Annotated in this window: 47 protein-coding genes and 1 pseudogene (2 of these 48 running past the window's edge); 26 read left to right on the top strand and 22 right to left on the bottom strand. The window is 66.4% G+C overall.

Annotated features, from left to right (window positions below):
* The 3 genes from sbcB to BMY53_RS20570 all read left to right on the top strand — a co-directional run.
* On the top strand, positions 1–452 hold the final stretch of the coding sequence (gene sbcB / locus BMY53_RS20580) for an exodeoxyribonuclease I (RefSeq protein WP_092948368.1). It extends 1,006 nt beyond the left edge of the window; only the last 452 of its 1,458 coding nucleotides appear in the window; the start codon falls outside the window, past its left edge; the stop codon is at positions 450–452.
* 236 nt (positions 453–688) lie between these two features.
* Positions 689–1,633, top strand: coding sequence for a GGDEF domain-containing protein (locus BMY53_RS20575; protein WP_092948367.1), 945 nt, complete (start codon positions 689–691; stop codon positions 1,631–1,633).
* A gap of 224 nt (positions 1,634–1,857) precedes the next feature.
* Entirely contained in the window at positions 1,858–2,190 is a 333-nt protein-coding gene (locus BMY53_RS20570) for a flagellar basal body rod protein (RefSeq protein WP_255370304.1), read from the top strand.
* Positions 2,191–2,342: 152 nt separating this feature from the next.
* Here the strand turns inward: BMY53_RS20570 and BMY53_RS20565 are convergent, their stop codons facing one another.
* The 11 genes from BMY53_RS20565 to BMY53_RS20515 form a co-directional block, all read right to left on the bottom strand.
* Complete coding sequence (locus BMY53_RS20565; RefSeq protein ID WP_092948365.1) at positions 2,343–4,280, bottom strand: bifunctional 2',3'-cyclic-nucleotide 2'-phosphodiesterase/3'-nucleotidase; 1,938 nt, start codon at positions 4,278–4,280, stop codon at positions 2,343–2,345.
* Positions 4,277–4,792 (bottom strand): GAF domain-containing protein, encoded by a 516-nt coding sequence (locus BMY53_RS20560; protein ID WP_404947895.1) that lies wholly within the window; start codon positions 4,790–4,792, stop codon positions 4,277–4,279. The genes BMY53_RS20565 and BMY53_RS20560 overlap by 4 nt, the downstream gene beginning before the upstream one ends.
* A gap of 163 nt (positions 4,793–4,955) precedes the next feature.
* Entirely contained in the window at positions 4,956–5,831 is an 876-nt protein-coding gene (locus BMY53_RS20555) for an NAD-dependent epimerase/dehydratase family protein (protein WP_092948364.1), read from the bottom strand.
* A complete protein-coding gene (locus BMY53_RS20550; RefSeq protein WP_092948363.1) occupies positions 5,828–6,355 on the bottom strand; it encodes a hypothetical protein in 528 nt (175 codons plus the stop codon). Before BMY53_RS20550 ends, BMY53_RS20555 begins: the two co-directional genes overlap by 4 nt.
* 87 nt (positions 6,356–6,442) lie before the next feature.
* Complete coding sequence (locus BMY53_RS20545; protein WP_092948362.1) at positions 6,443–6,973, bottom strand: GbsR/MarR family transcriptional regulator; 531 nt, start codon at positions 6,971–6,973, stop codon at positions 6,443–6,445.
* 153 nt (positions 6,974–7,126) lie between these two features.
* Positions 7,127–9,718 carry a bifunctional aconitate hydratase 2/2-methylisocitrate dehydratase gene (gene acnB / locus BMY53_RS20540; protein ID WP_092948361.1) on the bottom strand — a complete coding sequence of 864 codons (2,592 nt, stop codon included), beginning with the start codon at positions 9,716–9,718 and terminating at the stop codon, positions 7,127–7,129.
* Positions 9,719–9,775: 57 nt separating this feature from the next.
* Positions 9,776–10,261 carry a type II toxin-antitoxin system VapC family toxin gene (locus BMY53_RS20535; RefSeq protein ID WP_092948360.1) on the bottom strand — a complete coding sequence of 162 codons (486 nt, stop codon included), beginning with the start codon at positions 10,259–10,261 and terminating at the stop codon, positions 9,776–9,778.
* A gap of 6 nt (positions 10,262–10,267) precedes the next feature.
* The gene (locus tag BMY53_RS20530; protein WP_092948359.1) at positions 10,268–10,513 is read right to left on the bottom strand and encodes an AbrB/MazE/SpoVT family DNA-binding domain-containing protein; all 246 of its coding nucleotides are present in this window, start codon (positions 10,511–10,513) and stop codon (positions 10,268–10,270) included.
* A 158-nt stretch (positions 10,514–10,671) separates the two neighbouring features.
* Positions 10,672–11,214: a hypothetical protein gene (locus BMY53_RS20525; RefSeq protein ID WP_092948358.1), complete on the bottom strand. Its 543-nt coding sequence runs from the start codon at positions 11,212–11,214 to the stop codon at positions 10,672–10,674.
* A gap of 177 nt (positions 11,215–11,391) precedes the next feature.
* Complete coding sequence (locus BMY53_RS20520) at positions 11,392–12,396, bottom strand: HpcH/HpaI aldolase/citrate lyase family protein (protein ID WP_092948357.1); 1,005 nt, start codon at positions 12,394–12,396, stop codon at positions 11,392–11,394.
* 122 nt (positions 12,397–12,518) lie between these two features.
* Positions 12,519–13,505 (bottom strand): malate dehydrogenase, encoded by a 987-nt coding sequence (locus BMY53_RS20515; RefSeq protein WP_092948356.1) that lies wholly within the window; start codon positions 13,503–13,505, stop codon positions 12,519–12,521.
* A 262-nt stretch (positions 13,506–13,767) separates the two neighbouring features.
* Here BMY53_RS20515 and BMY53_RS20510 point away from each other — a divergent pair, with 262 nt between their 5' ends.
* The 13 genes from BMY53_RS20510 to purL all read left to right on the top strand — a co-directional run bounded on the left by BMY53_RS20510 (position 13,768) and on the right by purL (position 29,877).
* Positions 13,768–14,550 carry a GntR family transcriptional regulator gene (locus BMY53_RS20510; protein ID WP_092948407.1) on the top strand — a complete coding sequence of 261 codons (783 nt, stop codon included), beginning with the start codon at positions 13,768–13,770 and terminating at the stop codon, positions 14,548–14,550.
* Between the two features lie 105 nt (positions 14,551–14,655).
* Positions 14,656–15,096 carry a succinate dehydrogenase, cytochrome b556 subunit gene (sdhC, locus tag BMY53_RS20505; RefSeq protein ID WP_092948355.1) on the top strand — a complete coding sequence of 147 codons (441 nt, stop codon included), beginning with the start codon at positions 14,656–14,658 and terminating at the stop codon, positions 15,094–15,096.
* Between the two features lie 98 nt (positions 15,097–15,194).
* Entirely contained in the window at positions 15,195–15,557 is a 363-nt protein-coding gene (gene sdhD / locus BMY53_RS20500) for a succinate dehydrogenase, hydrophobic membrane anchor protein (RefSeq protein WP_092948354.1), read from the top strand.
* A 3-nt stretch (positions 15,558–15,560) separates the two neighbouring features.
* Entirely contained in the window at positions 15,561–17,378 is a 1,818-nt protein-coding gene (sdhA, locus tag BMY53_RS20495; protein ID WP_092948353.1) for a succinate dehydrogenase flavoprotein subunit, read from the top strand.
* A gap of 17 nt (positions 17,379–17,395) precedes the next feature.
* Positions 17,396–18,100 carry a succinate dehydrogenase iron-sulfur subunit gene (locus tag BMY53_RS20490; RefSeq protein WP_092948352.1) on the top strand — a complete coding sequence of 235 codons (705 nt, stop codon included), beginning with the start codon at positions 17,396–17,398 and terminating at the stop codon, positions 18,098–18,100.
* Between the two features lie 19 nt (positions 18,101–18,119).
* Complete coding sequence (locus tag BMY53_RS20485; RefSeq protein WP_092948351.1) at positions 18,120–18,398, top strand: FAD assembly factor SdhE; 279 nt, start codon at positions 18,120–18,122, stop codon at positions 18,396–18,398.
* 36 nt (positions 18,399–18,434) lie between these two features.
* Positions 18,435–19,745 (top strand): citrate synthase, encoded by a 1,311-nt coding sequence (gene gltA, locus BMY53_RS20480; RefSeq protein WP_092948350.1) that lies wholly within the window; start codon positions 18,435–18,437, stop codon positions 19,743–19,745.
* A 302-nt stretch (positions 19,746–20,047) separates the two neighbouring features.
* On the top strand, positions 20,048–21,064 hold the full coding sequence (locus tag BMY53_RS20475) for a LacI family DNA-binding transcriptional regulator (RefSeq protein WP_092948349.1): 1,017 nt from the start codon (positions 20,048–20,050) through the stop codon (positions 21,062–21,064).
* Positions 21,061–22,032 (top strand): ribokinase, encoded by a 972-nt coding sequence (locus tag BMY53_RS20470; RefSeq protein ID WP_177200983.1) that lies wholly within the window; start codon positions 21,061–21,063, stop codon positions 22,030–22,032. Before BMY53_RS20475 ends, BMY53_RS20470 begins: the two co-directional genes overlap by 4 nt.
* A gap of 18 nt (positions 22,033–22,050) precedes the next feature.
* The gene (locus BMY53_RS20465) at positions 22,051–23,016 is read left to right on the top strand and encodes a nucleoside hydrolase (RefSeq protein WP_092948348.1); all 966 of its coding nucleotides are present in this window, start codon (positions 22,051–22,053) and stop codon (positions 23,014–23,016) included.
* 10 nt (positions 23,017–23,026) lie between these two features.
* On the top strand, positions 23,027–24,349 hold the full coding sequence (locus BMY53_RS20460; RefSeq protein WP_092948347.1) for a TRZ/ATZ family hydrolase: 1,323 nt from the start codon (positions 23,027–23,029) through the stop codon (positions 24,347–24,349).
* A gap of 135 nt (positions 24,350–24,484) precedes the next feature.
* Positions 24,485–25,636 (top strand): ABC transporter substrate-binding protein, encoded by a 1,152-nt coding sequence (locus BMY53_RS20455; protein WP_092948346.1) that lies wholly within the window; start codon positions 24,485–24,487, stop codon positions 25,634–25,636.
* A 194-nt stretch (positions 25,637–25,830) separates the two neighbouring features.
* Positions 25,831–29,877: a phosphoribosylformylglycinamidine synthase gene (gene purL, locus BMY53_RS20450; RefSeq protein WP_092948345.1), complete on the top strand. Its 4,047-nt coding sequence runs from the start codon at positions 25,831–25,833 to the stop codon at positions 29,875–29,877.
* A 39-nt stretch (positions 29,878–29,916) separates the two neighbouring features.
* Here the strand turns inward: purL and BMY53_RS20445 are convergent, their stop codons facing one another.
* From BMY53_RS20445 to BMY53_RS20435, 3 genes are all read right to left on the bottom strand, one after another.
* On the bottom strand, positions 29,917–30,909 hold the full coding sequence (locus BMY53_RS20445; RefSeq protein ID WP_092948344.1) for an LLM class flavin-dependent oxidoreductase: 993 nt from the start codon (positions 30,907–30,909) through the stop codon (positions 29,917–29,919).
* An 87-nt stretch (positions 30,910–30,996) separates the two neighbouring features.
* Positions 30,997–32,937 (bottom strand): type II secretion system protein, encoded by a 1,941-nt coding sequence (locus tag BMY53_RS20440; protein WP_143074169.1) that lies wholly within the window; start codon positions 32,935–32,937, stop codon positions 30,997–30,999.
* Between the two features lie 159 nt (positions 32,938–33,096).
* Complete coding sequence (locus BMY53_RS20435; protein WP_092948342.1) at positions 33,097–34,233, bottom strand: response regulator; 1,137 nt, start codon at positions 34,231–34,233, stop codon at positions 33,097–33,099.
* 135 nt (positions 34,234–34,368) lie between these two features.
* On the opposite strand from BMY53_RS20435, the gene BMY53_RS20430 reads away from it, so the two are divergent.
* From BMY53_RS20430 to pdeM, 4 genes are read left to right on the top strand one after another with little or no spacing between them, the layout of a single operon-like run.
* Positions 34,369–35,412: a ligase-associated DNA damage response exonuclease gene (locus tag BMY53_RS20430; protein ID WP_092948341.1), complete on the top strand. Its 1,044-nt coding sequence runs from the start codon at positions 34,369–34,371 to the stop codon at positions 35,410–35,412.
* Positions 35,409–37,070: an ATP-dependent DNA ligase gene (locus BMY53_RS20425; protein ID WP_092948340.1), complete on the top strand. Its 1,662-nt coding sequence runs from the start codon at positions 35,409–35,411 to the stop codon at positions 37,068–37,070. The genes BMY53_RS20430 and BMY53_RS20425 overlap by 4 nt, the downstream gene beginning before the upstream one ends.
* On the top strand, positions 37,060–39,855 hold the full coding sequence (locus BMY53_RS20420) for a ligase-associated DNA damage response DEXH box helicase (protein ID WP_092948339.1): 2,796 nt from the start codon (positions 37,060–37,062) through the stop codon (positions 39,853–39,855). Before BMY53_RS20425 ends, BMY53_RS20420 begins: the two co-directional genes overlap by 11 nt.
* Before the next feature lie 22 nt (positions 39,856–39,877).
* On the top strand, positions 39,878–40,585 hold the full coding sequence (gene pdeM / locus BMY53_RS20415; RefSeq protein WP_092948405.1) for a ligase-associated DNA damage response endonuclease PdeM: 708 nt from the start codon (positions 39,878–39,880) through the stop codon (positions 40,583–40,585).
* A gap of 49 nt (positions 40,586–40,634) precedes the next feature.
* Here the strand turns inward: pdeM and BMY53_RS25565 are convergent, their stop codons facing one another.
* The 8 genes from BMY53_RS25565 to BMY53_RS20375 all read right to left on the bottom strand — a co-directional run bounded on the left by BMY53_RS25565 (position 40,635) and on the right by BMY53_RS20375 (position 49,597).
* On the bottom strand, positions 40,635–40,871 hold the full coding sequence (locus BMY53_RS25565; protein ID WP_143074168.1) for a hypothetical protein: 237 nt from the start codon (positions 40,869–40,871) through the stop codon (positions 40,635–40,637).
* A gap of 137 nt (positions 40,872–41,008) precedes the next feature.
* Positions 41,009–41,539: an MgtC/SapB family protein gene (locus tag BMY53_RS20405; RefSeq protein ID WP_092948337.1), complete on the bottom strand. Its 531-nt coding sequence runs from the start codon at positions 41,537–41,539 to the stop codon at positions 41,009–41,011.
* The gene (locus BMY53_RS20400) at positions 41,536–43,449 is read right to left on the bottom strand and encodes an ABC transporter ATP-binding protein/permease (protein WP_218151275.1); all 1,914 of its coding nucleotides are present in this window, start codon (positions 43,447–43,449) and stop codon (positions 41,536–41,538) included. The genes BMY53_RS20405 and BMY53_RS20400 overlap by 4 nt, the downstream gene beginning before the upstream one ends.
* A gap of 617 nt (positions 43,450–44,066) precedes the next feature.
* On the bottom strand, positions 44,067–44,978 hold the full coding sequence (locus tag BMY53_RS20395; RefSeq protein ID WP_092948336.1) for a hypothetical protein: 912 nt from the start codon (positions 44,976–44,978) through the stop codon (positions 44,067–44,069).
* A gap of 371 nt (positions 44,979–45,349) precedes the next feature.
* Positions 45,350–45,574, bottom strand: coding sequence for a DUF350 domain-containing protein (locus BMY53_RS20390; RefSeq protein ID WP_092948335.1), 225 nt, complete (start codon positions 45,572–45,574; stop codon positions 45,350–45,352).
* Positions 45,575–45,773: 199 nt separating this feature from the next.
* Positions 45,774–47,375 carry a DUF4178 domain-containing protein gene (locus BMY53_RS20385; protein WP_092948334.1) on the bottom strand — a complete coding sequence of 534 codons (1,602 nt, stop codon included), beginning with the start codon at positions 47,373–47,375 and terminating at the stop codon, positions 45,774–45,776.
* 52 nt (positions 47,376–47,427) lie between these two features.
* Positions 47,428–48,528, bottom strand: coding sequence for an SPFH domain-containing protein (locus BMY53_RS20380; protein WP_092948333.1), 1,101 nt, complete (start codon positions 48,526–48,528; stop codon positions 47,428–47,430).
* A 91-nt stretch (positions 48,529–48,619) separates the two neighbouring features.
* Complete coding sequence (locus BMY53_RS20375) at positions 48,620–49,597, bottom strand: Insecticial toxin (protein ID WP_143074167.1); 978 nt, start codon at positions 49,595–49,597, stop codon at positions 48,620–48,622.
* 584 nt (positions 49,598–50,181) lie between these two features.
* On the opposite strand from BMY53_RS20375, the gene kdpF reads away from it, so the two are divergent.
* The 6 genes and pseudogenes from kdpF to BMY53_RS20340 all read left to right on the top strand — a co-directional run.
* Entirely contained in the window at positions 50,182–50,271 is a 90-nt protein-coding gene (gene kdpF, locus BMY53_RS20365; RefSeq protein WP_092948330.1) for a K(+)-transporting ATPase subunit F, read from the top strand.
* Positions 50,272–50,280: 9 nt separating this feature from the next.
* Positions 50,281–52,077: a potassium-transporting ATPase subunit KdpA gene (gene kdpA, locus BMY53_RS20360; RefSeq protein ID WP_092948329.1), complete on the top strand. Its 1,797-nt coding sequence runs from the start codon at positions 50,281–50,283 to the stop codon at positions 52,075–52,077.
* Positions 52,078–52,093: 16 nt separating this feature from the next.
* Positions 52,094–54,331: a potassium-transporting ATPase subunit KdpB gene (gene kdpB, locus BMY53_RS20355; protein ID WP_092948328.1), complete on the top strand. Its 2,238-nt coding sequence runs from the start codon at positions 52,094–52,096 to the stop codon at positions 54,329–54,331.
* Positions 54,332–54,504: 173 nt separating this feature from the next.
* Positions 54,505–55,059: pseudogene (gene kdpC, locus BMY53_RS20350) on the top strand (potassium-transporting ATPase subunit KdpC); the annotation flags it as partial.
* 211 nt (positions 55,060–55,270) lie between these two features.
* On the top strand, positions 55,271–56,146 hold the full coding sequence (locus BMY53_RS20345; RefSeq protein ID WP_092948326.1) for a TorF family putative porin: 876 nt from the start codon (positions 55,271–55,273) through the stop codon (positions 56,144–56,146).
* A gap of 224 nt (positions 56,147–56,370) precedes the next feature.
* Positions 56,371–57,671: the 5' end (the start) of a DUF4118 domain-containing protein gene (locus BMY53_RS20340; RefSeq protein ID WP_092948325.1), read on the top strand. The gene runs 1,624 nt beyond the window's last position; the window shows 1,301 of its 2,925 coding nt (coding positions 1–1,301); the start codon lies at positions 56,371–56,373; the stop codon falls past the right edge of the window.

Here is a 57,671-nt window from a genome sequence, read left to right as displayed (position 1 = left end):
GCGCCGAGCTGGTGGGCCGCTGGGCGGAAGTATTCAAGCGCCCCGCGCCGGCTGACGACGTGGATGTGGACGAAGACCTGTACGGCGGCTTCCTGGGCAACGAGGACCGCCGCGCCATGGAGCGCCTGCGCGGCCTGTCGCCGCAGGCGCTGGCCGAGCGCGTGGCCAGCGGCAAGGTGGCCTTTGAGGATGCTCGGCTGGAGGAACTGCTGTTCCGCTACCGTGCCCGCAACTGGCCGGAGACCCTGAGCGCGGACGAACAAACCCGTTGGGAGCGGCACTGCGCCACACGCCTGCACCTGGGCGCGGGCGGCAGCCAGACCCTGGCGGAATTCTTCGACCGCATCGATGCCCTGGCGGAAGTGGCCGAAACCAGCGAGGACGAGCGCGCGCAGGAGATCCTGGCCGCCTTGTACGACTGGGCTGAACAGATCGCCCCGCCGGCGCCCTGATTCGGATCCGGCTGGGAGGCCGCCTGCCAGCGCCCCTATCGCCGGTCCGGCTACCGCCAACCCGCCAACCCGCCAGTCCGGCAGCCCGCCCATCGCCGGGCTTCCCTCAGCCGGGCAAAACGGGTACACCTTCACCAGGGAACCACTGCAGGGCAGAGCCCGAGCCGCGCCAGCGGCCCGCCCGCAGTGGACGCCAACAACGATTGGGCGCCTTCCGGCGCAGAGACGGAGACCACATGCAAACCCCCGACGCCACCGGTACGCCGGATGACCACGAGCGTGTTGCTGCCCGCATGCGGGCCCTGATGGTGCGTGCCCCGCTGGCGGTGGCCTTCACCTCGGCCGGCCGGTTCGAGGTGGCCAGCGAACAGTTCAACCACCTGTTCGGGCACGGGGACGACACCGACCTCTCCGGCACCGAGGTGAGTGCCGTGGGGGTGTCGGAAGCGGCCCACCAGGCCTTGCAGGCCCGGCTGGGGGCGGCGTTTGGCGGCGGCCGGCCCATCGACGACGAGGTGGAGTTCGTACGGCGCGACGGTTCCCGGTTCTGGGGCCGCCTGCAAGCCTCACCGGTCCACTGGGAGCAGCCGGCCGGGGAGGCCATGTGGGTGGTGGAAGACATCACCGCTGCGCGGGCCCAGCGTCTGCAGCCCACTTGGTCGGCCAAGCATGACGTGGTGACCGAGCTGGCCAACCGCCGTGAAATCGAGCGCCGGCTGGCCGACCACGTGGGCAGCCGCCGTCACGAGCCGGTGTCAGTCCTGTTCATCGACATCGACAAGTTTGGCGCGGTCATCCAGGGCATGGGCATCGAGGTGGCCGACCATTTCCTCTATGGCCTCGGCCAGATGCTGGTGACCAAGGTGCGCGCCTCCGACATCGTGGCGCGCCTGGACAACGACCACTTCGCCGTGCTGCTGCCGGATTGCGACCAGCACTATGCGCAGATCGTGGCGGAGAAGGTGCGGGCCTCCGTGGCCGGTTACCGGCTCCGCTGGGGCCTGCACCGCACGCGGGTGAAGGCCAGTGTGGGGGTGGTGCAGTTGCAGCCGTCGCTGGACACCGTGGAGTCGGTGCTGGCGGCCGCCGGGCTGGCCTGTGCGGAGGCCAAGGCTGCTGGAGGCGACAGCGTGCGGGTGTTTGTGTCCAACGGTACGTTTGAGGAGCTGGCCGGCGCTTGAGGGTGCCCGACCGGGTTGACCGGGTTGGGTGGGCTGAGCGGGTCGACAAACCGAGCGGACTGACATCGACAGAGCGAGCTGGACCGGCTGGGTGGGCAGGTTTCAGGCCCACAGGGCCGGTTTGTGCGCCCGAAGAACGGCGGATGTGACGAAATGAAGGGGAAATCCCTTTCTTTTCTCAAGTTCATCGTCCAAAGGCCGATAGCGACGGATAGAGTGCCGGCTTGAGGCCTCTCCAACATCTGCCCAACAACATGTCCACCACCAGCGTATCGACGGTCTTGTCCGGTATCTCCGCCGCGAATGAGCGGCTGCGAGCCTCCGCGAACAACATCGCCAACCTCAACACCGAGGACTACCGGCGCGAGCGCGTGGAAGCCCAGACCCGTGAAGACGGCGGCGTTCGCACCACGGTTACCAAGCTGCCTGAGCCGGGGGCCGACCTGGCCGCCGATGTGGTGGACCAGGAAGCCTCCGCCTACACCTTCATTGCCAACCTGAAGGTGCTGCAGACGCAGGTGCGCGCGGAAGGTGCGCTGCTGGATATTCACGTCTGACCTGACCGCAGATGCCCCGGCTGATGCGTCAGCGGGATGAATGAAAAAAGGGACCCGCGCCGAAACGCGGGTCCCTTTTGGTTTTCGGCTTCCGGCTCGCGGTTTCGGCGCCGGGCAAGCCTGAACCTGAGCGTGAACCTGGGATTTGGCGCTCAGTCCGCCAACTCAAACAGGGCCGAGCCGTCCCCGTTCTCCTTCACCAGCCGCACCGGCGTGGCCGGAGTCAGGCGTGCGATGGCGCCTGCGCCGGACAGGAACTGCAGCTTCACGCCCGGCACCGGGCGGATGCGCCAGGACGCGGACAAACCACCCTCGTCGGCAGAAGGCTGCGAGGCGAGATCACGGGCCAGCGCTTCACGCGTCTCGTCCGGTGCATCCACCACCACCTTGTCGGCGGCCAGGGCGGGGAAGTGGCCGCCGCCGTAGGCGCGGTAGTTGTTGGTGACGACCAGGAATGCGGCCTGATCGTCCAGCGGCTGGCCTTTCCAGCTCAGATCCACCACCCGGTGGCTGTCATTCGCCAGCTTGCCTTCCTTGTCAAAACGGGCCGGCTGCGTCAGGTCCAGCGCATAACGCAGGCCGTCGTCGGCGCCCCACATCATGTCGAAGTTGAAGCCCGGGTAGCCGGTGTCCAGCAGGGGCTGCTGCGCCGGGCCGGCGGGGTCGATCCGGCGGAACTGCCCGGCGGACATCTCCAGCCAGTCTCGCACCTGGGCGCCGGTGAGCTTCACCACCTTGATGGTGTTGGGATACACGTACAGGTCGGCCACATGCTTGATGGCGATCGGGCCGGCCGGGATGTCGGTGTATTGCGTCCAGCCCTGGCGGCCACCCGACTTGAACGGCGCGGCGGCAGACAGCATGGGGAGCCGATCCAGCGCAGTGCCTTGCACCGCGCGTTGCGCATAACGCAGCTGGGCCTGGGCGACCAGGCGCACGGCCAGGCTGTCCACGGTCTGGCCAAAATAACTGTGGATGGGCGTATCGGTATGCGCGACCTGGCTGCGTACATGGTCCAGCGTGGCCTGGTGCTCGGTGGCGATCACGGCGGCGGGCATCGGGTCGGTGGCCACCAGCGGACGGCGGTTGGCGCGGTCGAAGATGGGGCGCAGGCTGGCCCGGCTGTCCACCACGTGCCAGCGGCCGCCCTTGTCGGACAGGCGCAGGTCCACGATGCCGAGATGGTCGCCCCAGCGGCCCGGCATCACCGCCGGCACGCCGAAGAGCCGGCCCTTGTCGAGGTCCGCGCCTGGATAACCGGCGAATCCCGGCCCCGGGAACTCCGTATGGGCGTGGCCCAGCAGCAGCGCGTCCACGCCCGGCACCCGGGCCAGTTGCGCGGCCATGTTTTCGGACAGGCGCGGTAGTTCGGTTTTTTCGATGCCGGTGTGGGCGATGACCACCACCAGGTCGGCCCCCTGGCGACGCAGCGCGGGCACGGTCTCCCGGGCCACCTCCACCATGTCGCGCACCTGGACGCGGCCGGCCAGGTTCTGCCGGTCCCACTCCATGATCTGTGGCGGGGTCAGGCCCATCACGCCGATCTTGAGCTTGTGGGTCTTGCCCTGCTCATCCGTCACCTCACGTTCCAGCATCACGCTGGGGGTGAAGGCGTGTCGGCGGCCGTCGGCCTCCATCACGTTGGCATTGAGATAGGGGAAGGTGGCGCCAGACAGCGCCTGGCGCAGGAAGGGCAGGCCGTAGTTGAACTCGTGGTTACCGATGTTGGCGGCATCCACGCCCAGCAGGTTGAGCACCTTGTAGGCTGGGTGCACCTCACCGGCCTTCAACGGCTTGACGCGGGCCACCAGGTCGCCCAGCGGGTTGCCTTGCAGCAGGTCGCCGTTGTCGAAGAGCAGGCTGTTGGGCGCCTCGGCGCGCGCCTGATGGATCAGGGTGATGGTCTTGGACAGCCCGAATTCCTGCGACTCCCGGTCCTGGTAGTAGTCGTAGTTCAGCAGGTTCATGTGGATGTCGCTGGTCTGCATCACGCGCAGACGGACCTCCGCCGCCCAGGTCAGGCCAGGCGTGCTGGCGACGAGCGTCACCAGCCCCAGCGTGGCCAGGGCACCCGACAGCCGGCCGCTCATGCCCAGTCCGTCCCGTTGATCAGGGCGGCCAGCGCGGCGCTGAAGCCTGCGGCGTCCTGCGCATCGAAGCGGGCGGGTTCGGGGCTGTCGAGGTCGAAGACGGCCTGCAGCCTGCCGTTGGCGATCACCGGCACGACCAGTTCGGAGCGGGAAGCCGCATCGCAGGCGATATGGCCGGGGAAGGCATGCACGTCTTCCACCAGTTGGACTTCCCCGGTGCGGGCAGCCGCGCCGCAGACACCCCGGTCGAACGAGATGCGCACACACGCCACCTTGCCCTGGAAGGGGCCGAGCACCAGCTCGCGGTCATTGGTGGGGTTGACCAGATAGAAGCCGGCCCAGTTGAGCGTGGGTACGCTGTTGTAGACCAGGGCCGCAAACTGGGCCAGGTTGGCGATGCGGTCGCGCTCGCCATGCAGGATGGCCTGGGTCTGGGCGAGCAGGGTGTCGTAAGAGGCGCGCTTGGCCTCAGGGCTGGACATGTCCAGCAGGGGCGTGGGTTCGAAGCTCATGGCATGGATTGTCGTTGTTATGGCGATTGAATCGTGCGACCGCTGAATGCGAAGGCTGCAGGCCGCCGCTGGGTGCGACCGCAGGTTCCTTAAAAGTTCGTCACCCCCAAAGCGCCGGCTTGTTCACCATCAGGTAGAACACCACCACCACGGCAATGATGGGTCAGGCCGAGCGCCATGTCGCCTCCACGAATTGTTCCAGGGGCACCGGCGCCCGGCCCAGCAGGCGGGCGAAGGTGGCGGCGTCGCCGACGTTGTCTTGCTGAAGCAAGGACAGGCTTTCACTGCTCCAGGGCTGGAAGGGCAGGCGGTCACCCACCAGGGCGCTCCAGCGGCTGGGAGCATCCGGCAGCGGGATCACCCGTGCAGGGCCATGGCCCAACTGGCGGCGCAGCTCGCCGATGAAGGCGGACAGGGGCAGGGCTTGCGGGCCGACGGCGGTGACCAGTTCGGGGCCCCCGTCCTGCAGCAGGCGCAGGCAGGCGAGCGCGACATCCGGCACCGCGACAGGTTGCACGCGGGCGCTCAAGGCGGCGGCGGGCAGCACCAGCACGGGCAGCTTGGCGAGCGACATGAACAAGGCCGAGCTCGCGCCGCCGCGCCCGAACACGATGCTGGGGCGCAGCACAGTCCCATCCAGCCGGCCTTCGGCGCGCAGGCGCATCAGCACCTCGTCGGCCGCGCGTTTGCTGGTGGCGTAGCGTGTGTCGCTGGTGGCCACGCCGTTGGCGGAGATCTGGAGCACGCGGCTCACCCCGGCCTGGGCGCAGGCTTCGAACAGGGCCGCAGGTGCGCGATGGTGCAGGGCGTCCAGGGGACGGTCCCGCGTCTCTCGCAGCACACCCACGGCGTTGATCACCGCGTCAAAGCCAGCGAGATGGGGCACCCAGTCTGCGGGCGCATGCGCGCGGGTGAAGTCGTGGGTGCGGGAGCTCGCGGTGGTGACCGACAACCCGGCCTCTCGCAGTGCGCGAACCACTCGGCCACCGATGAATCCGCTGGCGCCGCAGATCAAGACAGAGCGGACGGAGGTGCTCATGATGCTTCTCCTTGAGACGAGCCAGGTGCTGCGGCTGGCACGCCGGCTGCGGCTGTCGAAGGCCGAAGGGCGCTGCCGGCGTGGTGTTGCAGGCCGGCGTGGGCCGCTGGGAGAGGCGCGGGGCCGGCATGGCCTTCGCGGCTGGGGAACCGTGGCGATGCGGCGGGTGTCGGCGCAATGCGGGACCAGATGGGGAAGGCCACCATGCTCACGCTCAGAAAGACGCCCAGCGTCACCAGCCACAGGGTGCGGCGCAGAAAATCGTTGAGGGTGACCATCGAGCCATCGCTGTAGCCGAAGGTCAGCACCAGCAGCATCGAGCCGCTGATGGCCAGCACGTTGAGTACGCGCCACCAGAACTCGGGGCCGCTGTTCGCCTCCTTCTCCTGTCCGGGCAGGGGAGGGGAGGTTACTTCACACAGCCGGTGCAGCACCTGCATCAGGATCGGCTGCAGGTAACGCAGTGCCAGGCGAGGCACGATGGCGGCGATCAGCAGGCTCAGCAGCAGAGTCAATTCACTCATGACATCACTCCTAGGTGTTTCAGGGCTTGTTCGATATTTCAGTAAACACAGAAATCGTTGATCAAAAAAAGGGGCCGTCGCCGGCGGTTAACCCCCGTCGCCTCGTACGAAGCGCTGGATGTTGGCGCCAAGTTTCAGGACCTTCTCCAGCGTCGAGGGGGAGAGTCGCATCATTTCTTCCGACCATGCGCCCATGGTCTGCATCAAGCGCAGGCAGTCGCGCACACGGTCTTGGGTGTCGGGTGATTCGTTCTTGAAGCTCTCGTCCTCCACCAGGTCCGACAGCATGCGGACGGTGGGGTCGAACTCCCGGTGCTTGCGTTCCCGCACGATGGTGCGCAGCAACTCCCAAACATCCACCGAGGTCTCGAAGTAGTCGCGCCGGTCTCCCAGCACATGGGTCACGCGCACCAGGTTCCAGCTGGTCAGCTCCTTCAGGCTGGTGCTGACGTTGGAGCGGGCGACCGCCAGCGTCTGCGCGATCTCTTCCGCATTCAACGGACGGCCATGAAAGTAGAGCAGGGCATGAATCTGTGCCACGGTGCGATTCACACCCCAGGCGCTGCCCATCTCCCCCCAGTGGAGAACAAAACGTTGGGCGGTTGAGCTGAGTTCCATGAGCGCAACTATAGGTATGCAGAAATTTCTGTCAATACAGAAATAAATCCACCGGTGACGCAGAGAAACGAAAAAGCCCTGGGGCTGCGTGAGCAACCCCAGGGCTTGGAAGATCAGGCGGAGCTGGCAGCCCTTACGGGCCGCAGCGCTCACTCAGACCGTCACGGACTTGGCCGTATCCGCATACTCTTCGATCTGATCGAAGTTCATGTAGCGATACACGCTTGCGGCGTCCTTGTTGATGATGCCCATCGCCTCGTGGTACTCCTGCAGGGTCGGGATCCGGCCCAGCTTGGAGCACACCGCAGCCAGTTCCGCCGAGCCCAGGAACACATTGGTGTTCTTGCCCAGACGGTTGGGGAAGTTGCGGGTCGAGGTCGACATCACCGTCGCGCCTTCACGCACCTGCGCCTGGTTACCCATGCACAGCGAGCATCCCGGCATCTCGGTACGTGCACCAGCCGTGCCGAAGGTCGCGTAGTGGCCTTCCTTGATCAGCTCGTTCTGATCCATCTTCGTCGGCGGGGCCACCCACAGCTTCACCGGGATGTCTCGCGCACCGCCCAGCAGCTTGGCTGCTGCACGGAAGTGGCCGATGTTGGTCATGCACGAACCGATGAAGGCTTCGTCGATCTTGGTGCCTTGCACTTCCGACATGAACTTGGCGTCGTCCGGGTCGTTCGGGCAGCACACGATCGGTTCCTGGATGTCGGCCAGATCGATCTCGATCACGGCTGCGTATTCGGCGTCCTTGTCCGCTTCCAGCAGATTGGGATTCGCCAGCCACGCTTCCACGTTCTTGATCCGGCGCTCCAGCGTGCGCTTGTCGGCGTAGCCGTCGGCAATCATGTTCTTCATCAACACGATGTTGGAGGTCAGGTACTCCTTGATCGGTGCCGGATTCAGCTTGATCGTGCAGCCCGCAGCCGAACGCTCGGCCGATGCGTCGGACAGCTCGAACGCTTGCTCCACCTTCAGGTCGGGCAGGCCTTCGATTTCCAGGATGCGGCCCGAGAAGATGTTCTTCTTGCCCTTCTTCTCCACCGTCAGCAGACCGGCCTTGATGGCATACAGCGGAATGGCATGCACCAGGTCGCGCAGCGTCACACCGGGCTGCATCTCACCCTTGAAACGCACCAGCACCGATTCCGGCATGTCCAGCGGCATCACGCCCGTGGCCGCGCCAAAGGCCACCAGGCCGGAGCCGGCGGGGAAGCTGATGCCGATGGGGAAGCGGGTGTGGGAGTCACCACCGGTGCCCACGGTGTCGGGCAGCAGCAGGCGGTTCAGCCAGCTGTGGATCACGCCGTCGCCCGGGCGCAGGGCCACGCCGCCGCGGTCACTGATGAAGTGCGGCAGCTCGCGGTGCATCTTCACGTCCACCGCCTTGGGGTAGGCAGCCGTGTGGCAGAAGGATTGCATCACCAGATCGGCCGAGAAGCCCAGGCAGGCCAGGTCCTTCAGCTCGTCGCGGGTCATCGGGCCGGTGGTGTCCTGCGAACCGACGGTGGTCATCTTGGGCTCGCAGTAGGTGCCCGGACGGATGCCCTGGTTGTCCGGCAGACCGCAGGCGCGGCCCACCATCTTTTGTGCCAGCGTGAAGCCCTTGCCGGAATCCACCGGCGGCTGGGGCAGGCGGAACAGGGTGGAGGCGGGCAGGCCCAGGAACTCACGGGCCTTGCCGGTCAGCGAGCGGCCGATGATCAGGTTGATGCGGCCACCGGCGCGCACTTCGTCCAGCAGCACGTCGCTCTTCAGCGAGAACTCGGCCACCACGGCGCCGTTCTTCTCGATCTTGCCGTCGTACGGGTAGACGTCGATCACGTCGCCCATTTCCAGGTTGTTCACGTCCACTTCAATGGGCAGCGAACCGGAGTCTTCCTGGGTGTTGAAGAAGATCGGGGCGATCTTGGTGCCCAGTGTCACCCCGCCGAAGCGCTTGTTCGGCACGAACGGGATGTCCTGGCCGGTGGCCCAGATCACCGAGTTGGTGGCCGATTTGCGGGAAGAGCCGGTGCCGACCACGTCGCCCACGTAGGCAACCAGGTGGCCCTTCTTCTTCAGGTCTTCGATGAACTGCATCGGGCCGCGCTTGCCGTCTTCCTCAGGCTTGAAGGCCGCGTCAGGGCGCGTGTTCTTCAGCATGGCCAGGTAGTGCAGCGGAATGTCCGGGCGGCTCCAGGCGTCAGGGGCAGGGGAGAGGTCGTCGGTGTTGGTCTCGCCAGGCACCTTGAAGACGGTGACGGTGATCTTCTTCTCGACCTCGGGGCGGGAGGTGAACCACTCCGCATCGGCCCAGCTGTGGATCACGGCGGTGGCCTGGGCGTTGCCGGCCTTGGCCTTTTCCGAGACGTCGTGGAAGGCATCGAACATCAGCAGGGTCTTCTTCAGACCGGCGGCAGCGACCGACGCAACCTCCTTGTCGTCCAGCAGGTCCACCAGCGGCTTGACGTTGTAGCCACCCACCATGGTGCCCAGCAGTTCGGTGGCCTTGGCCTTGGAGATCAGGCTCACCACCAGGTCGCCATGGGCGACCGCAGCCAGGAAGCTGGCCTTGACCTTGGCGGCATCGTCCACGCCCGGCGGGACGCGATGCGTCAGCAGACCCACGAGGAATTCGCCTTCGCCGGCGGGCGGGTTCTTGATGAGCTCGATCAGCTCGGCGACTTGCTTGGCATCCAGCGGCAGCGGCGGGATCCCCAGCGCAGCGCGCTCGGCTTCGTGTTGGCGGTAGGCTTGCAGCATTGCGAACTCCAGTCTCGGTAGTCTCTGGCTTGGGTCAGTAAAGCGGGATCTTGTGGGTCAGGGCGCGCGGAGGCTTCTGCCATGCAGAGGCTCCGTCGGCACGATGACTTTGAGTCCCTTGAAATAATCTCGGAAAAATCCCTGGTCGCGCGTGATGAGGCCGTCGCACTGCAACATGGCATGCGCGCCGACCAGGAAGTCAGCAATGGCGCGGGCAGCGCCGGCACCATCGGGGGATACGGATTTGGCCGCCTTGGCGCCCACCTTGGGGTCATCCCGAAGGCGTTGCTTGAATTTTCGCTGCATCTCACCGGCACGGATAGCCGCACGCTGGTCGATGGCGGAGAAGCCCAGGCCCATCTCTTCCAGGGCGTCCATGACTTCGGAGCCATGGCCGAGACCGGCGGTGACCTCGGAGAGGACCACATCACACAGCACCACGGGGCCGGTGGACAGGGCCAGCCGCAAGGCCGCCTCCGCGGCATCGGCTCCCGGGGCGTCGCCCAGCAGGTCGATGAGGACAGAGCTGTCTACAGCGATCATCGGGGGTCAGGCCTGGGTGGGGTCCGTGGGCGCGCGGCCACGCAGCTCGCGCATCACGTCGTCGGTGGTGGTGCCGTCCGGCAGCTTGAAGCGGCCGCGAGCGCGGGAAATGGCGTCATCCACATTCTTGCGCAGGATGATGCGGGCGCCGTCCAGTTCCACCTTCAGGGTGGTTCCCTTGGTGAGACCCAGTGCATCACGGACCGCCTTGGGCAAGGTGATCTGGCCGCGTTCGGCGACAGTGGCTTCCATGGTGGGCTCCCGGCTTGGTATGCGGTGGAAAGTATGTATGGATTCTACATACTTGGCGTGCGGGAAGCCACAGAAGGCCAGAGTGAAATGGTCGGGCATCGGCGCCGAGGGGCGAAAAAAAACGCGCCAGCGGCGCGCTTTTCTTGCTGAGCCTGGGCTCAGTGGGCAGCGGGGGCAATGCCCAGGCTGCTGACCGGCACCGCCGAAGCGGCGCGGGCGGCTTCAATCGCGGCACGTTGCTGCGGGTGGATGCACTCGTCCACCATGCGGCGGCCGGCATTGGTGTCCAGCAGCATCGACTTGTTGGCGATCTGGACCATCAGCGTGCGGCCGGCCACGTCTTCCAGGCGCAGCGCGCCGGTGGAGGACAGCACTGGCTTCATCGTGAAGACCTGCTTCAGGAAGGCCACGTCGATGTAGCCGGCGTGCTTGGCGTTGGCGGTGATTTCTACCGACTGCTTGAACTCGCAGTCATAGTGGCCCAGATAAGCCTGTTGGGCGGCAGCCAGCTGCTCGGCGCTGGCTTCCGGCAGCGGGGCCGGGCCGGCCGGCTTGGCGGGCGCCTTCTTGGCCGAAGCCTTGGTGGCTGCCGGGGCCGGCTTGGTGTTGTTGCCCTGCACCGAAGGTTCGGCGCAGACAAGGCCGGCGGCCAACAGCAAGGCGGTGGCAACAGTGCTGGACAGGGCGAAGGAGGTTTTCATGCGGGTCGTCTTTGGAAATAGGGCAGTGCAGCAGGGTGTCGTCCCAGAAGCTTGATGACCACTGTTTCGACGGCTGGCGAATTCTCGCGCGGGGCAAGCGGCGTGCGCGCAGGGTTTGTTTCAAACAGTAGGGGGTTGTTCACTCAAGATAGCGGGTGCTGTGGCATTTGCCACCCTTCATTGAGGGCCGAACCACGCCTGTTTGACCTCGGCCGGTAGCGGCTGTCCAGTGCGGAATGCACGTTGAAGGAGGTGCCAGAACAGCCGGTAGCTGGCCCGGTCGTGAAGCATGTCACGATGTTGGATGGGGGCCCACTGCGCCGCCTGTGCGGCCTGCAGGATGTCGATGGCTTCGTCGATCTCGGCCACGCTGGGTGCAAAGGCTTCGATGATCGGACGGATCTGTTGCGGATGGATACTCCACATCCGGGTGTACCCCAACTCCCGCGCTGCCCGCTCCGCCGCGGACTGGATCGCCCGCTCGCTCTTGAACTCGGTGACGACACAATGGGATGGGGTTTTCCCGTAGGTGTGCGCGGCCGCCGCAATGGCCAGCTTGGCCCGCTGGACCAGTGGATGATTGAACTGACCCTCCACCGTCAGCGCTGAGCGCGGAATGGCGCCCCGGTGTGCCGAGACATAGTCCATCAGCCCGAAGGACAGCGATTCAATGCGGGGCAGGGCGGCGATGGCCATCACATCCCGCAGTGCGCCATGGGTCTCGATCAGGGTGTGCAGGGGCAGGGGCTTGCGGATGTGGTGCCGCTGCAGGCTGTTGTCGATGAAGGCGATGGCGCGCTGCAAGTCGTCCAGGCCTTCCGGCTTGGGAATCATGAGATAGGCCAGCTTCTCGCCGCCCCCGGCAATCACGGCCTCCACATCCGCCTCAAAGGCCGGATGCTGGAACGGGTGCACCCGCACACCCACCCGGCCGTGGACATTCATGGCGCCGTTGAGCAGGTGCAGCACCAGCAGCATGTGCTCCGCCTCGCCGCCCACCGGGGCGCCGTCCTCGCAGTCCAGGGTGATGTCGAACACCGGCCCCATCTGGATCTGCATCTCCAGGCTCTTCACCATGCGCGCCTCGACGCCGCAGTAATGGTCGACCACCGGCAGCACCGGCGGTGCATGGCCTTCCTCGAACAGGGCCTGGGCGGGATGAAGCAATGGGATGCTGCTCATGATGTGGGGCTGGATAAAGGAAAAAGGGCTGACCCTCCAGGAGGGCCAGCCCTTTGAGGAGTCCCTGCATCACGCCAGCGAGGCATGGTGCAGAGCGTCCTTGAGTGTCTCTCAGGGAGAGATCAGAGCAAATGCTTGACGCCGTTTTGTTCGTCGGTCAGCTCGCCCAGGGTCTTGTTGATGCACTCTTGCGAGAAGGCATCGATCTCCAGGCCTTGCACGATCTTGTACTCGCCGTTCTCGGTGGTGACCGGAAAGCCGAACATCACGTCCTTCGGGATGCCGTAGGAGCCATCCGACGGGATGCCCATCGTGACCCACTTGCCATTGGTGCCCAGGGCCCAGTCGCGCATGTGGTCGATGGCGGCGTTGGCGGCCGAAGCGGCCGACGACAGGCCGCGGGCGGCAATGATGGCGGCGCCACGCTTGCCGACGGTGGGCAGGAACACATTGCGGTTCCATTCCTCGTCATTGATCAGTGCCTTGACCGGCTGGCCATCGATGGTGGCGAAGCGGTAGTCGGCATACATGGTGGGCGAGTGGTTGCCCCACACGGCCAGCTTCTCGATACCTGCCACCGCCTTGCCGGTCTTGGCAGCAATCTGCGAGGCCGCACGGTTGTGGTCCAGGCGCAGCATGGCGGTGAAGTTCTTGGCCGGCAGGTCCGGCGCCGACTTCATGGCGATGTAGGCGTTGGTGTTGGCCGGGTTGCCCACCACCAGCACCTTCACGTTGCGCGAGGCCACGGCGTTCAGGGCCTTGCCCTGCACGGTGAAGATCTGGGCGTTGGCGGCCAGCAGGTCGGCACGTTCCATGCCGGGGCCGCGCGGACGTGCGCCGACCAGCAGGGCGTAGTCGGTGTCCTTGAAGGCGGTCATCGGGTCGCTGTGGGCTTCGATGCCAGCCAGCAGCGGGAAGGCGCAGTCTTCCAGTTCCATGATCACGCCCTTGAGCGCGTTCTGAGCCTTCTCGTCCGCGATTTCCAGCAGTTGCAGGATCACGGGTTGATCCTTGCCCAGCATTTCGCCAGAAGCGATGCGGAACAGCAGGGCATAGCCGATCTGGCCGGCAGCGCCAGTCACGGCGACGCGAACGGGTTTCTTGCTCATCACGAGGTCTCCGAAAGAGTGAAAGGTTATCCAGTCGGCGCGGTCGCGAGCCTGCGCCAGCGACGGTGAGTGTAGGCCAGTCGACCCCCGGGCGAGTGGAGAGAGGGGTCTTCTTCAAACACCTGGGGACGCTGTTCGCTCAAAAAAGCCGGGCTTTCATGGCGAGAATCTGACACTCTTGTGTCTTATATAAGACTAACGCGCTGGGTCTCCCTGAATACAGATGGACTTGGCAGGCTGCTTTGTGCTCGAATGCCGGCCCATGTCGCCCCCCGTCCCGTCGCCCAACCCGGTCACCCCGCTCAATGAGCTGGCCCGTGCCGAGGCAGCGCCGGCCTTCAGTCCGCTGTATCGGCAGATCAAGGGCTTGATCCTGGCTGGTCTGCAGGCGGGTGAGTGGAAGGCGGGGGACAGCATTCCCAGCGAAATGGAGCTGGCGTCACGCTTCGGGGTGAGCCAGGGGACCGTCCGCAAGGCCATCGATGAGCTGGCGGCCGAGAATCTGCTGGTGCGTCGCCAGGGCAAGGGTACCTTCGTGGCCACCCATGCCGAGCAGCAGCAGCAGTTCCGTTTCCTGCGCCTGACGCCCGACGAGGCGGCCTCCTCGTCGCTGGGGCGCCAGCTGCTGGATTGCCGCCGCCTGCGGGCGCCGGCCTGGATCGCCCGGCTGATGCATCTGCGTGCGGGTGATCCGGTCTTCGAGATCCGCCGGCTGCTGCACAGTGGCGGCCAACCGGTGGTGCTGGACGACATCTGGCTGCCGGGTGCCATGTTCAAGGGGCTGTCGACGGAGCGGCTGCTGGAGCATCGCGGCCCGTTCTACGGCATGCTCGAAACCGAATTTGGTGTGCACATGATTCGTGCACAGGAAAAGATCCGGGCAGTGGCGGCGGAAGAAGATTCCGCCGCGCTGCTGCAGGTGACGCCCGGCAGTCCGCTGCTGAGCGTGGAGCGGCTTTCCTTCACCTACGGCGACAAGCCGGTGGAGTTGCGCCGCGGTCTCTACAACACAACCCATCACTTTTATCGCAACGATCTCCAATGAAGGCCAACGGTGCCTGTCGCTGAACCGACATGCGCCCGGGACGCCTGCGAACAGTTGGTCCTTGCTCTAAAATCATCGGGTTTCACATCGATTACAAGGTCGGACATGACGGACGCCACTTCTGCCACCACCAAGAAACGACCGGTCTACACCAACATCCACATCACGCAGATCGCCGGCTACCGCCTGCCTCCGGCCGGTATCGTGTCGATCCTGCACCGCATCAGCGGCCTGCTGATGTTCTTCCTGCTCCCGTTCGTGATCTGGCTGTTCGACAACAGCCTCACGTCCGAGATCTCCTATGAGTCCTTCACCAGCGCCTACCTCGGCGGCATCGGTTTTGTGCCGGCCTGGTTCGTGAAGCTGGTGACGCTGGGCCTGATCTGGGGCTATCTGCACCACTTCATCGCCGGCGTGCGCCACCTGTGGATGGATGCCACCCACAGCGTCAGCAAGGCCCAGGGCCACCGCAGCGCCGTCATCACCCTGGCCCTGAGCCTGGGCCTGACCGTGCTGCTCGGCGCCAAGCTGTTCGGGTTGTACTGAGTCCCGTCACTGATTGAGTGCTGGATCAAGCCCATTGAACGCCCACCACGCGTCGATGGGGCGTTGATCGAGCGCCGATACCCAAAAGGCAAATCCAAATGACAACTTACGGATCCAAGCGCATCGTCGTCGGTGCGCATTACGGTCTGCGCGACTGGATGGTCCAGCGCGCCACCGCGCTGCTGATGGCGCTGTTCACCATCGTCCTGCTGGTGCAGGTGCTGTGGCCAGGTCGCCCGCTGGGCTATGACCTGTGGGCTGGCATTTTCAGCCAGCAATGGATGAAGTTCCTGACCTTCGCCTTGATCATCTCCCTGGCGTGGCACGCCTGGGTCGGTGTGCGCGATATCTGGATGGATTACGTGAAACCGGTGGGCCTGCGGCTGGCGCTGCATGTGTTCACGCTGGTGTGGTTGTCGGGTTGCGCGGGTTGGGCGATCCAAGTGCTCTGGAGGCTGTAAGAAATGCAAATCGGAACCTCGCTCCCCAAGCGCAAGTTCGACGTCGTGATCATCGGTGCCGGTGGCTCCGGCATGCGCGCGTCCCTGCAACTGTCCTTGGCTGGCCTGAATGTGGCTGTGCTGTCCAAGGTTTTTCCGACTCGCTCGCACACCGTGGCCGCCCAGGGCGGCATCGGCGCCAGCCTGGGAAACATGTCGGAAGACAACTGGCACTATCACTTCTACGACACGGTGAAGGGCTCGGACTGGCTGGGTGACCAGGACGCCATCGAGTTCATGTGCCGTGAAGCCCCGAAGGTGGTCTACGAGCTGGAACACTTCGGCATGCCGTTCGACCGCAACCCGGACGGCACCATCTATCAACGTCCGTTCGGCGGCCACACGGCCAACTACGGCGAGAAGCCGGTGCAGCGTGCCTGCGCCGCAGCGGACCGTACCGGCCACGCGCTGCTGCACACGCTGTATCAGCAGAACGTGCGTGCCCGCACCAACTTCTTCGTGGAGTGGATGGCACTGGACCTGATCCGCGACGCCGAAGGCGACGTGGTGGGTGTGACGGCGCTGGAAATGGAAACCGGCGACATCCACATCCTGGAAGCCAAGACCGTGCTGCTGGCCACCGGTGGTGCCGGCCGCATCTTCGCCGCCTCGACCAATGCCTTCATCAACACCGGTGACGGCCTGGGCATGGCCGCCCGTGCGGACATCCCGCTGCAGGACATGGAGTTCTGGCAGTTCCACCCCACCGGCGTGGCCGGCGCGGGTGTGCTGCTGACCGAAGGCTGCCGTGGTGAAGGCGCCATCCTGCGCAACGCCAATGGCGAGCGCTTCATGGAGCGTTATGCCCCGACGCTGAAAGACCTGGCCCCGCGCGACTTCGTCTCGCGCTGCATGGACCAGGAAATCAAGGAAGGTCGCGGCTGTGGTCCCAACAAGGACTACGTCGTGCTGGACATGACCCACCTGGGCGGCGACACCATCCTGAAGCGCCTGCCGTCAGTGTTCGAGATCGGCCACAACTTCGCCAACGTCGACATCACCAAGGAGCCGATCCCGGTGGTGCCGACCATCCACTATCAGATGGGTGGCATCCCCACCAACGTGAATGGCCAGGTGGTCGTGCCCAAGGGCGACGACTACAAGAGCGTGGTCAACGGCCTGTATGCGGTGGGCGAGTGCTCCTGCGTGTCGGTGCACGGCGCCAACCGCCTGGGGACCAACTCGCTGCTGGACCTGGTGGTCTTCGGCCGCGCCGCTGGCAACCACATCGTGGATGCCCACAAGGCGTCGCAAAGGGCTGGCAAGCACCACAAGCCGCTGCCCAAGGATGCCGCCGACCAGACCCTGGCGCGCCTGGCACGACTGGAGTCCAACAGCTCGGGCGAATACGCCCAGGACGTGGCCAACGACATGCGCGCAGCCATGCAGGCGCACGCCGGTGTGTTCCGTACGCAGGCGCTGCTGGACGAGGGCGTTACCGCCATCGCCGCCATCCGCGAACGCGTCAAGAACATCGCGCTGAAGGACAAGTCCAAGGTGTTCAACACCGCCCGCGTGGAAGCGCTGGAAGTGGACAACCTCATCGAAGCTGCCCAGGCCACCATCGTCTCCGCTGCCGCCCGCAAGGAATGCCGTGGCGCCCACACGGTGAACGACTACGAGCGTACCGCTGACGACGCCGAATTCCCGCTGGGCCGTAATGACAAGGAATGGATGAAGCACACGCTGTGGCACAGCGCGAGCAACACCCTCAGCTACAAGCCGGTCAACCTTCAGCCGCTGACCGTTGACAGCGTGCCCCCGAAGGTCCGTACCTTCTAAGGACGCAGGAGCCCATCATGATCAAGCGCACCTTCGAGATTTACCGCTACGACCCGGACAAGGACGCCAAGCCCTACATCCAGACCATCGAACTGGAGCTGGCCGGCAATGAGCGCATGCTGCTGGATGCCCTGCTGAAGCTCAAGGCCGTGGATCCCACGCTGTCGTTCCGGCGCTCCTGCCGGGAAGGCGTGTGCGGTTCGGACGCCATGAACATCAACGGCAAGAATGGTCTGGCCTGCCTGACCAACCTGCGCTCGCTGCCCGATGTCATCAAGCTCAAGCCGCTGCCCGGCCTGCCGGTGGTCCGCGACCTGATCGTGGACATGACGCAGTTCTTCAAGCAGTACCACTCGGTCAAGCCCTTCCTGCTGAACGACACGCCGCCGCCCGAGAAGGAGCGTCTGCAGTCCCCGGAAGAGCGTGATGAGCTGAACGGCCTGTATGAGTGCATCCTGTGCGCCAGCTGTTCGACCAGTTGCCCCAGCTTCTGGTGGAACCCCGACAAGTTCGTGGGTCCCGCCGGTCTGCTGCAGGCATACCGCTTCATCGCTGACAGCCGCGACGAAGGCACGGCGGAGCGCCTCGACAACCTCGAGGATCCTTATCGCCTGTTCCGCTGCCACACCATCATGAATTGCGTCGATGTCTGCCCCAAGGGTCTGAACCCCACCAAGGCCATCGGCAAGATCAAGGAACTGATGGTGCGACGCGCCGTCTGAGGCCGCACCGGAGCCCGCCATGACTGTCGACACGAACACCCTCATCAGCGAGAGGGATCTCTCTAAGCTCAAGTGGCGATGCCGCCGCGGCTTGCTGGAGAATGACCTCTTCATCGAGCGGTTCTTCCGTCGACATGAAAGCCAGCTGACCGAGTTCCAGGCGGAAGGCCTCAGGCAACTGATGGACCTATCCGACAACGACCTGCTGGATCTGATGCTGGCCCGCAAGGAGCCTGAGGATGATCTGGCCAGGCCGGATGTGCAGGCGGTGCTGGCGATGCTCCGTACCCCTCAGTAAGAGACAAGAACCCCACAGAAGTCATAAGGAATGCCCATGACCCCCTCTGACGTCAAAGCCACCCTGTCGTTCTCGGACGGCAGCCCGCAAATGGATCTGCCCCTGTACAAGGGCACGATCGGCCCGGATGTGATCGACATCCGCAAGCTGTACGCTCAGACCGGCAAGTTCACCTATGACCCGGGTTTCTTGTCTACGGCCTCGTGCAACTCGACCATCACCTACATCGATGGCGACAAGGGTGAGTTGCTGTATCGCGGCTATCCGATCGAGCAACTCGCGGTGAACTGCGACTACCTCGAGACCTGCTACCTGCTGCTGTACGGAGAGCTGCCCAATCCGTCGCAAAAGGAAGAGTTCGTCAATCGCGTGACGCATCACACGATGGTCAACGAGCAGATGCAGTTCTTCCTGCGTGGTTTCCGTCGTGATGCCCACCCGATGGCCGTGATGACCGGTCTGGTGAGCGCGCTGTCGGCCTTCTATCACGACAGCACCGACATCAATAACCCCGAGCACCGTGAAATCGCCGCGATCCGCCTGATCGCCAAGATGCCCACGCTCGTGGCCATGGCCTACAAGTACACGATCGGCCAGCCCTACGTGTACCCGAAGAACGACCTCTCCTACGCCGGCAACTTCATGCACATGATGTTTGCCACGCCTTGCGAGGAGTACAAGCCCAATGAAGTGCTGGTCCGTGCCATGGACCGCATCTTCACGCTGCACGCCGACCACGAGCAAAACGCTTCGACCTCCACCGTGCGCCTGTGCGGTTCGTCCGGCACCAACCCGTTTGCGGCCATCGCTGCCGGCGTGGCCTGCCTGTGGGGCCCGGCCCACGGCGGTGCGAACGAAGCCGCACTGAACATGCTGCATGACATCCAGCATCAGGGTGGCGTGGCCAAGATCGGCGAGTTCATCAAGCAGGTGAAGGACAAGAACAGCGGCGTCAAGCTGATGGGCTTTGGTCACCGTGTCTACAAGAACTACGACCCGCGCGCCAAGCTGATGCGCGAGACCTGCCACGAAGTGCTGAACGAACTGGGTCTGCAGAACGACCCGCTGTTCAAGCTGGCCATGGAACTGGAAAAGATCGCGTTGGAAGACGAATACTTCGTCGCCCGCAAGCTCTACCCGAACGTGGACTTCTACTCCGGCATCGTGCAGCGCGCTATCGGCATCCCCGTGCCGCTGTTCACCGCCATCTTCGCGCTGGCTCGTACGGTCGGCTGGATTGCCCAGCTGAACGAAATGATCGGCGACCCCGAGTACAAGATCGGACGCCCGCGTCAGCTGTTCGTCGGCGCCACCGCACGTAACGTCAAGCCCATCGCCCAACGTTGAACGTTGGCGGATCCGGGGGGGACGAAGCGGGACTCTGATCTCGCCGTGCTGCCCTCAGAAGAGCCCCTGAGCCACGGCCAGGGGCTTTTTTTCGTCGCTGCCGGGGGTGCGCGGTGCTCGCCCTGGCAGGCGATGCGATATGCTTCGCGTCGTTGCAAACGTTTGCAGCCAGGACCTGCGGAACTTCTGGGCAAGTCGGGTGCAATGCACTGATTCGAGTGGCTACGTTGGCGTGGAGACCGCCCACGTAGCTGCGTTTCACCACCGGTTTCACCACCGATTAGAAGAGGCCAAAGGCAGGAATGAGCACCATCAAGGATGTGGCCGCATTGGCCGGGGTGTCCTTCACCACGGTGTCCCATGTGCTGAACAACACCCGGCCGGTGAGCGCGGAGGCGCGTGCCCGTGTGCTGGCGGCGGTGGACGAGATTGGCTACCTGCCCAGCGCGGTGGCGCGCTCGCTGCGGCGCAGCGAGACCAAGATCGTGGGCGTGCTGGTGCCCAACGTCCGCAACCCGTTTTTTGCCGAGCTGGTGGTGGGGGTGGAAGAGTGGTGCCGCCAGGCCGGCTACTCGGTGTTCCTCTGCAATTCGGACAACGACCCCAAGCATCAGCAAGCCTACCTGCGCACGCTGCTGGAAAAGCGCATTGATGGCCTGCTGCTGAGCTCGGCGGGTGATGCCGACGAACTGGCCACCACCTTCCGCCACGCCAGCGTGCCGGTGGTGACGGTGGACCGCCTGGTGCCTGGCGCGCGCGCTGACCGGGTCAGCGTGAACAACCAGGCCGGTGCCTTTGCGGTGGTGCGCCACCTGCTGGAACTGGGGCATCGCCGCATCGGCTGCGTCAGTGGCCCGGCCGAATTTGAAGTCACGCAGGAGCGTGTCGCCGGGTGGCGGCGTGCCCTGCAGGAGCAGGGCATCGTGCCCGCTGACAGCTGGCTGATCGAAAGCGATTTCAGCACCGCCGGTGGCTACACCGCCGTCAAGGCCTTGCTGACCCGCCAGCCCGACCTCACGGCCGTCTTCACCGGCAACGACCTCATGGCCATGGGCGCCTTGCGCGCCGCCGCCGAACTGGGCCGTGCCGTCCCCCGCCAGCTCAGTGTGGTGGGGTTTGACGGCATCGAGTTGGGCAGCTACATCTACCCCGCGATCACCAGCGTGGGCTGCTCGATCCGCGACCTGGGCCGGGAGGCCGGTCGCGCGCTGATCGAACGAATCGAGAACCCGCAGGCGCCGTTCAAGGACCTGCAGCTCACACCGCAGCTGGTGCTGCGCGAGAGCACCTGTGCGCCTTTGTCTTCGGAGCAAGCATGAATGTGGAAAAGGCTGCGGCCACCGTGGTGGTGGTGGGCAGCGTGAACATGGACCTGGTGGCCCACGCCAGCCGTTTGCCGGCGCCGGGCGAGACCCTGATTGGTGATGCGTTTGCAGGGACGCCGGGCGGCAAGGGCGGCAATCAGGCCGTGGCCGCCGCACGGCTGGGTGCGGACGTGGCCCTGGTGGGGCGCATCGGCTTGCGCCAGCATGGTCATGAGCTGCTGGCGGCGCTGGAGCTCGAGCATGTCTCGACCGAGGCGCTCCACCGCGACGAGCAGGCCTGGCCTGGCGTGGCCGTCATCATGGTGGCGCACGACGGTGGCGAGAACGCCATCGTGGTGGTGCCCGGCAGCAATGCCGACCTGAGCCCGCAGGACGTGGATGCCGCCGCGGGGCCCGTGCGTGCCGCGCGTGTGGTGGTGGCCCAGCTGGAGGTGCCGGTGCCGGCCATCCAGCGTGCCTTCGAACTGGCCCGCGAGGCCGGTGTGACCACCGTGCTGAACGCCGCCCCGGCGCAGGCCTTGCCGGCGGCGCTGCTGGCCTTGACCGACTGGCTGGTCGTCAACGAGACCGAAGCCGCCCAACTCAGCGCGGATGCCCTCGATGCAGCCGCGCAGAGGGATGAACTGACCCTGGCCCGTGCTGCCGCAAGCCACCTCCGGACCCTGGGCCCGCGCCATGTCCTGGTGACCCTGGGCGGGCAGGGCGCCTGGTTGCTGTGCGATGACCATCCCGAGGGGCGCCATCTCAGCGCTTCGCGTGTGGCCGCCATCGATACAGTGGGTGCCGGTGACACGCTGGTGGGCGGGCTGGCCGTGGGCCTGGCCGAAGGCCTGACCCCGCTGCAGGCCGTCTCGCTGGGCCAGGCGGCCGCCGCACTGGCGGTCAGCCGCCCGGGTGTCCAGCAAGCGATGCCCTACCGTTCCGAGCTGCCGGCTGATGCCCGCAGCATTGCTACCGTCTGACCTGGAAGCCGTACCCCCATGGACAGCAAGAAGATCCCCGTCATTTATGACACCGACCCCGGCATTGACGATGCGCTCGCGCTCGCCCTGCTGGCCGCCCATCCCCGCTTCGACCTGATCGCCATCACGGCGGTGCACGGCAATGCGGCGGTGGCCGTCACCGCCCACAATGCCCGCGGCCTGGCCGCGCTGTTCCAGCTGGACATCCCGGTGGCCACGGGTGCGGCCGGCCCGCTGCTGGAAAGCCGCCGCCGTGACGGTGCGCTGCATGTGCACGGCGAGGACGCGCTGGGCGGCATCGCCAGCCAGCTGCCGGTGCCCACCCGCCCGTCGGACCCGCGTCCCGCGCATCAACTGATCTGTGATCTGGTCAATGAACGCCCTGGTGAGCTCACCCTGGTGGCCGTCGGCCCCTTCACCAACCTGGCACTGGCGCTCAAGCAGGACCCTGGCATTGCGGCCAAGGTCAAGCAGGTGGTGGTGATGGGCGGTGCCTTTGGTCTGCATGGCCACAGTGGCAACGTCTCGCCCGTGGCCGAGGCCAACATCATGGCCGACCCGGAAGCAGCCGACCTTGTGCTGACGGCGCCCTGGCCGGTCGTCGTGGTGGGGCTGGACGTGACCCAGGAAGTCATCATGCGCGAGGCGGATCTCGCCAGGCTGCGGGGGCGCGGGGAGGGCGCGGGAGAACTGCTGTGGCAGGCCACCCGCCACTACCAGCAGTTCTACGATGCCCGTGACGGCATCGGCGGCATCTATGCTCACGATGCCAGCGCGGCCGCCGTGCTGCTGGTGCCGGAGGCCTTCACGCTGCGCAGCGGCCCGGTCCGGGTAGCGCTGGAAGGCATCGCCACCGGCCAGACCATCCAGGACTGGCGCCGCGAGCAATCGCAGCGCACCGCCTGGTCCGACCACCCGGTGCAGCAGGTCTGCGTGGCGGTGGATGCGCCGCGTGTGCTGGCCTTGTTCGACGAGATTTTCTGAGGAGATACCCATGTCCGCCCAAGCCGTGAAGCTGTTGTTGCCCCGGTGGCTGATCACCATGACCCCTGGCAGCCCGGTGCTGGAAGGGCATGCCCTGGCCGTCGAGGGCGAGCGTATTGCCGCCGTGCTGCCGCGCGAAGAGGCCCTGTCCCGTTATGCGGATGCTGAACGCGTCGAACTGCCGCACCATGTGCTGATCCCTGGCTTGATCAATGCCCACACCCATTCGGCCATGTCGCTGCTGCGCGGCGTGGCGGATGACCTGGCGCTGATGGACTGGCTCAACAACCACATCTGGCCGCTGGAGCGTCAGTGGGTGAGCGAAGACTGGGTCTACCAGGGCTCGCTGCTGTCGGCCGCCGAAGCCATCCGTGGCGGCGTGACCTACCTCAACGACATGTATTTCTTCCCCACCGCCATGGCCCGTGCCGCGGTGGACAGCGGCCTGCGTGCCGGGGTGTCGATCAACGTGATCGATTTCCCCACCGGCTACGCCGCCAACGCGCAGGACTACATCCACAAGGGACTGGCTGCCTACGAGCAGTTCAAGGGCGAAGCGCTGCTGGACTGGACCAGCGCACCGCATGCGCCCTATACCGTCTCGGACGAGACCTTTACCCAGCTGCGCGAGCTGTCGGAGAAGTACGACCTGCAGGTCCACTGCCACATCCACGAGACGCAGGACGAGATCGATGGCAGCGTCAAGCAATTCGGCGTGCGCCCGCTGGCGCGCCTGGACAAGCTGGGCCTGCTGAATGACCGCATGATCGCGGTGCACATGGTCCACCTCACCCCGGACGAAATCGAGCTGATCGCCCGCCAGGGGGTGCACCTGGTGCACAACCCGAGTTCCAACCTCAAGCTGGCCTCCGGCATTGCCCCGGTGAAGGCGCTGGAGGCTGCGGGCGTGAACACCGTGCTGGGCACGGACGGTGCCGCGTCCAACAACCGCCAGGACATGTTCACCGAGATCCGTGCCGCTGCCTTGCTGGCCAAGGGCTCCTCGGGGGACCCGCTGACCGTCTCCGCCCGCACTGCGCTGGAGATGGCCACGGTGCGTGCCGCCAAGGCCATGGGGCGGGCGGACGACCTGGGCACGCTGGAAGCGGGCAAGCAGGCGGACGTGGTGGCGGTCTCGCTGGAAGCGCTGGAATGCCAGCCCGTGTATCACGCGGATGCGCAACTGGCGTATGTCGCCGGCCGTGAACATGTCACGGATGTCTGGGTGGCCGGACGTCAATTGTTGAAAAATCGCACAAATACATCGATCGACACCGGGGCTCTGATGGGTCGCGTGCATGACATCGTGGCTAAGATGCGGGCGGGGCGCTGAACCCCCTCATTTGAGGGGAGGGTCGGCGCTGAGGCGCCGGCCAGAAATCAACCGCTTACGAGGCGGATGACGGTCGGCATTAGGGGACACAGCCGCTGTGGAGGCCATCCGCTTCCACCGGCAGGAATCATCAGAATGACAGCACGTTCATCCGTCGGCCGCCTGTTGGCCGCAGTTCTTCCCACCGTGGCGCTGGCCTTTGGCCTGTCTGCCGTGTCCGGCGCCGCGCAGGCCCAGATCGTCATCGGCCAGACCGCTGGCGTGACGGGCCAGGTGGCGGCCAGCGTCAAGGAACTCAACCTGGGCGCCAAGCTCTATCTGGACCATGTGAACGCCACCGGTGGCGTCAACGGCCAGAAGGTCGAGTTGATCACGCTGGACGACGCGTTCGATCCCAAGCGCGCGGCGGCCAATGCCCAGACGCTGATCGACAAGAATGCCGTGGCGCTGTTCATGACACGCGGCACGCCGCACACCCAGGCCATCATGCCGCTGCTGGAAAAGTACCAGCTGCCGCTGGTGGCGCCTTCCACGGGTGCGGCCGTGCTGCACAAGCCGGTCAACCCGTACATCTTCAACGTCCGTTCCACCTATCAGCGTGAGGCTGAGCGTGCGGTCCAGCTGCTGCTGGAAATGGGCAACCAGCGCATTGCCGTGGTGTCGGTGAACGACACCTTCGGCCAGGACGTGGTGCAGGGCGCACTCAAGGGTTTGAACGACAAGCAGGTCAAGCCGGTGGCGCAACTCGTCATCGACCGCGAAAAGCACGACGTGGCGGCGCTGACCAAGCAAATCACTTCGGCTGACCCGCAGGTGGTGCTGATCATGGCGTCCGCCCAGGTCACGGCCGATACCGTCAATGCCCTGCGCACGGCGGGTTCCCGCGTGCTGGTGGCGACGCTCTCCAACAATGCCTCGGCCGGTTTTGTCCAGCTGCTGGGCCAGAACGCGACCGGCATCATCGTGTCGCAGGTCTTCCCCAACGAGCGCAGTGTCACCGTCCCCATGGTGCGTGAGATCACCGACCTGCTGGCCAAGTCCAAGAACACCGAGACCGGCGGTGTGGTGACCCCGGCCATGATGGAAGGTTTCGCTGGCGCCAAGGTGCTGGTGGAAGGTCTCAAGCGGGCGGGCAAGGATGTCAGCCGCGCCGGCCTGACCCGCGCCCTCAACGGCATGAACCGTTTTGACCTGGGTGGCCTGGAAGTCGGCTTCAGCCCGACCGACCACACGGGCGCGAGCTACGCCGACATCTCCATCATCACGGGCGGCCGCTTCCTGCGTTGAATTTGCGCGGCATCAGTGCTTCCTGCGCTGATGGCAGCACCCGTCAGAAGACGCCCTCGGTCCCCCGAGGGCGTTTTTCTTTGTGGGCGGCGGACTGGAGTAAGCCCGCCCCTCAGGGAGAACCCTCCCACCTCGCTACAATCGCCAGTTCTCCCGCCGCGACCCCCCACGGCGCCAGACACCCAGAGACCTTCATGGCCAGCACCACCTCCTCCAAGCATCTGTTTCACTTCGAGGGGGGCAATGCCCTCTCGTCCTTCCGGGCCACGGCGCTGCTGGCGCGCCTGCAGGCGGTGAGTGACCGCGTGCAGGCCGTCCATGCCCGCCATGTGCACTGGGTCTGGGCCGAGTCGGTGCTGGACGAAACCAGCCAGGGCAAACTGGCCGCGCTGCTGAACTACGGCGACGCCTATGAAGGCCCCACGGCATCGGCCTCGGGCTCCACATCCGGCAGCGACACTGCCCTCATCGTCACCGCCCCCCGCCTGGGTACCCTCAGCCCCTGGGCCTCCAAGGCCACCGACATCGCCCACAACTGCGGTCTGGACATCAAGCGTGTGGAGCGCGTCACCGAATATCGCCTGACGCTCAAGTCCGGCCTGCTCAGCACCGTGACCGGTGGCCTGGCCGGCAGCACCAAGCCGCTCACCGAGGCGGAGCTGCTGGCCTGTGCCGAACTGCTGCACGACCGCATGACCGAAAGCGTGCTGCTGCGACGCGAGGACGCCGTCCACCTGTTCGATGACAAGCAGGCGCAGCCGCTGGCGCATGTGGATGTCCTGGGTCGTGGCCGTGCCGCGCTGGACGAGGCCAACGGCGCGTGGGGCCTGGCCCTGTCGGACGACGAGATCGACTACCTGGTGGTGGCGTTCCAGCGCCTGGGCCGCAACCCCAGCGACGTTGAGCTGATGATGTTCGCCCAGGCCAACAGCGAACACTGCCGCCACAAGATCTTCAACGCCGAATTCACCATCGACGGTGAAGCCCAGCCGCTCTCCCTGTTCGGCATGATCCGCAACACCGAGAAGCTGAATTCCCAGCACACCGTCATCGCCTACGCCGACAACGCCGCCGTGATGGAAGGCCATGTCATCGAACGCTGGATGGCCGCCGGTGACCAGCGCGCGCCCCGTTACGAGGCCCGCACTGAAACCGCCCATGTGCTGATGAAGGTGGAAACCCACAATCACCCCACCGCCATCTCCCCGCACCCCGGCGCCTCCACCGGTGCCGGCGGCGAGATCCGCGATGAAGGTGCCACCGGCCGTGGCGCCAAGCCCAAGGCCGGCCTGTCCGGCTTCTCGGTCTCCAACCTGCAGTTGCCCGGCCTCAGCGAGCCCTGGGAACAACAGTCCATCGGCAAGCCGGCCCACATTGCCAGCCCGCTGCAGATCATGACCGAAGGCCCGTTGGGTGGCGCCGCATTCAACAACGAATTCGGCCGCCCGAATCTGGGGGGCTACTTCCGCGTCTATGAACAGCAGGTGGACGGCATCCAGCGCGGCTACCACAAGCCCATCATGATTGCCGGCGGCGTCGGGGCCATCCGCTCGGACCTCACCAAGAAGATCGAGTTCCCGGCCGGCACGCTGCTGATCCAACTGGGTGGGCCCGGCATGCGCATCGGCATGGGCGGTGGTGCCGCCAGCTCCATGGCCGCCGGCACCAACACCGCCGACCTGGACTTCGACTCCGTGCAGCGCGGCAACCCCGAGATCCAGCGCCGTGCCCAGGAAGTCATCAACCATTGCTGGGGTCTGGCTGAGCGCAACCCCATCCTCGCGGTGCATGACGTGGGTGCAGGCGGCATCTCCAATGCCTTCCCCGAACTGGTGAACGACGCGGGCCGTGGTGCCCGATTCGACCTGCGCCACGTGCCGCTGGAAGAAAGCGGCCTGGCCCCCAAGGAAATCTGGTGCAACGAAAGCCAGGAGCGGTATGTCCTGGCCATCGCCCCGGAAAGCCTGCCCCTGTTCGAGAGCATGTGCGCCCGTGAGCGCTGCCCGTTTGCCGTGGTGGGCGTGACCACCGCAGAACGCGAGCTGGTGCTGGAAGACGGGGAGGGCGGTGAACGCGCCATCAACATGCCCATGGACGTGTTGCTCGGCAAGCCGCCCAAGGTGCACCGTGACGTCAAGCGCGTGGCCCGCGCGGGCGGCGCGCTCACGCTGGACGGCGTCGACCTGGCGCAGTCCGTCACGCAGGTGCTGCGCCACCCGACCGTGGCCTCCAAGCGTTTCCTCATCACCATTGGCGACCGCACCGTGGGTGGCTTGAGCCATCGTGACCAGATGGTTGGCCCCTGGCAGGTGCCGGTGGCGGATTGCGCCGTCACGCTGGCCGACTTCAAGGGCTTCGCGGGTGAGGCCATGAGCATGGGGGAACGCACGCCGCTGGCGGCGGTGGACGCGCCCGCATCCGGCCGCATGGCCGTGGCGGAAGCCATCACCAACCTGCTGGCTGCGCCGATTGAACTCTCCCGTGTGAAGCTCTCCGCCAACTGGATGGCCGCCTGCGGCGAACCCGGGGAAGACGCCGCCCTGTACGACACCGTGAAGGCCGTGGGCATGGCGCTGTGCCCGGCGCTGGGTGTGTCCATCCCGGTGGGCAAGGATTCCCTGTCCATGCGGACCCGCTGGAGCGACAACGGTGAAACCCGCCAGGTCACGGCGCCCGTGTCCCTGATCGTCTCCGCCTTCGCGTCGCTGACGGACGTGCGCGGCACGCTGACGCCGGAACTGCAGCCGGGCGACACCACGCTGGTGCTGATCGATCTGGGCCAGGGCCGCATGCGCATGGGCGGCTCCATCCTGGCCCAGACGCTCAACCAGTTTGGCCCCGAGGTGCCGGACCTGGACGACCCCGCGCTGCTCAAGCAGACCGTGTCGGCCGTGAATGAGCTGCGCGCCCAGGGCAAGCTGCTGGCCTATCACGACCGCAGCGATGGTGGCCTGCTGGCCGCCGCAGCTGAAATGGCCTTCGCCGGCCAAAGGGGTGTGAGCCTGAATGTGGACATGCTGGTCACCGAAGGCGACGGCATTGCGGACAGCCGCGCCGACATGGGGGACTCCAAGAACTGGGCCAGCCAGGTCAGCGGCCGCCGCGATGAACTGACGCTCAAGGCGCTCTTCAACGAAGAACTCGGCGTCGTGCTGCAGGTCGCCACCGGCGACCGCGATGCGGTGCTGCAGACCCTGCGGGCCCATGGCTTGTCCAGGCTGTCGCACGTGGTTGGCAAGACCAATGAGGCTGCGCAGGTGGAAGTCTGGCGCGACGCCAAGAGGGTCTTCGGCGCCCCGCTGCAGCAACTGCATCAGGAATGGGACCAGGTCTCCTGGCGCATCACCCGAGACCGGGACACCCCCGTTTTCGCCGACCAGGAACACGCGCTGGCGGGTGCCCCGGTGGCCGGCCTGCACTGGCTGCCCAGCTTCGACGTCCATGAGGACGTGGCCGCACCGTACATCCAGACAGGTGTGCGCCCCAAGGTGGCCATCCTGCGCGAGCAGGGCGTCAACTCCCACATCGAGATGGCCTACGCCATGTCTCAGGCAGGCTTTGACAGCTACGACATGCACATGAGCGACCTGCAGGCGGGCGCGGTCGACCTGAGCCAATTCAAGGGCTTTGTGGCCTGCGGCGGTTTCAGCTACGGCGACACGCTCGGGGCCGGGGAGGGCTGGGCACGTTCCATCCTTTTCAACCCGCGCCTGAAGGACGCATTTGAAGGCTTCTTTGCCCGCCAGGACAGCTTCGCCCTGGGCGTGTGCAATGGCTGCCAGATGCTGGCGGCGCTCTCGCCCATGATCCCGGGTGCTCAGCACTGGCCCAAATTCGTGCGCAACCGCAGCGAGCAGTTCGAGGCTCGCCTGGCGCAGGTGGAAGTGCTGGCGTCGCCCAGCCTGTTCTTCGCCGGCATGGCAGGCACGCGCCTGCCCATCGCGGTGGCGCACGGTGAAGGTTTTGCCGACTTCTCCCAGCGCGGTGATGCCAGCCAGGTCCTGCGGGCCATGCGTTATGTGGATGGGCAGGGTCAGGCCACCGAGCAATACCCGCTCAACCCCAACGGCAGCCCGGGCGGCCTGACCGCGGTGACCACGGCCGACGGCCGATTCACCGCCCTCATGCCGCATCCGGAGCGGGTGTTCCGCAACATCCAGATGAGCTGGACGGGCGGCGACAAGTCCACCTTCAGCCCCTGGATGCGGATGTTCCGCAACGCCCGCAAGGCCGTGGGCTGATGCGGCGGCGGCCCGCAAGGGCCGTGCGTTGCGGAAGGGTCAGCTCAGGCTGATGCCGGCGAGCAGCTCGTAGGACCGGCGGCGCGCCTGGGGGTCGTGCACGGCACAGGCGACGATGAATTCGTCTGCCTCAGTGCGTGCCTGGGTCTCCAGCAGCCTTTCTCGCACCGTCGTTGGCGAACCGACGATGGATTCCGAGAGCATGCGCTCGACCTGGAACTGCTCGCTGGGTGTCCAGAGGTCTTCCATCTGTGGCACCGGCCGTGGCAGCAAGCCGCGTTGGCCGCGTTGCATGCCCAGGAAGCGCTGCTGGATGGAGGTGAACAGGTGGCGGGCTTCGGCGTCCGTGTCGGCCACGATGATGTTCAGGCCCACGGCGGCGTAGGGCTTGGGGTGGCGTGCACTGGGGCGATACTGCGCCCGGTACATCTCCAGCGCCTGCATGAGCATGGCGGGCGCAAAGTGCGAAGCGAATGCAAAGGGCAGGCCCATGTAGGCCGCCAACTGCGCACCATACAGGCTGGAACCCAGCAACCACAGCGGCACTTCCGTGCCCTGGCCTGGAACGGCCCGCACCACCTGCCCGGGCGTGGCCGGTGCCAGATAAGCCTGCAACTCCAGCACATCCTCCGGGAAGCGGTCTTCATGTGCTGTGGAAAGATGGCGGCGCAGCGCCCGCATGGTGGGCCCGTCGGTGCCGGGTGCGCGGCCCAGGCCCAGGTCAATGCGGTTGGGGAAGAGGGTGGCCAGGGTACCGAACTGCTCGGCAATGGTCAGCGGTGCGTGGTTGGGCAACATGATGCCGCCGGACCCCACGCGGATGCGTTCGGTCGCGGCGGCAATCTGGCCAATCAGCACGGCGGTGGCCGAGGAGGCGACGCCGTCCATGTTGTGATGTTCGGCGACCCAGTAGCGTTCATACCCCAGGCGCTCCGCCCATTGCGCCAGCGCGATGCTCTCGCGCAGCGCCTGGGCGGCGGTACCGCCTTCCACGATGAAGGCCAGGTCAAGAATGGACAGTTTTGCAGGCATCACCGCAGTCTAGGCGGGCCCTGGCAATCGTGTCGGCGGCAAGGCCTTTGGCTTTGTGCTGTTGCCGCGTGCCTGGGCGAAAGACGCTCAAGTAGGCTCCACGGGATAACTGGCTTCTGTAACCTTAGGACTCGGTAGGCCTGCGGGGCTGTCTGCGTCACTGGCGTTGTACCAATACCAGTTCCAGTTTGATGTCGGGTATTTCGCTACCATGGCATCGTACTCTGCGCTGCTCCAGACAGACTTGACACGCCACTTGTCGATGTCGGGGCTGATAGGCTCGATAGGCACGCAATGCAACAGGAAGCGCCAGAGCACAGGGGCGATAGATTGGTTGGAGCGAGTCGCGATCATCACCGATTGAGTCATGCCCAGGTCGGCGTAGTTGCTACACTCGGTCTTCGGCTTCACGCGGGGCAGGCGCAGATTGGAGCCATTGCGTATATAGACGGTGTTTTCAACGTCCAAGAGCTTGCCGTTGAGACGGTCAGCATATGCCATGGGCGTGTTGAGTGTCTTGCTGTTGACATTCTCGGCCTCCAAGCCGCTGGCGATGATGGTGCTCTTCGCGCCCATGACCATGTTGCCATTCACAGCCAGCACGGCATCTCGCCCCAGGGTGGACATTGCAGCCTTTTTGCTGCCCACCACGGCTGTATCACCGGCGATCTGCTGGCCCTGTATCAACCCGGCATTGACCAAGTTATTACCTCCGGCATCCCAGCTGGGGAGTCCGGTGTTGTCACCAGAGCCGCCGCCGGCCACCGTGTCACTGCCTGCCACCAGCCGTACGGCTGCCAGAATACCGGGAACGCCCGCGTCGCCGTCAGCAGATTGCAGCGGGTTGGGGTCCTGGGTCAGGCCTCGCAACCCCGTCATGATTCGTGCACTGCTCTTGTCTTGATTGAGGGCCGACAGTCGCCCTGAATACCCGAGCGTCTCCAGCGCCGCGCCGACTTGCGCCACAGCCCCCATGGGCAGGTGCTTGGGATTGCCGTAGTAATAAGGCTGGGTATTGAATACCACAGCCTTCAATGACCAGGCTGAGCTGCTGCCGGGCGTACCGGTGGTCCCTCCGCCGGTGCCGGGTTGTCCCCCTGCGGGCGGGCCAAAGACACCGTCGCCCTTGGCCTGCATCTTCCGGCAGTATTGAGTGCCGCTGCCTACGTAGTCCAACTTGTCCTCCTCAACCACCGGGTTATATTCCTCGGAATCGTAGATGGGAGAAACGATGGCCGGGTTATCCCGATCGAAGAAGACCCAATTGCGATTGTCGTAACAACTCACCCCGTGGATGGTGGGGGGCATGTCCAGCGCTCCCAGGGGATAGTTGCCTTCGTCCGCCGAGGCCCGAGACGCCAGCGGCACGGCTGCCCCTCTTGCGTTGGGCACGCTGGTCATCGAGCCGGTCTGCACAAAGGTGCCGGAGCTGGCGCCTGACGCCTCCGTGTTTCGAACGGGATTGATCCAGACGGCAATACGGGCCCTCGCCGGATCGTGGCTGTTCTTGTCGATGACCACGTTCGGCGTGAAGGGCAGCAGCAATGTATCCGTGGCTTGCGAGAGCAGGTTCAGGTCATACAGGTCCTTGACGGTGGGCTGATAGCCGTTGGCCACCGTCACGCTGCCGAGGGTGAGCGAGCAGTCCGGGGCCGTCCCCGTGTCCGGCGGCGCTGCGGGAGCGGCGTCGAGCAGTTGCAGGGTGGGCGCAGCGCAGGCAGCGTCCAGCGCCAGGATCTTCTTGTAGTTCTCCTTCATGTAGCGGTCCACGCCTTCGCTGATCTCGCTCAACTGCTGCCCCGCCGCTTTGCCCAGGCTGATCTGCTGGGTGAAGCGCACCGTCATGAACAGCCCTGTGGACAGCCCCGCCAGCACCGTGCCGGCAATGGCGGCCTCGATGAGCGTGAAGCCCCGAGCAGGGCGGCTGGACGGTGTGGACTTTCGGCGGACGGAGGGAGCCGACACGGCGGTGACGGGTCTTGCCAGGCAAGACTGCTTGGGCGACGCGCCTGGGAAGGTTCTGGACATGGCACTGTGCGCATTCAAGCGCGGTAGTGGAGGATGTCCTGATCGTCCTTAATTCGAGGGGCATGCTCAATGCCACATGACTGAGGAAATGCTAGCAACGCTTAAGGGTCGCTCCCGCCTAATCTCTGCATAGAGGTGGGTGTCGCATGACCCTGGCCTTCATTGTTCGGTGGCCGCGTGCTCAGCGGGCTCCGGATCCTGGTACTGCATCGCGATATCCCGGAACCGGTCCTGCACCGTCAGAAAGGCATCCACCACATCGGGATCGAAGTGGCTGCCGCGGCCTTGCGCAATGAGTCGCGCCGCCTCGGCGTGCGACATCGGGGGCTTGTACACCCGCCGTGAGATCAGTGCGTCATAGACGTCCGCCAGCGCCATGAGCCGGGCCGGCAGCGGAATGGCGTCGCCGCGCAGCCCGCAGGGGTACCCGGAGCCGTCCCACTTTTCCTGATGGCCGTAGGCGATGTCCTTGGCGGTGTGCAGGAACTCCACGGGTGTGCCCAGTTGCCGTTCGGCCTGTTCGATCGCATCCCGGCCCAGCGTGGTGTGGGTCTTCATCACCTCGAACTCCTCCGGCACGAACGGGCCGGGCTTGAGCAGGATGTTGTCCGGGATGCCCACCTTGCCGATGTCGTGCAGCGGCGCGGACTTGAACAGCGTGGCGATGTAGTGGTCGGTGAGCACCTGCGCAAAACGGGGATGGCTCCGCAAGGACTCCGCCAGCACCTTGATGTAGTGCTGGGTGCGGCGCAGATGATGGCCCGTCTCGTTGTCACGTGTTTCCGCCAGCGACGCCATGGCATGGATGGTCACGTCCTGGATGGCGGCAAGTTCGGCCGTGCGGCGTGCCACCTCCTGTTCCAGGTAGGCCGCCTTGTCGCGCAGGAAATCGGCGCTGGCCTTGAGCTGGAGATGGGTGCGCACGCGGGCGAGCACCAGGGGAGGGCTGATGGGTTTGGTGATGTAGTCCACCGCGCCCAGCGCAAACCCCCGTGCTTCGTCCGCTGCGTCTACACGGGCCGTCAGGAAGATCACCGGGATGTCACGGGTGCCCGGCATGGTCTTGAGTGCCAGGCAGGTGTCGTAGCCGTCCAGCCCCGGCATCGTCACGTCCAGGAGGATGAGGTCGGGCGGTGGGGAAGCCGCTGCCATCCGCAGCGCTTCATGGCCATCGGCGGCCAGCGTGACGCGATAGTGCTGGCTGAGCAAGGCGCTCATCAGCGCCAGGTTGATGGGCGTGTCATCCACGACCAGAACGGTGGAACGCGGCGTGGCCGTGTTCTCATGCTGTGTCATGCGGCTCTCCCTGATTTTCTCTCCGCTGGGGCCATGGTAGCCGCGCCCGCGCCGGCTGGGGGGGAGAGGGCCCTGGTGCCGGAAGGGTTGCCGTCCTACAACCCTGGACCCGTTGTCGCCCTAGGATCATCGATCATGACTGCGCGCAGTGACCCTGACCTGATTGTGGCTCGCCCGGAAGGGCTGTATTGCCCGGCCGGTGACTTCCACATCGATCCCTGGCGCCCGGTGGCACGTGCCGTCATCACCCACGCGCACAGCGACCACGCCCGCTGGGGGCACGGCCACTATCTGGCCCACGAGCACAGCGCCCCCATACTCAGGCGGCGCCTTGGTGAGGACATCCGGCTGCAGACGCTGCGCTACGGAGAGGTCATCGAGCATCACGGCGTGCGGCTTTCCTTGCACCCCGCAGGCCATGTCCTCGGTTCGGCCCAGGTGCGGCTGGAACATGCCGGCGAGGTGTGGGTAGCTTCAGGTGACTACAAGCTGGAATCGGACGGCACCTGCCCCCCTTTTGAACCTGTGCGCTGCCACACCTTCATTACCGAATCGACCTTTGGCCTGCCTATCTATCGGTGGCCCTCGCAGCCGGCGCTCTTCGAGGAGATCAACGCGTGGTGGCAGGCGAACACCGTGCAGGGACGGGCATCGGTGCTTTATGCCTATGCACTGGGCAAGGCGCAGCGTCTGCTGCACGGCGTGGATCCCACCATCGGCCCCATCGTCTGCCACGGGGCCGTCGAACCGCTGAACGAGGTCTACCGAGCCTTGGGGGTGAGGCTGCCAACGACGCGGCGGGCCACCGATGAGTCGCTGGACCCCGGCCAACTCGGCCGTGCCCTGGTGATCGCGCCCCCTTCAGCCGCCCGCTCGACTTGGCTGCGCCGCTTCGGCCCGGACCCGGCCGACGCCTTTGCCAGCGGCTGGATGCAACTGCGCGGCACACGGCGGCGGCGAGGTGTGGACCGCGGCTTTGTGGTCTCCGACCATGCGGATTGGCCCGGGCTGCAATCGGCCATCATGGCGACCGGCGCGCAACGTGTGTTTGTGACCCATGGCAGTGTGCCAACGATGGTGCGATGGCTCTGCGAGCAGGGCTTGCAGGCCCAGGCCTTTGCGACCGAGTACGGTGCGGAGGACGATCAGGACGATCAGGACGTATCCGAAGCGCCATGAAGGCATTTGCAGACCTCTACCGCGCCCTGGACGCCTCCACGGCCAGCCTGGCCAAACAGGCTGCCCTGCAGGCCTACCTGCGGGAGGCGCCGCCGGAGGATGCAGCCTGGGCCGTGTACTTCCTCGCAGGCGGCAAGCCTCGCCAATTGGTGCCCACCAAGCTCCTGCGGGAACAGGCGCGGCTTGCGGCGGGCCTGCCGCAATGGCTGTTCGACGAATGTTATGAAGCCGTGGGCGACCTGGCCGAAACGGTGTCGCTGCTGCTGCCCGCTCCCACGGAGACCACCGAACTCCCGCTGTCGGTGTGGATGACATCGCATCTGCTGCCGCTGCGCGGGCAGCCACCGGAGACCTTGGTGCCGGCGCTGCGGCGCCAATGGACCTGGCTGGCGGCGAATCAGCGCCTGGCCTATTTCAAGCTCATCACGGGGGCCTTCCGCGTGGGGGTGTCCAGGCTGCAGGTGACCCAGGCCCTGGCCGCTGTCAGCGGGGTGGATGCACGCCAGATCGCGCAGCGGCTGATGGGTTACACGCACATCGGTGCAAGGCCGGTGGCGGCGGACTTTCTGGCGCTTGTGGCTCCCGAGGAGCCTCAGGCCGAAGGGCAGACCCGGGGCGGTCAGCCTTACCCCTTCTTCCTGGCTCATGCCTTCAACCAGCCCGTGGCGCAGTTCGACGCCTTGCTCGGCCCGCCGGTGGACTGGCTGGCGGAGTGGAAGTGGGACGGCATCCGCGCGCAGCTTGTGAAGCGCGCGGGTGGCGTCTGGCTGTGGTCGCGCGGCGAAGAATTGATCAGCGACCGCTTTCCGGAGTTGCAAACCATGGGCGAGGGCCTGCCGGACGGCACCGTGCTGGACGGCGAGGTGCTGATCTGGCGGGACGGCCAGGTGCAGCCCTTTGCCGAACTGCAGCGCCGCATCGGCCGCAAGCAGTTGGGGCCCAAGCTGCTGCGTGAACTGCCGGCGGTGCTGTGCGCCTACGACCTGCTGGAAGAAGCCGGTGTGGACCTGCGCATGCTGCCGCAGCACGAGCGCCGGGTGCGTCTGGAGCGGCTGCTCGCCGGGCATGCGCATCCGGCGCTGATCGCCAGCCCGTTGGTGACCGGCGATAGCTGGGTCGCGCTGGCCGCCTTGCGGGAAGAGGCGCGCGCACGCGGCGTCGAAGGCCTCATGCTCAAGCGGCTGGATGCGCACTACGGCGTGGGCCGCACCAAGGACGTGGGGGTGTGGTGGAAGTGGAAGATCGACCCCCTGTCGGTGGATGCCGTGCTGCTTTATGCCCAGCGCGGTCATGGCCGGCGGGCCAGCCTCTACACGGACTACACCTTCGCCGTGTGGAATGGCCCGGCGCATGATCCCGCGCGCCAGCTGGTGCCTTTTGCCAAGGCCTATTCCGGGCTCACGGACGAAGAGATTCGCGCGGTGGACGCCATCGTGCGCAAGACCACGGTGGAGAGCTTTGGACCGGTGCGCAGCCTGCAGCCCACCCAGGTCTTCGAACTGGGCTTTGAGGGCATTTCGCGCAGCAGCCGCCACAAGAGTGGCATCGCGGTGCGTTTCCCGCGCATGCTGCGCTGGCGGACGGACAAGCCGGTCGCCGAAGCCGATTCGCTGGAGACCCTGCAGGCCTTGCTGCCGGGGGCGGCTGATGGCCGTTGATCCGGAACGCTGGCTGCAGCAGCGCGGTTGGGCGGCGTTCGACTTTCAACGCCGCGTCTGGGCTGCCATGGCCGAGGGACGCAGCGGGATGCTGCACGCCAGCACCGGCAGCGGCAAGACCCTGGCGGTCTGGCTGGGCGCGTTGGCAGGGCTCCCGCCGGGGGCCGTCGAGGGCCGTGCCGGCCACGCACCGCCGTTGACGGTGGTCTGGATCACGCCCATGCGTGCGCTCGCTGCCGACACCTTCCGCGCCCTTGTCGAGCCGCTGCGCGACCTGCATCCCACCTGGACCATCGGCCTGCGCAGTGGCGATACCCAGGCTAGCGAGCGCGCCGCCCAGGACCGGCGGCTTCCCACGGTGCTGGTGACCACGCCAGAGAGCCTGTCGTTGCTCATGTCCCGCGCCGACGCGCCGGATCGACTCGGCCAGGTGCGTCTGGCGGTGGTGGATGAGTGGCATGAGTTGATGGGCAACAAGCGCGGCGTGCAGACCCAGTTGGGGCTGGCGCGTCTGCGCCGATTCAACCCCGCGCTGATGTGCTGGGGGCTCTCGGCCACGCTGGGCAACCTTGAGGAGGCGCTGCGCACGCTGCTCGGGCCGGACGCCGCAGACAACGCGCAGAGGGATGGGCAGACGGACGCGAAGACGGACGGGCAGACAGATGGGTACCCGGATGCGCAGTCGGCTGCGCAGACGAAAGCGCGGCTGCCGCCTGTGCTCATCGAGGGCGCCACCGACAAGACCTTGGTCATCGACACCTTGCTGCCCGCCACGGCCGAGCGTTTCGCCTGGGCTGGCCACATGGGCCTGCGCATGCTGCCGCAGGTGGTGGCGGCGATCGAGGAAAGCGCCAGTTGCCTGGTTTTCACCAATATGCGCTCCCAGGCCGAACGCTGGTACCGCGCACTGCTGGAGGCGCGGCCGGACTGGGCCGGCATCCTCGCGCTGCATCACGGCTCGCTGGACCGGGAGGTGCGGGAATGGGTGGAGGTCGGCCTCAAGGAGGGCCGCATCAAAGCGGCGGTGTGCACCTCCAGCCTGGACCTGGGGGTGGACTTCCTCCCGGTGGACCGGGTGCTGCAGATCGGCTCGGCCAAGGGCGTGGCGCGGCTGGTGCAGCGGGCGGGCCGCTCCGGCCACGCGCCCGGCCGGCCCTCTCGCATCACGCTGGTGCCCACCAACAGCCTGGAGCTGGTGGAGGCGTCCGCTGTCCGCAGCGCCGTGCGGGCCGGGCAGGTGGAGGCCCGGCGCAGCCCGAAGGAACCGCTGGATGTATTGGTGCAGCACCTGGTCACCATCGCGCTGGGCGGCGGCTTCACGCCGAAGGCCTTGCTGGCGGAGGTGCGCGGCACAGTCGCTTATGAGCATCTGACGGCCGACTCCTGGCAGTGGTGCCTGGACTTCGTGCGCCAGGGCGGCCCCTCGCTGGCCGCCTATCCCGACTACCACCGGGTGGTGCCGGACGAGCAGGGCGTCTGGCGCGTGCCGGACGCTCGTCTGGCGCGGCGCCACCGCGTCAACATCGGCACCATCGTCAGCGATGCCGCCGTGACGGTGCAGTACCTGGGCGGTGCGCGCCTGGGCACGGTGGAGGAGGGCTTTGTGGCCCGCCTCAAGCCCGGCGATGCCTTCATGTTCAGCGGGCGCCTGCTGGAACTGGTGCGGGTGGAGCAGATGACCGCACTGGTGCGTCGCGCCACCGCCGGTCGGGCTGCACTGCCGCGCTGGAACGGCGGTCGCATGCCCTTGTCCAGCACGCTGGCCGATGCGGTGCTGCGCGAGTTGGACGCCGCCAACCAGGGCCACTTCGACAGCCCCGAAATGCAGTGCGTGAAACCGCTGATCGACATCCAGCAGCGCTGGTCCGGTGTGCCCACGCCCTCGGTCCTGCTGGCCGAGACCTTCAAGTCTCGCGAGGGCTGGCATCTCTTCCTCTACCCGTTTGCGGGCCGCCAGGTGCACTTGGGGCTGGCGGGCCTGCTGGCGTGGCGGGCGGCGCAGCCGGAGACGGGCACCTTCTCCATCGCCATGAACGACTACGGCATCGAGCTGCTCAGCGCCAAGGCCATCGACTGGAACGAACGACTGCCAGGCCTGCTGACCCTGCCGCCCATGCCGGTACTGCTGGCGGAAGTGCTGGGCAGCCTCAACGCGACCGAACTGGCGCGGCGGCGCTTTCGCGAGATTGCGCGTGTGGCGGGGCTGATCTTCCAGAGCCATCCCGGTGAGCGCCGCAGCAACCGCCAGCTGCAGGCGTCGGCCAGCCTGTTCTTCGAGGTGTTTCAGCAATACGACCCGGAGAACCGGCTGCTGAAACAGGCGGAGCGTGAGCTGCTGACCCAGGAGCTGGATGTCCGATTGCTGGCCGAGGTGCTGGCGCGTATGCAGGGCCAGACGCTGCGCATCCATGCCTTGCGCAAGCCCACGCCGCTGGGTTTTCCGCTCATGGTGGAACGCTTTCGCGAGAAGCTCACCAATGAATCGCTGGCGGACCGCATTGCCCGCATGGTGTCAGTCCTGGAGCGCAGTGCCGGCGGCGATGCGGTGGGCACGGCCCATGAGCCCGCGAACCGGGTGTTCGCGCGGCCGGATTCCCCGGGGATGGCGGTTGGGGACTCGCTGGCGCTGGAGACGCGAGGGGACACCTCGGGTGACCGCACCAGCGCCCGTGCCCCCGCCCGAGGCGACGACAAGACCACCGGCGCTCGGCCCACGGCACGTGACCGTGCCCGGGAGCGCGCCCGTGACCGGGCCCATGTGCGCGCCACACGGCGCCGCGCCTGACCGTTGCGCGATGATGCCGCCCATGGTTGTTGACCCGCGATCGCTGCCCTCCGTCCCCCCCGATCCGCTGCCCGGTGCCTTGCGTCTTGTGCTGGGCGACGAGGTGTTGGATCTGCTGCCGGGTCTGGCGGCCTGGTGGCCTGGGCAGCGCACCTTGTTCGTTGCTGATGTGCATCTGGGCAAGGGCGCCAGTTTCCGTGCGCTGGGCCAGCCGGTGCCGGCGGGAACGACGCAAGACAATCTGGCCCGGCTGACGCACTGGGTGCGGCAATGCGGTGCCGAGCGCCTGGTGGTGCTGGGCGACTTCCTGCATGCGGCCACCGCGCAGCAGGCGCAGGTGCTTGACCAGGTGCATGCGTGGCGGCTGACGCTACCAGAACTGGTGTGTGTGCTGGTGCGTGGCAACCATGACAGCCATGCCGGCGACCCGCCTGCAACCCTGCGCTTCGACATCGTGGACGAACCGCATCGGATGGGCCCGTTCCTCGCCTGCCACCATCCCGGGCATCGCCCCACGTCCGGCACGTGGGTGCTGGCGGGCCACCTGCACCCGGCGGTGGTGCTGCGGGGCCCGGCGCATGACCGTCAGCGCCTGCCGTGTTTCTGCCTGACCGAGGGCCAATTGATCCTGCCGGCCTTTGGCGCCTTCACCGGCACCACCTTGAGCGGCTTGCCGGCAGGCGCGGCATGTTATGCGGTGGGGGGCGGGCGAGTGATGGGGCCGGTGTAGGGAACCTCTGCAGGGCCACCTCGGCTCGCGGGAGTGATGCAGAGGTTTCCTAGGGTAGCAACCCACCCACATCGGTGTGGAAATCACCCACCTCAGTCCATTCCTGCAGGTCTTCGGGCACGTCGAATTCACGGGCGAGCGCCTGCGCAGCCTCTTGCGCTGTGGAGAAGGAGTCCCCCCAAGGGGCGCTGTCGTGCTTCACCCGCCAGCGGCGCGACAGCCGTGGCTTGATGGAAAACGTGCCCTCAGGACCCTGGAACACATAGGTGACGGTATCGAGATCCATGCTTGCACTCCGCGCCCGGCCGCTGGGCAAGGTCCGTGACCGTGCGCGCCAGATCTCCACGCTATCGCAGCTGCGATGAGCTGTCATCTCATCATCAGGGCTGTAGCGGTTGGCAGGGACTCGGCGGCGCACATCGTTCATTCATTGTCATCCTGGTCGGTGGAATCCGGGGAGCGACGCCGACCTTCGAACATGTGTGGCACCCAGGTCAATATCCCCAGGGCAATCAGCATGCTGAGCACCGCAGTAGCCTCACGGCCAAGGCCGCAGGCCATGCCAATGGCTGCGGTCATCCAGATGCCGGCGGCGGTGGTCAGACCCTGCACGCGGCCCGGTTCTTCCTTATGCTTAATGATCGCACCTGCACCCAGGAAGCCGATACCCGCAATTACACCTTGCAACACCCGGCTCATGTCCGCCGTGACCATACCGGCCTGCTGCGGTACCAGAACAAACAGGGCGGCGCCCAGGCTGACCAGCATGTGTGTGCGCAGGCCGGCCGCCTTGCCCTGCGTCTCACGTTCATAACCCAGCACACCGCCAAGGATGGCTGCGAGGAGCAGCCGCACCACGATGCGGGTGACCTGGGCGATGTCGGGGACGTCGGAGAACTCCTGGCGCAGGGTGTCCAGCACCTGGTCGGTCCAAGTGGCATCACGTGTGCTCATGATGCTGCGGCGCCGGGTGCCGCTGCTCCAGCTGGTGCTGCGCCCGTCGGTCCGCTGGTGGCTGCGTTCGTCTTTTCCCCCGCTGTTCCGCCCGCTGCTCCGCCTGCTGTGCCGCCCGCAGTTCCGCCCGCTGCTCCGCCTGCTGTGCCGCCCGCAGTTCCGGCCGTTGTTTCGACGGTTGTTTTGGCCGTTTCTGCGCTCGATACCGCCGCTCCCAGCGAGGTGGCATCGGGCACCTGCACGCCGTCGTCAAAACGGAAGCCATCGGCGGGGTGCAGTTCCCAGGCGCCATTGCCTTTGAGATGCAGCACATGGCTGTGGTGCTTCAACACGGCGGGCCGGTGGGCGATGCTGACCAGCGTGACGCCGGCACGGCACAGGCGTTCATAAAGCCGGTTCTCGTTGCAGCCATCCAGCGCGCTGGTGGCTTCGTCCAGGATCACCATGCGGGGTTGGCGTACCAGCACCCGGGCAAACGCCAGGCGCTGCTGCTCGCCCATGGAGAGCAGTTTCTCCCAGTCCTGGATCGCGTCCAGGCCGCCCACGCGGTCGAGCAGTTCCGGCAGGCAGACTTCCTGCAGGATGGCGGTCAATGCCTCATCACTGAGATCGGTCTGCGTGTCGGGATAGATCATCTGGCTGCGCAACGAGCCTTGTTGCAGATAGGGGCGTTGCGGCAGGAAGAAGATGTCGCGGGGATCGGGATGCTCGATGGTGCCGCTGCCGGTCTTCCACAGGCCGGCGATGGCACGCAGCAAGGAGCTCTTGCCACAGCCGCTCACGCCCGTGATGAGCAGGCTCTCGCCCGGCTTGAGCGCCACCTCCAGGTTCTCCACCAGCATGCGGTCGAACTGGGGCGTGAACAGTGTCAGGCCGCGCAGCGCCAGCTGTTCCGCGGGCGCGGTGCGGATCTTTTCCTGCTCGCGCAGCGCGCGGGACTTCTTCTTGATGATCAGTTCGGAGAGTGCATGGAGTCGGTCAATGCCAGCGACAAAACGGCTCAGGCTCTCGAAGTTGTCCACGATCAGCGAGACGGCCGTCAGCACGGCCGCGAAGGCGCCTGCGGCCTGCACGGCTGCACCCACTTCCAGCTCACCGGAGAGTACGCGCTCCGCCAGGATCACGGCCGGCACGACGAGGGTGAGCTGGCTGAAGCCACGCTGGAAGAAGTTGAGCGAGCGCTGTTTCTTGATCAGTCGGCCGTAGTTTTCGTAGACCGCTTCGAATCGCTGTTCGATGTGGGCGCGCTCCTGGGGTTCACCGCGGTAGAAGGCGATGGATTCGGCGTTCTCCCGCAGCCGCATCAGGCCGAAGCGGAAGTCCGCCTCGCGCCGCAGCTGCCAGAAGTTGAGCTTGATCAGAGGCGAGCCGAAGACATACAGCGCCAGAAAGGTACCGACGGTGGCATAGACCGCCAGGAAGGCCACCAGCAGTTTGGAGAGAGACCACAGCACTGCGCAGAACGCCACGAGCTGCATGCCCGAGCCCACCAGCATCAGCAGGAAGTGGGTGGAGCGGCCGGTGAAGGTGTTGATGTCTTCACTGATGCGTTGGTCGGGGTTGTCGATGTCTCCGCCGCTGCCGATCTCGTAGTACTTGCGTCCGTCCAGGTAGCCATCCAGGAAGCGGCCGGTCAGCCAGCGTCGCCACTGGTTGGAGAACGCATCGCGCATGTAGTAATAGAACGCGTAGACCGGTATGGCGAATGCCAGCACCACCAGCGTGTCGCGCACGGCGTGCCAGAAGCGGGTGTGTTCCTGGGCGGCGAGGGCGGAGGTCAGTTCCCCGGTCTTGTTGTTGAGCAGCACGGCCAACTGGGTCTCGCACAGCATCAGCACGATCAGCAGCGCGAGCATGGCCCATGCGGCGCGCTTCTGGTCGCCCAGCCAATAGGGTTTGGCGAGTTGCATGAACTGCCGCCATGCGGCCATCGACAGACCGGGCGGGCGCCGACGGCGCTTCTTGGGTGCCGTGGGCGCGGCGCCGGGCGGATCGCCGGGCATGGCACCAGGCTGCTCGCCTGAGGCTCGTCCGGCCGAAGCCTCGCGTGGGGAGGAGGGATGGGAGGCGGAGGTGGTGGCAGCGGACGCAGGCATACCCGCACGGTAGCGCCGCGGCCGCCCGGCCCCTGTCAGACGCCGCCTACACCCCCTGAAGGCGGGCAGCTTGTGCTGGTAACAGCGCCCGCTGGCTCGCCGACGAGCTTCAGCAAGTGCGGGAGATTCCCTCAGCCGAGATCAGGCCGGGGGGGCACGCAGGAGTCTCTCTTAGCCGGGAGCAGGCCGTGGAGGGGTGGAGGAGCCTCCCTTAGCCGAGAGCAGGCCGGCGCCGGGCCGCCCCAAGGCGGCCTGCCAGCCCCCTTGGGGGCGGGATGAAAGCGCCTTAGGCGCCTTTCAGACCGGGGGGCTTGCAGCAACCTCTCTTGGCCGAGAGCAGGCCGGCGCCGGGCCGCCCCAAGGCGGCCTGCCAGCCCCCTTGGGGGGCGGGATGAAAGCGCCCTAGGCGCCTTTCAGACCGGGGGCCAACATCACTCACATTTGGGGGAACTGCTGCTGCGGAGAATCCAGCGTTCGGATTTGCGAGTCAGCAGCGCCAGCGAGGACAAGGTGCCGGTGGCGCAAGTCCCAGGGTCTACCTCCGCGAACTGCTCCAGTTCCACCGTGTTGGTGTCACGCCATCTCATGAAGCGAAAGCTCACCGCGCGTTGCTCCGGCGTGGCTTCGAACTTGTAGCGTTCCACCAGCCGGTCGCCGTCCAATGCCCAAATCACGACACCGTTGAATTCGACACCCGGTGAGGCATGGGTCACCACCAGGAAACGGCCGTCCGGGGAGGCGTGGGCATTGCCGTGCATCTCATAACGCTGGCCGTCCTTGCGGGAGATCCACAGCACCTCGTTGCCAAAGGCCATCGTGGCGCGAACTACGTAGAAGCCTTTGTCCGGGGAGACGCCATCCAGCCGGAAATCCACATAGGGCGTCTGGCCACCATCGTCCGGTTCCGGTCGGCGGCTGTCCAGCATCACCGGCCGGCCCTGGTCCACGATCAGAAAGAGGCGGTCACCATCACGCCGCGCCGCGCCACCGAGCTTGCGCAGCACCTCAGCTTCCGCCTCGGCGCGGAAAGCCTCGTCGGAACCATCATCGGCGGCCGCCGGTTCAGCGACCCGGCCCACCGACGGCGGTGGGGTCGTGGTGCGGGGGGCGATGGCCAGTGTCCTGCTGGCGGGCGCCTCTGCGGCACGGTTGCTCGCGGCCGAGGCGAGCATGGGGATGGCCAGTGCGACCACCAGCAGCAAAGCGGCGATAACCTTCAGGGCGATAGGAATCTCTCGGCGGTGCGGCGGCTGGTCGGGTTGAGCCAGAGAGTCATGCAGCGGGTCATGCAGGGTTTCGTGCAGCACGTCGTGCAGTGCGCCAGGGACGGTGTGCGAGCTCATGAGGCGGACGGAACAGGCCGGTCGGCCGTAACAGCGGGGGAGCGCGAGTCTAGAAGGCTCGGTTTTGCCCTGCCAAGGGAGAGTTACCGTCCGTCACAGCCTCGGCATTCATGCTGACGTGGTTCGTGACAAATGCCTCGGCCGGCCGCTCTCGTGCCCGACGGCTGAATGTGCGGTAATCGCCGTCGCCGCCCCATTTGCGGTCCGCGCTTCAAGCCTCAGTCACTGTCAGGGCACCACCAGAGTTACTGCGACCGCCACCGGCAACGTCACCGCGACCGCTACAGCCACAGCTACAGCCACAGCCACAGCCACGCCGCCACCACCGTGTCACCGAGGGGCGGGGCCACTGGCTGCTCCCGCTGCAAGCCCTATCCGTGAATGGCGGCCGCAACGATCTGGCCAATGGACAGGCACATGGCCGCCACCACCACGGCCAAGGCCATGTTCTTGTGCTCCACGATCTCTTCCCACAGCTTGTAGGGCGTGAGCTTGTCGATGATGACGAAGCTGATCCAGAAGACCAGCACCCCGATCACCGCATAGAGGATGGACCCCAGCACGACGCTGGGCTTGAGCCATTCAAAACCTTCCATCTCGTTCTCCTTCGCTGTTCGTGCCGCCCGACCATCGTGGCTGGGTGTGCGTCATGTCGGTGCGTACGCTTCATGCGTGCCGTTGTTGCGTACCGTTCTTGCCTACTGTTCGTGCCTGGTGTTCGAGCCTGGTGTTCGAGCCTGGTATTCGAGCCCGGGCCCGCACTCTCAGTGTCTGCCCGCCGATGCGCCCGGCGCGCTACTTGTGGCCCCCGCCGCCGCTGCTGTAGCCGCCATAGGAGCCACCACCCGAGCCGGAGTGGATCACACCGCTGCCGCCGGAGCTGCGCTTGCACTGCTGATATTCCGTACTGCTGGCGCCGTAGAGGTCCTTGTAGTCCTGGCAGTCGTCACGGCTGCAGGCACGCAGCAGCGCGAACAGCACGGCCAGCAGAAAGATGCCCACCACGATCTTGACCAGCAACGAAGAGGCATCGAAACCGGACGACACATCCCGGCGCAACGCCGGCATGCCGACCGAAGGCAGGCCAAAAGCGCGTTGCACCTCGGCGGCATCCACGGCGCGGCCATGGCTCCAGGTCACTTCCTGGCCGGTCTGCTCGGAACTCAGCAGCTCCAGCCGGGCGCCGTTGCGCCACTCGTAGTCACTCACCAGGGCGCGTTCCTCCCGGCGCACGCGCCAGTAGAACTCGCCCAGCACGTAGGTGACCTTGGCGGTGTAGCGCCAGCGGCGCTTGAACGGCTTGTCCTGGTAGGTGACGGTGTCCTTGCGGGCATTGGCGGGCGCGCCGGTGATCGGGCGCACCACGCTCCAACCTTCTTCCGTGTCCACCAGGAAGGCAAAGCCCTCCGTCTTGTTGAACAGCAGGTATTCGCGCCAGAAGGTCTGTTCGTCCTCGTCGCTTTCAGGCAGGTCCACACGCTCCAGGTAGCCCACCACCTGCCAGGGTTTGGGGCTGCCGCCACTCAGGGCCAACTGGCCGGTGGCGCCCAGGGGGATCTGAGGCTCGCCGCCCGTGCTCTGGCGGTAGGCGGCCAGGTCCGCACCAGCGCCCTTGGAGATGTCCACCACCGACTTGCACTGGCTGCAGACGATGGACTGGGTGTTCTCCAGCCGGGGTTCCAGCGACGCGCCACAGTTAGGGCAGGGGATGGCCTTGGAGGCCAGCGTGGCACTGCTGTCCTGGCGCAGGCCCGTCAACGCCAGATCGGCCAGCCGCACCGAGCGGCCGACCGACCAGGTCGGCGCGGCCGGATCGCTGTATTCCAGCGTGGCCACCTCGCCCTGCGTGCTCCGCAGGTCGACCACCCAGTAGCTGCTTTCCATCCGGGGGGGATGCGGCAGCTCGCCCTCCGCGGCGGCGATGGTGGCGCTGAGCCGGGAGGCCACCTGCCAGGCCACGCCGGCCAGCATCTGCAGACCGGCCGGATGCAGCGTGGCGGGGTCGGGCGCCCGTTCCCGCAGCGGCGCCTCGAAACTCATCACGAAGGCGCCGTTGTCCTCCGAAAGCCAGCCGCTGCGGGGGGGCTCGTTGGCGTTGGCATCGAACAGCACATGCCATTCGTTCCAGCCACCATCCGCGTAGGCCATCTGCAGCCGGCCCACCACCACGAACCCGGCGCCCGCGAACCGGCCCGCCGCGCCCAGCTGGAGCGGCGAGTAATCCTGGAACAGTTCTGCGCTCTGGCCGATACGGCGCAGCGCATCGCCTTCACGCAGCAGCGTGGAGCGGCAATAGCTGCAGACCGTGCTGGCGGACGCGGACGAGGCAAACTCGACCGGCCCGCCGCAGTTCGGGCAAAACGCCTGCCAGCGGCGTTGGGGGGCAGGGGTAGCCAATCAGGCGCTCGAGATCAGGGGCGGAACAGGCTCGGCTTCAGGCTCAGCGTCATCAGGTGAGCTTTTTCAGCAGCTCGGCCTTCTTGGTGGCAAATTCCTCGTCGGTCAAGATGCCCTTGGCCTTCAGGTCCCCCAGCTTCTCCAGCAGCAGCAGGACTTCGTCCGCGCTCTGGCTCACCGGCTGAGGTGCATGGGCGGCCGCATTGGCGGCCTCCGCTTGTGCCGGGGCCGGGGCTGCCGGTGTCTGCCCTTGTGGGTGGGCGCCTTGCGTCTGAGCCAAGCCGCTTTGCAACTGCTGCGCCAGCGTCTGGCCCAGCGCCAGGCCGGCGCCCAGGCCCATGGCGTCGCCCGCCACGCCGCCGCCGCCCGAGCCCACGCCTTCGGCCAACTTCGGGATGGCCTGGGCGGTCTGGTATTGCAGGAACTGGTTCATGTTCTGGCCGATCATGCCCATGCCGATCTTTTGGTCCAGGATCTTCTGCAGCTCTTCGGGCAGCGACACGTTCTGCAGCGTGACCGACTCCAGCTTCAGCCCCAGGGCCTCAAAGGCCGGGCTGGTGGCTTCCTGCAGCGCCTTGGCAAATTCCACCTGGTTGGCCGCCAGGTCGAGGAAGGGGATGCCGGACTGGGCCACGGCATCGCTGATGTGCTGCAGCATGAGCCCGCGCAACTGGCCATCCAGCTCGGTGACGGTGTAGCGCTCACGGGTGCCAGAGATCTCGGTGTGGAAGCGCTTGGCATCCGCCACGCGGTAGCTGTAGTTGCCGAAGCCGCGCAGGCGCACCGCGCCGAAGTCCTTGTCGCGGATGGTGACGGGCTGGGTGGTGCCCCAACGCTGGTCCACCTGCTGGCGGGTGCTGAAGAAATAGACGTCGCTCTTGAACGGGGATTCGAACAGCTTGTCCCAGTTCTTCAGGTAGGTGAGTACCGGCAGGGTCTGGGTGGTGAGCTTGTACATGCCCGGGCCGAAGACGTCCGCCACCTTGCCTTCATTGACGAACACCGCCACCTGGGACTCGCGCACGGTCAGCGAGGCGCCGTACTGGATTTCAAAGTCCTGCATGGGGTGGCGCCAGGCGAGCACGCCGTTGTCATCCTCCGTCCACTGGATGATGTCTATGAACTGTTTCTTGATGAAGTCCATCAGGCCCATGGCGCTGCTCCGCGAGAAAACGACCCTCTTGATCGCGGGTGGAGTATCTCTCAGCGGACGAGGCGCGTCGTTCCCCCTGCGGGGGGAAGGTTCAGTACCAATGGCTCAGCCGGCGTCCCCGAAGGGGGAGCCCCGGGGCCTCGGCATCCCGTGAGGCTGTGGCGGCCTTGACTTCCGGCTCGCTGCTGCGCCGCCACCCGAGCATGACCTTGCCCGGGTGCCCTGCCACCGGCTGGAACTGACGTACGCCACCGGGGCGCCAACTCTCCTTGAGCGTGGCGCCGTGCCGGGCATAAAAATCATCCAGCTGTTCGATGTTTTGGAGAAGGTTCCAGACGCCTCCATGCAGCGCTGCGATCGGGAACTTGCCAGGCATTGCCACAGCATCCTGCAGACCACCTTCCGCCCGTAACGTTTCACGCTCCGAGAACCGCATGTAGTCCGGGTAGTTGACCTGTGGCCCATGCTGGATGACTTGGTGCGTGGGGTCGTCAAGGGGGCGGGCCTTGTCCACTTTGGCGATCGCCGCGTTCATGAGCCTGATCGCATCGATTTCTTCCTTCCGACTCGCCATGCTCCGGCGTGGCCGGCCGGCGAGCCCGAAGAGAATGAGGTCGTGCATGTCGTAGTCGCCGCTCAGCATGTGCCTCTGCCAATGCTCCCTGGTTTTCAGGGTGGCAAGCGATGTTTCCAGGTGGGACAGATCCAGCGGGAGGATCTCGTGGGAGCCCGTAGCGTTGCGGTCACAGAGATACAGGCCGACCAATTCACCGGTCAGCGGGTCCCAGTGGCCGACGCCGCCTTCGATACCGGCTTCCCGCAACTCGGCGAGCACCTGCTTTCCGCGGTCCGGATAGGCCCGCATGATGGTGGCCTCCTTGATGGTCTTTTCCAGGACGTCATGGCCCTTGGCGCCAGCGCCCCGCGCTAGCGCCCGCAAGGTCGCCGGGCCGGCGGCCCGGAAGGTGACGGCGAAGTTGCCCTTGAACGCCGCCTCCTCCAGTGCCGCCATATGGCGGTCCAGAATGAATTCCCTGGCGACCACTTCTCGAATGCGCCCCTGATTCATGCCGGTGTGACGGAAGACGCCGCTGGACTCGTGACTGACACTCCGGGCGATGGATGGTGGGTGCCGCGACGGTCGCCGCCCAGCGGCGGCCGCCCACTCGGCGATGCGTTCGGCCCGGGTCTGAGCATGGCCCCGTTCGTCATCGACGTGCGTCGCGACCACGGCCGGTATGGCCGGCTCGCTGTGGCGCCGCGCGTGTGGTGACCCTTCTGGCGTGGTAACCGGATCGTTGCTGAGTGCGGGTGGGTGCCCCGAAGTGGGTCGGACAGGCCACATGGTTTGCATCCTCGAATCTGGAGCGATACCCGATGAGTCAACGGGAACGACGAATCGGACCGGCACCAGCGCGACAGATTCGTCAGTACCGAAGTGATGCCACCGACTTCTTTACAGGATCTTGATACCGGAGTCGCCAGCTTCTACGCGCCTTTGACACCGTCCTTCCTAGAGTTCAGTCATCCCAAAACGTCCCCGTCAACGGGGCTGACTCTCATGGATGCACTGTTTCTTGGACTGAGTGCGCTGCTGTTCCTGGTGGCGGTAGGGCTGGCCGTGGCCAGCCATCGGCTGGAGGAGGGCGGGCAATGAACACGCTGTATTGGCTCACCGGCCTGGTTTCGGCCGGTCTCTTTGTCTATCTGCTGGTCGCGCTGTGGCGCGCCGAGCGGTTCTGAAAGCTGGCCATGAACAGCCTGGCAACTCTCAATCTCATCATTTTTCTTGGCCTGACCCTGCTGCTGGCCTGGCCGCTGGCGCGCTGGATCACCCGGCTGGCCACCGGCCGGCTGCCGCAGTGGCTGCTGGCCGTGGAGCGCCCGTTCTTCCGCCTGGCCGGTGTCCGGCCGGCACAGGGCATGCACTGGAAGCAGTACGCGCTGGCGCTGCTGATCTTCAACTTCCTGGGCGTGCTGGTGGTCTACCTGCTGCAGCGCCTGCAGGATGTGCTGCCGCTGAACCCGCAGGGCATGGCGTCGGTAAGCCCGGACTCCGCCTTCAACACCGCCATCAGCTTTGTGGCCAATACCAACTGGCAGGGCTACGGTGGCGAGGCCACCATGAGCTACCTCACCCAGATGCTGGCGCTGACGGTGCAGAACTTCCTCTCCGCCGCCACCGGCATCGCGGTGGTGTTTGCGCTCATCCGCGGGTTCTCCCACAAGCTCAGCGGCCAGGTTGGCAACTTCTGGGCGGACCTGAGCCGCATCACGGTCTGGCTGCTGCTGCCGCTGTCGTTGGTGCTGGCGCTGGTGTTTGTGCAGCAGGGCGTGATCCAGAATTTCGACGCCTACAAGACGGTGCAGACCCTGGAAGCCACCGAGTTCCAGACGCCCCGCCTGGACGCTGACGGCCAGCCGCTCAAGGACGCCCAGGGCCAACCCTTGCTGGACAACCAGCGCACCACCACCCAGACGCTGGCCATGGGCCCGATCGCCTCGCAGGAGTCCATCAAGATGCTGGGCACCAACGGGGGTGGCTTTCTGAACGCCAACTCGGCGCACCCGTTCGAGAACCCCACGCCACTGTCCAACCTGCTGCAGATCCTGGCGATCTTTGTGATCCCGGCGGCCCTGTGCCTGAGCTTCGGCCAACTGGTGGGGGACTGGCGCCAGGGCGTGGCGGTGCTGGCCGCGATGACGGTGATGTTCGTGGCCGGCGTGCTGGTGGCCACCCCGGCGGAACAGGCGGGCAACCCGCTGGTGGCCGCCCAGGGCGTGGACATCCAGGCCGGCGAACTGCAGGCCGGCGGCAACATGGAAGGCAAGGAGACCCGCTTCGGCATCTCCGCCAGTTCGCTCTTTGCGGTCGTCACCACCGCCGCCTCCTGCGGTGCCGTCAACGCCATGCACGACTCCTTCACCCCGGTGGGTGGTGCCGTGCCCATGGTGATGATGATGCTGGGCGAGGTGGTGTTTGGCGGCGTGGGCACCGGCCTGTACGGCATGCTGGTGTTTGCCATCCTGGCGGTGTTCATTGCCGGGCTCATGATCGGCCGCACGCCGGAATACCTGGGCAAGAAGATCGAGCCCTTCGAGATGAAGATGAGCGCGGTGGCGCTGCTGGTCACGCCCATCGTGGTGCTGGCCGGTACGGCGGTGGCCGTGCTTTCGCCGCTGGGCATCAGCAGCATCGCCAACTCCGGCGTGCACGGCTTCAGCGAGATCCTCTACGCCTTCACCTCGGCGGCCAACAACAACGGCAGCGCCTTTGCCGGCCTGTCTGCCAACACCCCGTTCTACAACACCTTGCTGGGCGTCGCGATGTGGCTGGGCCGCTTCCTGATGATCGTGCCGGTGCTGGCCATTGCCGGCAGCCTGGCCGCCAAGAAGAAGGTGCCGGTGGGCGAGGGCACGCTGCCCACCCACGGCCCGCTGTTCGTGGTGCTGCTGATCGGCACCGTGCTGCTGGTCGGCCTGCTGAACTACGTGCCCGCGCTTGCGCTCGGCCCGGTCGTGGAGCACCTGATGCTCTGGACCCATTGATTCGCCGGAGCCTGTCATGACAACACAACTCAAGACCATCCCCACCGCGGTGCCGGCGAATGCACGCACCGATATCCTCGGCGGCAGCCATGCCGCCCCCCCTGGCCATGCCGCCGGCCCGTCCCACGGTTCGCCGGCCCCGCGCGAACCCCGTCCCCGCAAGGACAGCAGCCTCTGGGACCCCGCGCTGGTCAAGCCCGCCCTGCGGCAGTCCTTCGCCAAGCTGGCGCCGGCTGTGCAGCTGCGCAACCCGGTCATGTTCGTGGTCTACGCGGGCAGCGTGCTGACCACAGGCCTGTGGCTGGCGAGCTTCGGCAACCCGGCGCTCGCCGGTGCCGAAGGCCCGGGCTTCATGCTGGGCATCGCGCTGTGGCTGTGGTTCACCGTGCTGTTTGCCAACTTCGCCGAAGCGCTGGCTGAAGGCCGCTCCAAGGCGCAAGCCGCCTCGTTGCGCGGCCTCAAGGCCAAGACCTGGGCCAAGAAGCTGGATCAGCCCCGCCACGGGTCGTCCTGGCACCCGGTCAGCTCGGAAGAGCTGCGCAAGGGCCATGTGGTGCTGGTGGAAGCCGGCGACCTGGTGCCGTTGGACGGCGAGGTGATCGAAGGCGTGGCCTCGGTGGACGAAAGCGCCATCACCGGGGAATCCGCACCCGTCATCCGCGAGTCCGGTGGGGATTTCTCCGCCGTCACGGGCGGCACCCGGGTGCTGTCGGACTGGGTGGTGGTGCGTATCGCCGTCAACCCGGGCGAAGCCTTCCTGGACCGCATGATCGCCATGGTGGAAGGCGCCAAGCGCCAGAAGACCCCCAACGAGATTGCGCTCACCATCCTGCTGGTGGCCCTCACACTGGTGTTCCTGGTGGTGACGGTGACGCTGTTGCCGTTCTCGCTCTACAGCGTGACGTCCGCGGGTGCCGGCACGGTGGTGTCCATCACCGCACTGGTGGCGCTGCTGGTCTGCCTGATTCCCACCACCATCGGCGGCCTGCTGTCGGCCATCGGCGTGGCCGGCATGAGCCGCCTGATGCAGGCCAACGTCGTGGCCACCTCGGGCCGCGCGGTGGAAGCTGCGGGCGACGTGGACGTGCTGATGCTGGACAAGACCGGCACCATCACCCTGGGCAACCGTCAGGCCAGCGCTTTCATGCCGGCGCCCGGGATTGGCGAACAGGGCCTGGCCGATGCCGCCCAGCTGGCGTCCCTGGCGGACGAAACCCCGGAAGGCCGCAGCATCGTGGTGCTCGCCAAGCAGCGTTTCAACCTGCGTGAGCGTGAGCTGTCCAGCCTGCAGGCCCACTTCGTGCCGTTCACCGCCCAGACGCGCATGAGCGGCGTGGACTTTGGCCAGCCCGAAGCCCCGCACCGCCAGCTGCGCAAGGGGGCGGTGGACGCCATCCGCCGGTTTGTCGAGAGCCATGGCGGGCAGATGCCGGCCCAGGTGAGCACGGTGGCGGACGAGGTGGCGCGCCGTGGCAGCACGCCGCTGGTGGTGGCCGACCTGGAAGCGGGCCAGCCCCGTGTCCTGGGGGTGGTGGAACTCAAGGACATCGTCAAGGGCGGCATCAAGGAGCGCTTCGCGCAGCTGCGCCGCATGGGCATCAAGACGGTGATGATCACTGGCGACAATCGCCTGACGGCCGCCGCGATTGCCGCCGAGGCCGGTGTGGATGACTTCCTGGCAGAAGCCACGCCCGAGGCCAAGCTGCAGCTGATCCGTGACTACCAGGCTGAAGGCCGCCTGGTGGCCATGACCGGCGACGGCACCAATGACGCCCCGGCGCTGGCGCAAGCCGATGTGGCCGTGGCCATGGCCAGCGGCACGCAGGCCGCCAAGGAGGCCGGCAACATGGTGGACCTGGACTCCAACCCCACCAAGCTGCTGGAGATCGTGGAGACCGGCAAGCAGTTGCTGATGACCCGCGGATCGCTGACCACCTTCTCCATCGCCAACGACGTGGCCAAGTACTTCGCCATCATCCCGGCGATGTTCCTCGGGGCCTATCCGCAACTGGCGGCGCTCAACGTCATGCAGCTGCACAGCCCGGCCTCGGCCATCCTGTCGGCTGTGATCTTCAATGCGCTGATCATCGTGGCGCTGATCCCGCTGGCGCTCAAGGGCGTGGCCTACCGCCCCATCGGTGCCGCTGCACTGCTGCGCCGCAACCTCTGGATCTATGGCCTGGGCGGCCTGATCGTGCCCTTCATCGGCATCAAGGTCATCGACCTGCTGCTGGTGGCACTGCATCTCGTCTGAGCGCCGGGCATCAAGGAAACCCCATCATGCAAACGAACTCCCTGCAAACGTCGGCCTCGGTGGCCGCAGCAACCGCAGCAACCCAGACAACGACGGCCGCCCCAGCAGCCTTGGCGCCCGCGGCAACTGCTGGCGCTGCGAGCGCCTCCTCCAACGATCATTCGCTGCTGCGGATGCTGCGCCCGGCCCTGGTGGGCTTTGTGCTGCTCAGCGCCGTCACGGGCCTGCTGTACCCGGCGGCCGTGACCGGCCTGGCGAAGCTGCTGTTCCCGCAGCAGGCGGCGGGCAGCCTGGTCGAGCAGAACGGCCACCTGGTCGGCTCCGCGCTGATCGGCCAGAACTTCAGTGCGCCGCGTTATTTCTGGGGCCGTCCGTCGGCCACCGGGCCGATGGCCAACAACGCCGCCAATTCCAGCGGCTCCAACCAGGGGCCGACCAACACGGCGCTGGTGGACGCGGTGAAGGGCCGCATCGACGCGCTGCGTGCGGCGGACCCCGGCAATACCGCACCGGTACCGGTGGACCTGGTCAGCGCTTCGGCCAGCGGGCTGGACCCGCACATCAGCATGGCGGCCGCCCGTTACCAGGCTGGCCGGGTGGCGCGTGAGCGTGGCCTGTCGCTGGAGGCGGTGCAACGTCTCATCCAGACGCACACTGAGGCCCGGGACCTGGCCGTGCTGGGCGAGCCCCGCGTGAACGTGCTGTTGCTCAACCTGGCGCTCGACCGCGAACCCGGTCAGAAGGTCGCCGTGCCTGCCGCAGCAACAGTGCCAGCAGCAACAGCGCCCGCAGGAACAGGACCTGCAGCAACAGCGCCTGCAGGAACAGAACCTGCGGCTGCTGCTTCTGCGCCCTGAGCCAGCTCACCCACGGCGCCGTGCGGCGCCACTCCAAGCTTTCATTCATTGCACCGCCTCAGGCGGTGCCCAGTCCTGTCCTATGAAAACTCGTCTCCTGACCCTGTTCCTGATGTCTTCCTGCCTGCTGCACGCCGCTGCGCGTGCCGAGGGTGAGGCCTCCCCGCCGCCGGCCCCGGGCGACACATCCGCCGCCACGCCCGCATCCGCACCCGCACCCGGACCGGTTGTGGCCAACATCGGCCTCGTCAGCGACTACCGCTTCCGCGGCATCAGCCAGACCTGGAAGCGTCCGGCCGTGCAGGGGGGCTTCGACTATGCCCACGCCAGCGGCTGGTACCTCGGCGCCTGGGGCTCCAATGTCTCCGGCAACAGCTACAACAACGGTGCGGGTCTCGAGCTGGACCTGTATGGCGGTTTCAAGACGGCGGTGGTGGAGGGCGTGACGCTGGACGTCGGCGCGCTGGCCTACCTGTACCCCGGCGCCCGGCTCAACAGCGCGCCCGGCGTGCCCAGCGGCGAGAAATACGACAACGTCGACGTCTATGCCGCCGTGACAGCCGGCAGCTTCTCCGCCAAGCTCTCCGTTGCCACCACTGACTATTTCGGCCTGAACAGCACCACTGCCAGCTACGCCTACTTCAGCGCGCTGACCCCGGCCGGCAGCTCCAAGGGCAGTGCCTACCTGGACCTGAACTACGGCTTTGACCTCGGCCAGGGGTATGCCGCCACGGCCCATGTGGGGCACCTGTGGGTCCGTCACTATGGAGATCTGTCCTACACGGACTGGAAACTGTCGCTGAGCAAGCCGGTGGAGAGCCTGGGCCTGACGCTGAGCGCCTCCCTGGTGGGCACGGATGCCGAGAAGGCGCTGTACCAGGCCGGGGATGCGGGTGGCCTGCGGCCGAAGCGTCTTGGCAACACAGGTGTGGTGGTGGGCGTGAGCAAGTCCTTCTGACCACGGGGCTCCTGGCCCTCCAAAATCAGCCCCATCCGCCGCCAGGGAAGCTCCGCATTACTCCTCGCGGCCGATCGGACCCCGCTTCGGGCGGTCCGCAGCGTTGCAAATCTTCGCCATAGCGCCCGCTAGAGCTGCGGTTTGCGCCTTGCGCCCCATCCCGAATCAGGGCCACCTCGGCTCGCGGGAGTTATTCAGAGCTTTCCCAAGGTGACAATGCCCCGATGACCGTCGACGACGACCGCCCCGACCCCGATGCGCTGCTTGCGCAACTGCGTGAGCAGGCCCAGGCTGACACCCGTGGCCGGCTGCGCATTTACTTTGGTGCCTCGGCGGGCGTTGGCAAGACCTACGCCATGCTGCAGGCGGCCCGCCAGTTGCAGGCGCAGGGCCATGCACCCGTGGTGGGCGTGGTGGAGACGCACGGGCGGGCCGACACCACGGCCCTGGTGGACAGTCTGCCGCGCCTGCCGCAATTGCCGCTGCGGCAGGTGGCCTACCGGGGCCGCAGCCTGCCTGAGTTCGATCTGGACGGCGCGCTGGCGCAGCTCAAGGGCCAGCCGGGGGCGCTGATCCTGGTGGACGAGCTGGCGCACAGCAACGTTGCCGGCTCCCGGCATCCCAAGCGCTGGCAAGATGTGGAGGAGCTGCTGGCCAACGGCATCAGCGTCTACACCACGGTCAACGTCCAGCACCTGGAGAGCCTGAACGATGTGGTGGGCGGCATCACCGGCGTGCGGGTGCAGGAGACCCTGCCTGACACCTTCTTCGACCGTGCGGACGAAGTCGTGCTGGTGGACACGCCGGCCGATGAACTGCTGACGCGGCTCAAGGCCGGCAAGGTCTACCAGGGCGCTCAGGCGGAACGCGCCGGCCAGCACTTCTTCCGCAAGGGCAACCTCATGGCCCTGCGGGAGCTGGCGCTGCGCCGCACGGCCGACCGGGTCGAGAACGATGTGCAGGCCTGGCGCAGCAATGAACGCATTGCGCAGGTCTGGAAGACCGAATCCGCCGTCCTCTGCGCCATCGGTCCGGGCGACGAGGCGGAAAGCGTCGTGCGCAGTGCGGCCCAGCTGGCGCAGCAACTGGCGGTGAGCTGGCACGCGGTATATGTGGAGACGCCCCGCCTGCACCGCCTCCCGGACGCCCACCGCGAGCGGGTGCTGCGGGTCGTCCGGCTGGCGCAGGACCTGGGCGCCAGCACGGCGGTGCTGGCGGGCCAGGAGCCGGCCACGGCCCTGCGTGACTATGCGCGGGCGCACAACCTCTCCAAGCTGGTGATGGGCCGTGGTGCTTCGCCCGCCTGGTGGCGCGGCCAGCGCGACCTGGCCACCTGGCTGCGCACGGCCGCGCCCGAGCTGGACCTGCTGCAGGTGGGCGCCTCGCCCACGCAGCGCACGTCTGCGGAGGAAGCGGCGCCGCGCTTCAACGACCCGGCGCGTTATCTCTGGGCCACGCTGGCCTGCAGCGCGTTGGCGCTGGTGTGCGGGCCCCTGAGCCACCTGGTGGCCAGCGACAACATCGT

This window comes from Roseateles sp. YR242, assembly GCF_900109745.1.
GTDB lineage: Bacteria > Pseudomonadota > Gammaproteobacteria > Burkholderiales > Burkholderiaceae_C > Roseateles.
The sequence above is the reverse complement of the archived record's forward strand: the minus strand, read 5'-3'. Positions and strand labels throughout refer to the sequence as shown.

Coding starts and splice junctions, on each gene's coding strand:
- sdhA (WP_092948353.1), top strand. CDS start 15,561: ATGCAAATCGGAACCTCGCTCCCCAAGCGCAAGTTCGACGTCGTGATC.
- BMY53_RS20375 (WP_143074167.1), bottom strand. CDS start 49,597: ATGAATCAGGGGCGCATTCGAGAAGTGGTCGCCAGGGAATTCATTCTG.
- BMY53_RS20430 (WP_092948341.1), top strand. CDS start 34,369: ATGACTGCGCGCAGTGACCCTGACCTGATTGTGGCTCGCCCGGAAGGG.
- BMY53_RS20435 (WP_092948342.1), bottom strand. CDS start 34,233: ATGACACAGCATGAGAACACGGCCACGCCGCGTTCCACCGTTCTGGTC.
- BMY53_RS20510 (WP_092948407.1), top strand. CDS start 13,768: ATGTCGCCCCCCGTCCCGTCGCCCAACCCGGTCACCCCGCTCAATGAG.
- BMY53_RS20460 (WP_092948347.1), top strand. CDS start 23,027: ATGTCCGCCCAAGCCGTGAAGCTGTTGTTGCCCCGGTGGCTGATCACC.
- BMY53_RS20515 (WP_092948356.1), bottom strand. CDS start 13,505: ATGAGCAAGAAACCCGTTCGCGTCGCCGTGACTGGCGCTGCCGGCCAG.
- BMY53_RS20405 (WP_092948337.1), bottom strand. CDS start 41,539: ATGAGCACACGTGATGCCACTTGGACCGACCAGGTGCTGGACACCCTG.
- kdpA (WP_092948329.1), top strand. CDS start 50,281: ATGAACAGCCTGGCAACTCTCAATCTCATCATTTTTCTTGGCCTGACC.
- pdeM (WP_092948405.1), top strand. CDS start 39,878: ATGGTTGTTGACCCGCGATCGCTGCCCTCCGTCCCCCCCGATCCGCTG.
- BMY53_RS20445 (WP_092948344.1), bottom strand. CDS start 30,909: ATGCCTGCAAAACTGTCCATTCTTGACCTGGCCTTCATCGTGGAAGGC.
- BMY53_RS20550 (WP_092948363.1), bottom strand. CDS start 6,355: ATGAGTGAATTGACTCTGCTGCTGAGCCTGCTGATCGCCGCCATCGTG.
- BMY53_RS20400 (WP_218151275.1), bottom strand. CDS start 43,449: ATGCAACTCGCCAAACCCTATTGGCTGGGCGACCAGAAGCGCGCCGCA.
- BMY53_RS20470 (WP_177200983.1), top strand. CDS start 21,061: ATGAATGTGGAAAAGGCTGCGGCCACCGTGGTGGTGGTGGGCAGCGTG.
- BMY53_RS20565 (WP_092948365.1), bottom strand. CDS start 4,280: ATGAGCGGCCGGCTGTCGGGTGCCCTGGCCACGCTGGGGCTGGTGACG.
- BMY53_RS20395 (WP_092948336.1), bottom strand. CDS start 44,978: ATGAGCTCGCACACCGTCCCTGGCGCACTGCACGACGTGCTGCACGAA.
- BMY53_RS20455 (WP_092948346.1), top strand. CDS start 24,485: ATGACAGCACGTTCATCCGTCGGCCGCCTGTTGGCCGCAGTTCTTCCC.
- gltA (WP_092948350.1), top strand. CDS start 18,435: ATGACCCCCTCTGACGTCAAAGCCACCCTGTCGTTCTCGGACGGCAGC.
- BMY53_RS20390 (WP_092948335.1), bottom strand. CDS start 45,574: ATGGAAGGTTTTGAATGGCTCAAGCCCAGCGTCGTGCTGGGGTCCATC.
- BMY53_RS20425 (WP_092948340.1), top strand. CDS start 35,409: ATGAAGGCATTTGCAGACCTCTACCGCGCCCTGGACGCCTCCACGGCC.
- BMY53_RS20490 (WP_092948352.1), top strand. CDS start 17,396: ATGATCAAGCGCACCTTCGAGATTTACCGCTACGACCCGGACAAGGAC.
- BMY53_RS20485 (WP_092948351.1), top strand. CDS start 18,120: ATGACTGTCGACACGAACACCCTCATCAGCGAGAGGGATCTCTCTAAG.
- BMY53_RS20520 (WP_092948357.1), bottom strand. CDS start 12,396: ATGAGCAGCATCCCATTGCTTCATCCCGCCCAGGCCCTGTTCGAGGAA.
- kdpB (WP_092948328.1), top strand. CDS start 52,094: ATGACAACACAACTCAAGACCATCCCCACCGCGGTGCCGGCGAATGCA.
- acnB (WP_092948361.1), bottom strand. CDS start 9,718: ATGCTGCAAGCCTACCGCCAACACGAAGCCGAGCGCGCTGCGCTGGGG.
- BMY53_RS20465 (WP_092948348.1), top strand. CDS start 22,051: ATGGACAGCAAGAAGATCCCCGTCATTTATGACACCGACCCCGGCATT.
- BMY53_RS20525 (WP_092948358.1), bottom strand. CDS start 11,214: ATGAAAACCTCCTTCGCCCTGTCCAGCACTGTTGCCACCGCCTTGCTG.
- BMY53_RS20380 (WP_092948333.1), bottom strand. CDS start 48,528: ATGGGCCTGATGGACTTCATCAAGAAACAGTTCATAGACATCATCCAG.
- sdhC (WP_092948355.1), top strand. CDS start 14,656: ATGACGGACGCCACTTCTGCCACCACCAAGAAACGACCGGTCTACACC.
- BMY53_RS25565 (WP_143074168.1), bottom strand. CDS start 40,871: ATGGATCTCGATACCGTCACCTATGTGTTCCAGGGTCCTGAGGGCACG.
- BMY53_RS20530 (WP_092948359.1), bottom strand. CDS start 10,513: ATGGAAGCCACTGTCGCCGAACGCGGCCAGATCACCTTGCCCAAGGCG.
- BMY53_RS20345 (WP_092948326.1), top strand. CDS start 55,271: ATGAAAACTCGTCTCCTGACCCTGTTCCTGATGTCTTCCTGCCTGCTG.
- purL (WP_092948345.1), top strand. CDS start 25,831: ATGGCCAGCACCACCTCCTCCAAGCATCTGTTTCACTTCGAGGGGGGC.
- BMY53_RS20575 (WP_092948367.1), top strand. CDS start 689: ATGCAAACCCCCGACGCCACCGGTACGCCGGATGACCACGAGCGTGTT.
- BMY53_RS20545 (WP_092948362.1), bottom strand. CDS start 6,973: ATGGAACTCAGCTCAACCGCCCAACGTTTTGTTCTCCACTGGGGGGAG.
- BMY53_RS20555 (WP_092948364.1), bottom strand. CDS start 5,831: ATGAGCACCTCCGTCCGCTCTGTCTTGATCTGCGGCGCCAGCGGATTC.
- BMY53_RS20440 (WP_143074169.1), bottom strand. CDS start 32,937: ATGTCCAGAACCTTCCCAGGCGCGTCGCCCAAGCAGTCTTGCCTGGCA.
- kdpF (WP_092948330.1), top strand. CDS start 50,182: ATGAACACGCTGTATTGGCTCACCGGCCTGGTTTCGGCCGGTCTCTTT.
- sdhD (WP_092948354.1), top strand. CDS start 15,195: ATGACAACTTACGGATCCAAGCGCATCGTCGTCGGTGCGCATTACGGT.
- BMY53_RS20560 (WP_404947895.1), bottom strand. CDS start 4,792: ATGAGCTTCGAACCCACGCCCCTGCTGGACATGTCCAGCCCTGAGGCC.
- BMY53_RS20475 (WP_092948349.1), top strand. CDS start 20,048: ATGAGCACCATCAAGGATGTGGCCGCATTGGCCGGGGTGTCCTTCACC.
- BMY53_RS20535 (WP_092948360.1), bottom strand. CDS start 10,261: ATGATCGCTGTAGACAGCTCTGTCCTCATCGACCTGCTGGGCGACGCC.
- BMY53_RS20420 (WP_092948339.1), top strand. CDS start 37,060: ATGGCCGTTGATCCGGAACGCTGGCTGCAGCAGCGCGGTTGGGCGGCG.